Origin of the sequence: Natronococcus sp. A-GB7, from assembly GCF_029688865.1 — an archaeon.
Classification (GTDB): Archaea; Halobacteriota; Halobacteria; order Halobacteriales; family Natrialbaceae; genus Natronococcus.
In genome coordinates this window covers 1-56,085 of record NZ_JARUKV010000019.1, presented here as the reverse complement: position 1 = coordinate 56,085, position 56,085 = coordinate 1, and the positions used below count along the sequence as shown (strand labels likewise).

The 56,085-nt window shown below is 65.8% G+C and carries 56 protein-coding genes and 1 tRNA gene (1 of these 57 only partly in view); 26 read left to right on the top strand and 31 right to left on the bottom strand.

All coding sequences use genetic code 11. The annotated features are described in order from the left end of the window. A protein-coding gene (locus QA609_RS16710) for an acyl-CoA carboxylase subunit beta (protein WP_278303788.1) crosses the window boundary here: on the bottom strand, positions 1–880 show its 5' portion. 665 nt of this gene lie to the left of the window's left edge; the window shows 880 of its 1,545 coding nt (coding positions 1–880); the start codon lies at positions 878–880; its stop codon lies beyond the left edge, outside the window. Between the two features lie 156 nt (positions 881–1,036). On the opposite strand from QA609_RS16710, the gene QA609_RS16705 reads away from it, so the two are divergent. Together QA609_RS16705 and QA609_RS16700 are read left to right on the top strand one after the other, a co-directional pair. Next, positions 1,037–2,410 (top strand): sodium-dependent transporter, encoded by a 1,374-nt coding sequence (locus tag QA609_RS16705; RefSeq protein ID WP_278303744.1) that lies wholly within the window; start codon positions 1,037–1,039, stop codon positions 2,408–2,410. A 194-nt stretch (positions 2,411–2,604) separates the two neighbouring features. Next, positions 2,605–3,861: an ABC transporter substrate-binding protein gene (locus QA609_RS16700; RefSeq protein WP_278303743.1), complete on the top strand. Its 1,257-nt coding sequence runs from the start codon at positions 2,605–2,607 to the stop codon at positions 3,859–3,861. Positions 3,862–3,941: 80 nt separating this feature from the next. Here the strand turns inward: QA609_RS16700 and QA609_RS16695 are convergent, their stop codons facing one another. The 6 genes from QA609_RS16695 to QA609_RS16670 form a co-directional block, all read right to left on the bottom strand. After that, the gene (locus tag QA609_RS16695; protein ID WP_278303742.1) at positions 3,942–4,646 is read right to left on the bottom strand and encodes an ABC transporter ATP-binding protein; all 705 of its coding nucleotides are present in this window, start codon (positions 4,644–4,646) and stop codon (positions 3,942–3,944) included. Next, positions 4,646–5,497 carry an ABC transporter ATP-binding protein gene (locus QA609_RS16690; RefSeq protein WP_278303741.1) on the bottom strand — a complete coding sequence of 284 codons (852 nt, stop codon included), beginning with the start codon at positions 5,495–5,497 and terminating at the stop codon, positions 4,646–4,648. The genes QA609_RS16695 and QA609_RS16690 overlap by 1 nt, the downstream gene beginning before the upstream one ends. Beyond that, complete coding sequence (locus QA609_RS16685) at positions 5,490–6,923, bottom strand: branched-chain amino acid ABC transporter permease (protein ID WP_278303740.1); 1,434 nt, start codon at positions 6,921–6,923, stop codon at positions 5,490–5,492. Before QA609_RS16685 ends, QA609_RS16690 begins: the two co-directional genes overlap by 8 nt. Further along, a complete protein-coding gene (locus QA609_RS16680; protein ID WP_278303739.1) occupies positions 6,920–8,065 on the bottom strand; it encodes a branched-chain amino acid ABC transporter permease in 1,146 nt (381 codons plus the stop codon). The genes QA609_RS16685 and QA609_RS16680 overlap by 4 nt, the downstream gene beginning before the upstream one ends. 108 nt (positions 8,066–8,173) lie before the next feature. Continuing rightward, positions 8,174–8,896, bottom strand: a complete 723-nt coding sequence (locus QA609_RS16675; RefSeq protein WP_278303738.1) for an SDR family oxidoreductase — start codon at positions 8,894–8,896, stop codon at positions 8,174–8,176. A 71-nt stretch (positions 8,897–8,967) separates the two neighbouring features. Continuing rightward, positions 8,968–9,468: a response regulator gene (locus tag QA609_RS16670; protein ID WP_278303737.1), complete on the bottom strand. Its 501-nt coding sequence runs from the start codon at positions 9,466–9,468 to the stop codon at positions 8,968–8,970. Positions 9,469–9,673: 205 nt separating this feature from the next. On the opposite strand from QA609_RS16670, the gene QA609_RS16665 reads away from it, so the two are divergent. After that, the gene (locus QA609_RS16665; protein WP_278303736.1) at positions 9,674–10,342 is read left to right on the top strand and encodes a glycerophosphodiester phosphodiesterase; all 669 of its coding nucleotides are present in this window, start codon (positions 9,674–9,676) and stop codon (positions 10,340–10,342) included. On the opposite strand, the gene QA609_RS16660 is transcribed toward QA609_RS16665, so the two are convergent. The 5 genes from QA609_RS16660 to QA609_RS16640 all read right to left on the bottom strand — a co-directional run bounded on the left by QA609_RS16660 (position 10,339) and on the right by QA609_RS16640 (position 19,122). Continuing rightward, positions 10,339–11,352 carry a HEAT repeat domain-containing protein gene (locus QA609_RS16660; protein ID WP_278303735.1) on the bottom strand — a complete coding sequence of 338 codons (1,014 nt, stop codon included), beginning with the start codon at positions 11,350–11,352 and terminating at the stop codon, positions 10,339–10,341. The genes QA609_RS16665 and QA609_RS16660 overlap by 4 nt on opposite strands. Before the next feature lie 65 nt (positions 11,353–11,417). Next, entirely contained in the window at positions 11,418–13,445 is a 2,028-nt protein-coding gene (locus tag QA609_RS16655; protein ID WP_278303734.1) for a SpoVR family protein, read from the bottom strand. Beyond that, positions 13,438–14,772, bottom strand: a complete 1,335-nt coding sequence (locus QA609_RS16650; protein ID WP_278303733.1) for a YeaH/YhbH family protein — start codon at positions 14,770–14,772, stop codon at positions 13,438–13,440. Before QA609_RS16650 ends, QA609_RS16655 begins: the two co-directional genes overlap by 8 nt. Next, positions 14,763–17,048, bottom strand: a complete 2,286-nt coding sequence (locus QA609_RS16645; protein WP_278303732.1) for a kinase anchor protein — start codon at positions 17,046–17,048, stop codon at positions 14,763–14,765. Before QA609_RS16645 ends, QA609_RS16650 begins: the two co-directional genes overlap by 10 nt. Position 17,049: 1 nt before the next feature. Then, a complete protein-coding gene (locus QA609_RS16640; protein ID WP_278303731.1) occupies positions 17,050–19,122 on the bottom strand; it encodes a serine protein kinase PrkA in 2,073 nt (690 codons plus the stop codon). Between the two features lie 554 nt (positions 19,123–19,676). On the opposite strand from QA609_RS16640, the gene QA609_RS16635 reads away from it, so the two are divergent. The 3 genes from QA609_RS16635 (at position 19,677) to QA609_RS16625 (ending at position 22,360) form a co-directional block, all read left to right on the top strand. Beyond that, on the top strand, positions 19,677–20,087 hold the full coding sequence (locus QA609_RS16635) for a DUF5820 family protein (RefSeq protein ID WP_278303730.1): 411 nt from the start codon (positions 19,677–19,679) through the stop codon (positions 20,085–20,087). 533 nt (positions 20,088–20,620) lie between these two features. Beyond that, on the top strand, positions 20,621–21,067 hold the full coding sequence (locus QA609_RS16630) for a UPF0179 family protein (protein ID WP_278303729.1): 447 nt from the start codon (positions 20,621–20,623) through the stop codon (positions 21,065–21,067). A gap of 60 nt (positions 21,068–21,127) precedes the next feature. Then, the gene (locus QA609_RS16625) at positions 21,128–22,360 is read left to right on the top strand and encodes a hypothetical protein (protein WP_278303728.1); all 1,233 of its coding nucleotides are present in this window, start codon (positions 21,128–21,130) and stop codon (positions 22,358–22,360) included. A gap of 26 nt (positions 22,361–22,386) precedes the next feature. Here the strand turns inward: QA609_RS16625 and QA609_RS16620 are convergent, their stop codons facing one another. After that, on the bottom strand, positions 22,387–22,746 hold the full coding sequence (locus QA609_RS16620; RefSeq protein WP_278303727.1) for a helix-turn-helix domain-containing protein: 360 nt from the start codon (positions 22,744–22,746) through the stop codon (positions 22,387–22,389). 49 nt (positions 22,747–22,795) lie between these two features. Further along, on the bottom strand, positions 22,796–23,221 hold the full coding sequence (locus QA609_RS16615) for an SRPBCC family protein (protein WP_278303726.1): 426 nt from the start codon (positions 23,219–23,221) through the stop codon (positions 22,796–22,798). A 133-nt stretch (positions 23,222–23,354) separates the two neighbouring features. Here QA609_RS16615 and QA609_RS16610 point away from each other — a divergent pair, with 133 nt between their 5' ends. Both QA609_RS16610 and QA609_RS16605 read left to right on the top strand, forming a co-directional pair. Beyond that, a complete protein-coding gene (locus QA609_RS16610) occupies positions 23,355–25,772 on the top strand; it encodes a penicillin acylase family protein (RefSeq protein ID WP_278303725.1) in 2,418 nt (805 codons plus the stop codon). After that, positions 25,769–26,149: a hypothetical protein gene (locus QA609_RS16605; RefSeq protein ID WP_278303724.1), complete on the top strand. Its 381-nt coding sequence runs from the start codon at positions 25,769–25,771 to the stop codon at positions 26,147–26,149. The genes QA609_RS16610 and QA609_RS16605 overlap by 4 nt, the downstream gene beginning before the upstream one ends. 43 nt (positions 26,150–26,192) lie before the next feature. Here the strand turns inward: QA609_RS16605 and QA609_RS16600 are convergent, their stop codons facing one another. Continuing rightward, the gene (locus QA609_RS16600; protein WP_278303723.1) at positions 26,193–27,230 is read right to left on the bottom strand and encodes a hypothetical protein; all 1,038 of its coding nucleotides are present in this window, start codon (positions 27,228–27,230) and stop codon (positions 26,193–26,195) included. Positions 27,231–27,505: 275 nt separating this feature from the next. Between QA609_RS16600 and QA609_RS16595 the strand changes: the two genes are divergently transcribed. After that, entirely contained in the window at positions 27,506–28,480 is a 975-nt protein-coding gene (locus QA609_RS16595) for an aldo/keto reductase (protein WP_278303722.1), read from the top strand. A gap of 33 nt (positions 28,481–28,513) precedes the next feature. Here the strand turns inward: QA609_RS16595 and tenA are convergent, their stop codons facing one another. The 9 genes from tenA to QA609_RS16550 form a co-directional block, all read right to left on the bottom strand. Beyond that, complete coding sequence (gene tenA, locus QA609_RS16590; RefSeq protein WP_278303721.1) at positions 28,514–29,182, bottom strand: thiaminase II; 669 nt, start codon at positions 29,180–29,182, stop codon at positions 28,514–28,516. Positions 29,183–29,258: 76 nt separating this feature from the next. Further along, positions 29,259–29,957 carry an urease accessory UreF family protein gene (locus QA609_RS16585; RefSeq protein WP_278303720.1) on the bottom strand — a complete coding sequence of 233 codons (699 nt, stop codon included), beginning with the start codon at positions 29,955–29,957 and terminating at the stop codon, positions 29,259–29,261. Then, positions 29,947–30,576, bottom strand: a complete 630-nt coding sequence (ureE, locus tag QA609_RS16580; protein ID WP_278303719.1) for an urease accessory protein UreE — start codon at positions 30,574–30,576, stop codon at positions 29,947–29,949. Before ureE ends, QA609_RS16585 begins: the two co-directional genes overlap by 11 nt. After that, positions 30,576–31,574, bottom strand: a complete 999-nt coding sequence (locus tag QA609_RS16575) for an urease accessory protein UreD (RefSeq protein ID WP_278303717.1) — start codon at positions 31,572–31,574, stop codon at positions 30,576–30,578. The genes ureE and QA609_RS16575 overlap by 1 nt, the downstream gene beginning before the upstream one ends. Then, on the bottom strand, positions 31,571–32,191 hold the full coding sequence (ureG, locus tag QA609_RS16570) for an urease accessory protein UreG (RefSeq protein WP_278303716.1): 621 nt from the start codon (positions 32,189–32,191) through the stop codon (positions 31,571–31,573). The genes QA609_RS16575 and ureG overlap by 4 nt, the downstream gene beginning before the upstream one ends. After that, positions 32,191–32,637 carry an urease subunit gamma gene (locus QA609_RS16565; protein WP_278303715.1) on the bottom strand — a complete coding sequence of 149 codons (447 nt, stop codon included), beginning with the start codon at positions 32,635–32,637 and terminating at the stop codon, positions 32,191–32,193. The genes ureG and QA609_RS16565 overlap by 1 nt, the downstream gene beginning before the upstream one ends. Positions 32,638–32,730: 93 nt before the next feature. Continuing rightward, positions 32,731–34,437 (bottom strand): urease subunit alpha, encoded by a 1,707-nt coding sequence (gene ureC / locus QA609_RS16560; protein WP_278303714.1) that lies wholly within the window; start codon positions 34,435–34,437, stop codon positions 32,731–32,733. Then, positions 34,434–34,847, bottom strand: coding sequence for an urease subunit beta (locus QA609_RS16555; protein ID WP_278303713.1), 414 nt, complete (start codon positions 34,845–34,847; stop codon positions 34,434–34,436). Before QA609_RS16555 ends, ureC begins: the two co-directional genes overlap by 4 nt. 200 nt (positions 34,848–35,047) lie before the next feature. Continuing rightward, positions 35,048–36,427, bottom strand: a complete 1,380-nt coding sequence (locus QA609_RS16550) for a zinc ABC transporter substrate-binding protein (protein ID WP_278303712.1) — start codon at positions 36,425–36,427, stop codon at positions 35,048–35,050. A 478-nt stretch (positions 36,428–36,905) separates the two neighbouring features. Here QA609_RS16550 and QA609_RS16545 point away from each other — a divergent pair, with 478 nt between their 5' ends. The 5 genes from QA609_RS16545 to QA609_RS16525 are packed head-to-tail and all read left to right on the top strand — an operon-like array spanning position 36,906 to position 41,646. Further along, the gene (locus tag QA609_RS16545; protein WP_278303711.1) at positions 36,906–38,174 is read left to right on the top strand and encodes an urea ABC transporter substrate-binding protein; all 1,269 of its coding nucleotides are present in this window, start codon (positions 36,906–36,908) and stop codon (positions 38,172–38,174) included. 1 nt (position 38,175) lies between these two features. Then, positions 38,176–39,057 carry an urea ABC transporter, permease protein UrtB gene (urtB, locus tag QA609_RS16540; RefSeq protein ID WP_278303710.1) on the top strand — a complete coding sequence of 294 codons (882 nt, stop codon included), beginning with the start codon at positions 38,176–38,178 and terminating at the stop codon, positions 39,055–39,057. Continuing rightward, positions 39,054–40,169, top strand: a complete 1,116-nt coding sequence (locus tag QA609_RS16535) for an urea ABC transporter permease (RefSeq protein ID WP_278303709.1) — start codon at positions 39,054–39,056, stop codon at positions 40,167–40,169. Before urtB ends, QA609_RS16535 begins: the two co-directional genes overlap by 4 nt. Beyond that, positions 40,169–40,948 carry an ABC transporter ATP-binding protein gene (locus tag QA609_RS16530; protein WP_278303708.1) on the top strand — a complete coding sequence of 260 codons (780 nt, stop codon included), beginning with the start codon at positions 40,169–40,171 and terminating at the stop codon, positions 40,946–40,948. Before QA609_RS16535 ends, QA609_RS16530 begins: the two co-directional genes overlap by 1 nt. Beyond that, positions 40,948–41,646: an ABC transporter ATP-binding protein gene (locus tag QA609_RS16525; protein ID WP_278303707.1), complete on the top strand. Its 699-nt coding sequence runs from the start codon at positions 40,948–40,950 to the stop codon at positions 41,644–41,646. Before QA609_RS16530 ends, QA609_RS16525 begins: the two co-directional genes overlap by 1 nt. Before the next feature lie 30 nt (positions 41,647–41,676). Here the strand turns inward: QA609_RS16525 and QA609_RS16520 are convergent, their stop codons facing one another. Both QA609_RS16520 and QA609_RS16515 read right to left on the bottom strand, forming a co-directional pair. Then, positions 41,677–42,216: a CBS domain-containing protein gene (locus QA609_RS16520; protein ID WP_005555689.1), complete on the bottom strand. Its 540-nt coding sequence runs from the start codon at positions 42,214–42,216 to the stop codon at positions 41,677–41,679. A 50-nt stretch (positions 42,217–42,266) separates the two neighbouring features. Then, on the bottom strand, positions 42,267–42,620 hold the full coding sequence (locus tag QA609_RS16515; RefSeq protein WP_278303706.1) for a DUF555 domain-containing protein: 354 nt from the start codon (positions 42,618–42,620) through the stop codon (positions 42,267–42,269). Between the two features lie 283 nt (positions 42,621–42,903). On the opposite strand from QA609_RS16515, the gene QA609_RS16510 reads away from it, so the two are divergent. The 3 genes from QA609_RS16510 (at position 42,904) to QA609_RS16500 (ending at position 45,744) form a co-directional block, all read left to right on the top strand. After that, a complete protein-coding gene (locus tag QA609_RS16510; protein ID WP_278303705.1) occupies positions 42,904–43,077 on the top strand; it encodes a hypothetical protein in 174 nt (57 codons plus the stop codon). Positions 43,078–43,211: 134 nt separating this feature from the next. Next, on the top strand, positions 43,212–43,943 hold the full coding sequence (gene psmB, locus QA609_RS16505) for an archaeal proteasome endopeptidase complex subunit beta (protein WP_278303704.1): 732 nt from the start codon (positions 43,212–43,214) through the stop codon (positions 43,941–43,943). Between the two features lie 115 nt (positions 43,944–44,058). Continuing rightward, complete coding sequence (locus QA609_RS16500) at positions 44,059–45,744, top strand: AMP-binding protein (RefSeq protein WP_278303703.1); 1,686 nt, start codon at positions 44,059–44,061, stop codon at positions 45,742–45,744. Positions 45,745–45,781: 37 nt separating this feature from the next. On the opposite strand, the gene QA609_RS16495 is transcribed toward QA609_RS16500, so the two are convergent. After that, positions 45,782–46,915, bottom strand: a complete 1,134-nt coding sequence (locus QA609_RS16495; RefSeq protein WP_278303702.1) for a Gfo/Idh/MocA family oxidoreductase — start codon at positions 46,913–46,915, stop codon at positions 45,782–45,784. 321 nt (positions 46,916–47,236) lie between these two features. Between QA609_RS16495 and QA609_RS16490 the strand changes: the two genes are divergently transcribed. Continuing rightward, positions 47,237–47,932: a ThuA domain-containing protein gene (locus QA609_RS16490; protein ID WP_278303701.1), complete on the top strand. Its 696-nt coding sequence runs from the start codon at positions 47,237–47,239 to the stop codon at positions 47,930–47,932. Positions 47,933–47,965: 33 nt separating this feature from the next. Here the strand turns inward: QA609_RS16490 and QA609_RS16485 are convergent, their stop codons facing one another. After that, entirely contained in the window at positions 47,966–48,817 is an 852-nt protein-coding gene (locus tag QA609_RS16485) for a translation initiation factor eIF-2B (protein ID WP_278303700.1), read from the bottom strand. A gap of 77 nt (positions 48,818–48,894) precedes the next feature. After that, entirely contained in the window at positions 48,895–49,212 is a 318-nt protein-coding gene (locus QA609_RS16480; RefSeq protein WP_278303699.1) for a DUF5783 family protein, read from the bottom strand. 110 nt (positions 49,213–49,322) lie between these two features. Between QA609_RS16480 and QA609_RS16475 the strand changes: the two genes are divergently transcribed. The 5 genes from QA609_RS16475 to QA609_RS16455 all read left to right on the top strand — a co-directional run bounded on the left by QA609_RS16475 (position 49,323) and on the right by QA609_RS16455 (position 52,695). After that, a complete protein-coding gene (locus tag QA609_RS16475) occupies positions 49,323–49,646 on the top strand; it encodes a hypothetical protein (RefSeq protein ID WP_278303698.1) in 324 nt (107 codons plus the stop codon). 299 nt (positions 49,647–49,945) lie between these two features. Then, positions 49,946–50,602, top strand: coding sequence for a TRIC cation channel family protein (locus QA609_RS16470; RefSeq protein ID WP_278303697.1), 657 nt, complete (start codon positions 49,946–49,948; stop codon positions 50,600–50,602). A gap of 74 nt (positions 50,603–50,676) precedes the next feature. Next, on the top strand, positions 50,677–51,750 hold the full coding sequence (locus tag QA609_RS16465) for an Mrp/NBP35 family ATP-binding protein (protein WP_278303696.1): 1,074 nt from the start codon (positions 50,677–50,679) through the stop codon (positions 51,748–51,750). Further along, positions 51,747–51,977, top strand: a complete 231-nt coding sequence (locus tag QA609_RS16460) for a hypothetical protein (protein WP_278303695.1) — start codon at positions 51,747–51,749, stop codon at positions 51,975–51,977. Before QA609_RS16465 ends, QA609_RS16460 begins: the two co-directional genes overlap by 4 nt. Before the next feature lie 67 nt (positions 51,978–52,044). Continuing rightward, positions 52,045–52,695, top strand: a complete 651-nt coding sequence (locus QA609_RS16455) for a uracil-DNA glycosylase (protein WP_278303694.1) — start codon at positions 52,045–52,047, stop codon at positions 52,693–52,695. 3 nt (positions 52,696–52,698) lie between these two features. Here the strand turns inward: QA609_RS16455 and QA609_RS16450 are convergent, their stop codons facing one another. Continuing rightward, a complete protein-coding gene (locus QA609_RS16450; protein ID WP_278303693.1) occupies positions 52,699–52,917 on the bottom strand; it encodes a hypothetical protein in 219 nt (72 codons plus the stop codon). Between the two features lie 97 nt (positions 52,918–53,014). Between QA609_RS16450 and QA609_RS16445 the strand changes: the two genes are divergently transcribed. The 3 genes from QA609_RS16445 (at position 53,015) to QA609_RS16435 (ending at position 55,453) form a co-directional block, all read left to right on the top strand. After that, positions 53,015–53,752, top strand: a complete 738-nt coding sequence (locus QA609_RS16445; protein ID WP_278303692.1) for a hypothetical protein — start codon at positions 53,015–53,017, stop codon at positions 53,750–53,752. A 41-nt stretch (positions 53,753–53,793) separates the two neighbouring features. Further along, a tRNA-Ser gene (locus tag QA609_RS16440) sits at positions 53,794–53,877 on the top strand. 364 nt (positions 53,878–54,241) lie between these two features. Then, positions 54,242–55,453: a transposase gene (locus QA609_RS16435; protein ID WP_278303691.1), complete on the top strand. Its 1,212-nt coding sequence runs from the start codon at positions 54,242–54,244 to the stop codon at positions 55,451–55,453. 420 nt (positions 55,454–55,873) lie between these two features. Here QA609_RS16435 and QA609_RS16430 read toward each other — a convergent pair whose 3' ends face one another. Further along, positions 55,874–56,035: a hypothetical protein gene (locus QA609_RS16430; protein ID WP_278303690.1), complete on the bottom strand. Its 162-nt coding sequence runs from the start codon at positions 56,033–56,035 to the stop codon at positions 55,874–55,876. Positions 56,036–56,085 lie beyond the last annotated feature (50 nt).

Below are 56,085 nucleotides of genomic sequence, written 5' to 3'. Positions count from 1 at the left end.
CCTCGTCGACCACCGAGTCGATGACGCTGGTCATGTCGTAGGGCTTCTGTGGACTGTCGGGAACGATCGAGGTGAGGGCGTCATCACGCCGATCCGGGTCGTCCCAGGGGTCGACCCGCGGCGGATCCTCGACGTTGTTCTGGGGAAGATAGGAGAGCAGGCGCTTGATGTCGTCCAGGGCCTGCTCCTCGTTCTCGCAGGCGAACTCGGCGACCCCGGTCTTGTCGGCGTGGGTCATCGCCCCGCCGAGCTCCTCGTGGGTGACGTCCTCGCCGGTGACGGTCTTGGTGACGCCGGGCCCGGTGATGTACATGTGGCTCGTGTCCTTCACCATGAAGATGAAGTCGGTGATGGACGGGGAGTAGACCGCGCCGCCCGCGCAGGGGCCCATGATCCCCGAGATCTGGGGAACGACGCCGCTCGCACGCTGGTTGCGCCGGAAGATCTCGGTAAAGCCCGCGAGGCTCTTGACACCCTCCTGGATGCGCGCGCCGGCGGAGTCGTTGAGCCCGACGATGGGTGCGCCGACCTCCATCGCCATGTCCATCACCTTGCAGATCTTCTCGGCGAAGACCTCGCCCAGCGAGCCGCCGAAGACGGTGAAGTCGTGAGCGAAGACGAAGACAGTCCGACCGTTGACCTCGCCGTAGCCCGTGACGACGCCGTCGCCCGGGATCTTCTTCTCTTCCATCCCGAACTGGCTGGTCTGGTGGGTCCGAAGCTGGTCGAACTCCGTGAAGGTGCCCTCGTCGAGGAAGTAGTCGATCCGCTCGCGGGCGGTCATCTTCCCCTTGTCGTGTTGTTTCTCGATTCGGTCCTCACCGCCGCCCATTCGTGCTTCTTCCCGGAATTCCTCGAGCTCCTCGATGCGATCCTCCATCGTCATGCCGAGATCACCGCCGTGGGACTCATACGGCGATGTGTGATGACCAACAGGAAAAGAATTCCGTAACCTGCCACAATTATCGGGAACGTCAACCCCGCCGCGAGGACGCCCACAAAAAGTTATATATAGCCGCCTTTTAAACACGGAGATATGGTTCAACGTGAAACATGGGCCACGAGGACAGGGTTCATCCTCGCCGCAGTTGGGAGCGCGGTAGGATTGGGCAATATCTGGCGATTTCCGTTCGTCACGGGTGAAGGTGGTGGTGCGGCATTCTTGCTGGTTTACCTCCTGTTTATTGCACTGGTCGGCTTTCCGGCAATTCTGGCCGAGTTCGTCGTCGGTCGGAAGACCAAGCGCAACCCCGTCGGGGCGCTAAAGGAGTACGGCGGCGGGATATGGACGTATATCGGCGGGATCTTCATCGTCACCGGGTTCGTTATTCTCTCGTACTACAGCGTCGTCGCCGGCTGGTTCATTCGCTACACCCTCGAGGGCTTTCGAGGAAGCTACGCCAGTCGTATCGCCGCCTACGAGGGCGACCCCGAGATCATGTTCGGGGCACTCTCGACGGGGCTCGACGCGTTCGTCCTCCACACGGTGTTCATGGCGCTGACCGTCGGCATCGTCGCACTCGGCATTCGGCAGGGGATCGAACTCGCGGTGAAGGTGATGGTTCCGGCGATCATCCTCCTGTTGCTCGGGCTCGCGGCGTGGGCGTTTACCCTGCCCGAATCCGGCGGCGGCTACGCCTACTACCTCTCGCCCGAGTTCGGCGTCATCGCCGACAACTGGGCGGAACTCCTGCCGGCCGCGGCCGGGCAGGCCTTCTTTACGCTCTCGCTGGGGATGGGGGTGATGATCACCTACGCCTCCTACCTGGGCGAGGACCGCAACCTCGCGACTGACGGCGTGACGATCATCGGTTTCGACACCGGAATCGCGTTCCTCACCGGACTCGTCGTCTTCCCGATCATGTGGGCCGGCGACATGACCGACCCCGGAGAGGGCGGCGCCGGCGAGATCTTCGTCGCGCTGACCCAGGCGTTCGCCGAGGTTACGGGTGGACAGTTCCTCGGCCTGCTGTTCTTCGCGACGGTCTCGCTCGCCGCGCTCTCGAGTGCGATCTCGCTGCTCGAGGTCGTCACCTCCTACGTAATCGACGAGAAGGGTATCGAACGATGGCAGGCGGCCCTCGGCATGGGCGGGGTCATCTACCTGCTCGGGGTGCCGGTCACGTACGACCTGATCTTCCTCGACCTGCTCGACCTGTTCGCCGACGCCATCCTCCTGGTCTTCGGCGCGTTGATGCTGACGATCCTCGTCGGCTGGATCGCGCCGAAGGCGGCGATCGACGAACTCGAGAAGGGGATCGGTCCGCTCGACGGACTCGGTCAGGCGTGGATCTGGGCGATCCGCGTCCCGATCATCCTCGTGCTCGTCGTCTCGCTGTACCTCGGCGTCGTCGACTACGTCGAGTTCCTCACCGGGCCGTTCGCCGAGTGGATCGACGCGAACCTCTAACCGGTCGTCGTCGGACTTTTTGACGGCGCGGACCTCGAGTCGGTGTTCCGGTCACGGTACGGACGGAACGACCGCCGGAGCGTCGACACCTCGACATCTCGCCTGTCGATCAGTGACGGTGGACTTTCTTTCTCGAGAAAATACGTGTTATCGTTCACAGAAACTCTTTATATTGGAACGTGGCAACTTACCACATGGTAGGGGAACCTAACCGGCGGCAAGTACTGGGGGGGATCGGTGTAACTGGAACGTTCTCGCTCGCGGGCTGTCTGGACGCCTTGGACGCGGGAGACGGCAACGGGAACGGCGACGACAACGGTGACGCCGACGCGATGGTCGGCGTCCTCCAGCCGGAGTCCGGAGACCTCGGCGATCTGGGGACGCCGATCGCCGACGCGGCCGAGCTGCCGGCGATCCAGCTCGCGGACGAGGGCGTCGACTTCGAGATCGATATCCGGCGCGAGGACACGGAGACGACACCCGACGTCGGGGTCAGCCGCGCCGAGGCGCTGCTCGACGCGGGGTATCCGGCAGTGACGGGTGCGGCCGCCTCGGACGTGACGATCACCTGCGCGGAGGACGTCTGGTACGACAACGAGGTCGTGGCGATCTCGCCGGCGAGCACCTCGCCCGACATCACGGACATGCCCGGCGACTACCTGCTACGGACCGCGCCCAGCGACGAGTGGCAGGGCGACGCGATGGCCGAGATCGCCGTCGAGCAGGAGGGCGCCGAGTCGATCGCGACGATGTACCTGAACAACGACTACGGCCAGGGGCTCAACGACGTGTTCGTCGCGGGCTGTGAGGACCGCGGCGCCGAGGTCCTCGAGGAGGTGCCATTCGAGCCCGAGCAGGCCTCCTACGACTCCGAACTCGAGAGCACGGTCGGGGAGGAGCCCGACCTGCTGATGGTCGTCGGCTACCCGGAGAGCGGTCAGGTCATCTTCCGGGACTTCTACAGCGACTTCGACGACGGGACGACGATCCTCGTGCCGGACGGCCTCATCGACTCGTCCCTGCCCGGCCAGGTCGACAACCCGATGGAGAACGTGATGGGCACCGCACCCGGCGCCGGCGGCGACGGGGCGGACCACTTCACCGACCTCTACGAGGAGGAGTACGACAGTTCGCCCAGCGTGTTCAACGCCCAGGCCTACGACGCGACGGCGGTGCTCATCCTCGCGACCCTCGCCGCGGGCGAGATCGACGGCGCCGCCATCGCCGAACACGTCCGCGAGGTCGCCAACCCCGACGGCGAGGAGGTCACGCCCGAGAACCTGGGCGAGGGTCTCGAGATGGCGGCTAACGGCGACGAGATCCAGTACCGCGGCGCGTCCGGACCCGTCGAGTTCGACGACAACGGCGACCAAGTGGCGGTCACCTACGAGATCGGTCGCTACCACGAGGACGGCTACGACGTCGAGGAGACCGTCGAGTACGAGGCCTAGTCGGGACGGCGATCTCTTTTGAGTCCCGCGGATGCGACTCGAGTAAGCTGGCCGTCGGTCGAGTCGGTTCCGAAACCGAATCAGCCGCCCAGGAAGTCCTGACGAACCTGTTCGTTCGCAAGCAGCGCCTCGCCGCTGTCGACGTACCGGTTTTGCCCCTGGACCAGGACGTACCCCCGATCGCACCGCCTGAGCGCCTCCTTGGCGTTCTGTTCGACCAGCAGGACGCCGGTGCCGTCCGCGTTGATCTGATCGATCCGATCGAACATCTCGCCGACGAGGTCGGGCGCGAGCCCCGCGCTCGGTTCGTCGAGCAACAGGAGGTCGGGGTCGAGCATCAGCGCTCGCCCCATCGCCAGCATCTGGCGCTGGCCCCCGCTTAGATCGCCGGCTGCCTGACTCCGTCGCTCCTCGAGGATCGGGAACCGATCGAAGATCCGCTCGAGGCGATCCTGCGGGACCTCGTCGAGGATGTAGGCGCCCATCTCGAGGTTTTCGATCACCGACAGCGACGGGAAGACGTTGTCGTTCTGGGGAACGTAGCCGATTCCGGTCGTGATGATCTCCTCGGGCCGGTAGCCACTGATCTCCTCGCCGGCGAACTCGATCGAGCCGCCCATGTGGACCGTCAGCCCGAAGACGGACTTCATCACCGTCGACTTGCCGGCGCCGTTGGGACCGACGATGGTGACGTACTCGCCCTCGCCGACGGCGAGGTCGACGTCGTCGATGATCTGGAGGTCGCCGTAGCCGGCGTCCAGCCCGGTGACGTCGAGCATGGCCATCAGACTTCACCTCCGAGGTACGCCTCGATAACCTGCTCGTTCGATTTGATCTCCGCCGGCGCCCCCTCGTCGAGGACGGCACCCTGGTGCATGACGATCACGCGCTCGCAGTTGTTCATAATGACGTCCATGTCGTGTTCGACGATGAGGAAGCTGTACCCCTGCTCACGAAGCTGGTGAACGTGCTCGAGGAGCTTCTTCTCGAGGGTCGGGTTGACCCCGGCCATCGGCTCGTCGAGCATGAGCATCTCCGGATCCGTCTGCAGGGCCCGCGCGAGCTCGAGCAGCTTCCGCTGACCCCCCGAGAGGTTCTTCGCGTACTCCTCGGCCAGGTGGTCGATCTCGAAGAACTCGAGGGTCTCCCAGGCCCGCTCGCGAAGCTCGCGTTCCTGATCGAGCACCTCCTCGCGGAAGTACGGCAACACGGACCGCCACAGCGACTCGCCGCGCTGGCCCTTCGGCGCGAGCATCATGTTCTCGAGGACGGTCATCTCCGGCAGTTCGCGGGCGATCTGGAACGTTCGAACCAGCCCGCGGTTCGCGACCTGGTGGGGCTCCTCGCCGGTGATCTCCTCGCCGTCGAACACGACTCGTCCGCCGTTGGGTCGGTGGACGCCGGCGATACAGTTGAACGTCGTCGACTTACCGGCCCCGTTCGGTCCGATCAGCCCGGTGATCGACCCCCGCTCGACCGCGAAGCTCGCGCCATCGACCGCGACGATCCCGCCGAAGCGCTTCTCGAGGGCCTCGACTTCCAGCACCGCGTCCTCGACGGCGCGATCCGCCCGGTCGTCAGCGTCGCCCTCGCTGCGGCCCGCTCCCGCGTCGGGGCCTCGCTCGAGGTCACTCATCGCGGTCACCTCCGTTCGTCGCGGCCGGATCGTCCGTCTCGCTTTCCGTACCCGCACGGTCGTCGCTTCCGACGGCAGGTCGTCCGCCGTCGGCCACCGGACCGCGCCGGCTCAGGTCGACGCCGGCGGCGATCTCCTTGCGGTGGCCCAGCAGTCCGTCGGGGCGCTTGATCATCAGGACGATGAGCACGACGCCGAGCACGATGTATCGGACTTCGTCGGCCTGCTGGTAGAGCACGTAGCCGATCAGCGCCGACGGATCGCCGGCACCGAGTTCGGCGAACGCGCCGTGGGCGGTCCGCGGGAAATCGGTTCCGAGGTTCGCCCGGACCATCGTGCGAACGAACCGCGGTCCCTCGAAGATGAACGCGGCGAAGGCGAACCCGCCGATGACGCTGCCGGTGTTCGAACCCGCGCCGCCGACGATCAGCGCGACGAAGACGTAGAACGTGATCAGCGGCATGAAGTTGTCCGGGCTGATGTGGGTCCGGCTGCCCATCCACAGAGTTCCGACGAGGCCCATCAGCGCACAGCCGAGGGCGAACGCCGCGATCTTGGCACGATCCGTGCGCTTGCCCAGCGATTTTGCCGCGAGTTCGTCCTCGCGGATCGCCTTCAGCACTCGGCCGAACGGAGAGTGGGCAATCCGGGTCAACAGGACGTAGAACGCGACCACGAACAGGATCAGGACGAGCGTGTAGATCCCTCGCTCCAGAACCGACGACGCGATGCCGACGGTCTCGCCGAGCACGATGAGAACGCCGCCGACGTCGCCGACGATCGGCTGGTCGAACAGCCAGCCGACGACGCTGTCGACCGGCGTCGCCCGGATCCCCTGCCCGCCGCCGGTGCCGTACGCCGTGTCGCCGATCTCCCGGAGGCTCCGTGACTGCACGGAGAGTCGGACGATCTCCGAGAAGCCGAGCGTGACGATCGCGAAGTAGTCCGCCCGAACCCGCAGCGTCGGGATCACCAGTACGAGTCCGGCGAGGCCGGCCGCGATCGTTCCCAGCACGATGCCGACCGGGATCGGGAGCCCGAAGCCGGCCGGAGAGCCGTCCGGCGAGGCGACGGCGATCGACAGCGTGTAGGCGCCGATGGCCATGAAGCCGGCGATGCCGATGTTGAACATCCCGGTGTACCCCCAGTGGAGGTTCAGCGCCAGCGCGCCCAGCGCGAAGATCGCCCCGAAGAAGGTGATCGACTGGATCGTGCCGACCGTCGCGTTGACGCCCGCACCGGAGAGCACGCCGACGACGAAGAAGCCGACGTACGTCGCGAGCACGACCTTCGCGACCAACAGGAGATCGGAACGCCACTCCGGACGGATCACGGCGGACGGCTCCTCCGAGTCGTCCGGCTCCTCGTCTCCGGGTACCTCCGCGGTCTCGGTTTCGGGGTCGCCGTCGGGATCGGCTCCGCTCATGCCGTCTCAACACCTCCGAGCAGTCCGTCGGGTTTGACGATCAGTATCAGTATCATCAGCGTAAACGCCGCGATCTCGTTCAGGTCGGCCGGGATCCACACCAGCGAGACGTTGATCGTCAGCCCGATCACGAGCGAGCCGACCAGCGCGCCGTAGATCGAGCCGATCCCGCCCAGAATCACCGCCGCGAAGATCAACAGTAGCAGGAACCAGCCGATGTTGATCGAGAACTGGCCCCGGTCGAGGACGATGAGATACCCCGCGACACCGGCCAACCCGGCGCCGATCGACCAGGTCGCGAAGATCACCCGTTCGGTCGGAATGCCGGTGATCAACGCGAGATCCTTGTTGTCGGCCATCGCGCGCATCGCCTTCCCCAGTTTCGTGTACTGGAGGAGGAGGTGGAGTCCGACGATCAGTCCGACCGCCGTCGCGACGAGCGTGAGCTCGTGGAGGTTGAGTCGCTCGAAGGGCAACCACGCGGGGATTTCCTCGAGGATCGGCGCGCTCGCCGTAGCCGAGTGGGACTCGACGGTCCAGAACACCCCGATGATGTACCGGAGCGCGAGGGCGACGCCGACGCTCGCGATGAGCAGCGAGATCCCGCTCGCGTCGCGCATCCGTCTGTAGACGAGCCGATCGATGGCTAAGGCGACGCCGATGGTCAACAGCGCGGCCGCCACGAGGCCGACCAGGATCGCGACCGGCGAGGCCAGCACGCTCATCCCTAGTTCACCGCCCGTCGGTCCCGCAGCCGTCGGACTGAACAGGACGAGTTCGCCGACGCCGTAGACCCCCCAGCCGCCGATCAGCCACGCCACCGCCCACCCCGAGAACGCACCCGTCGTCACCAGGTCGCCGTGCGAGAAGTTGGCGAACCGGAGAATGCTGTAGGTCATCGAGAGTCCGATCGCCGCCAGCGCGATGTACAGCGAGTCGACCAGTCCGTTCCAGGTGTAGCGCCACAGCCGTCCGAACGCCATCTCGCCCGTCGCGAGTCGCCTGACGAGATCGAGTGCGAGAACGACGATACCGAGGACGATGAGCAACGCGAACAGTTCCTGGCCGGACGGCGACGAGAGCCGCTCTCTCACCTCGTCGGCGAGCTCCGAAACCCCCTTGCCTGTGTTACCAACACCCATATCACGTTGAGTGATTACGTCCCGGAGTATATAGTTCACGCTACTCGTCACCGATGAACACGGCCCCTCGAGCGAATCGACCCCGCCGACCCTCGCCGCCGACCCCCGCTACGCCTCGCCGTACACCGGGACGGCCGCGCCGCTGGTCACCGCGGCCCCGTCGCTACAGAGAAACGCCATTACGTTCGCGATCTCCCCGGGATCGACCCATTTGTCGTGGTCGGCGTCCGACATCATCTCGCGGTTCATCGGCGTGTCGATCACGCTCGGCATCACGCAGTTCGCCCGGACGACGCCCGAGTTCTCCGCGGCAAGCGTTTCGGTCAGCAGTCGGATACCGGCCTTCGTGATCCGATAGGGGCCGTCGCCCTCGCCACCCTCGAGCGACGAGCGGGCGCTAATGTTGACGATCGATCCCTCCGTCTCCTGGAGGTGTGGGAGGGCGTGCTTCGAGGCGAGAAACGCCGTCTTCAGGTTGACGTCCATCAGGAGGTCGAACTCCTCGAGGTCGGTCTCCTCGATCGGCTGACCGCCGCGCCAGGTGCCGGCGACGTTACAGAGGTGATCGATCCGGCCGTGATCGTCGACGACCTCCTCGACGAGGGCCGAAACCTCGCTCTCATCGGTGAGATCGGCCTCGTAGAACTCGGTTCGATCGTCTGGCTCGAGCAGGCTGTCCTCGTCGTCGGGTTCGACGACGTCGACGGCACAGACGGTCGCGCCGGCGGTTCGGAAGCGGTCGACGACCGCGCTGCCGAGCGCGCCGCTCGCGCCGGTGACGACCGCGACGGTATCGGTAAACTCCACGTCGAACGTCGTTTGCGGGCTCATACCATCCCCCTCGAGGGCCACGTAGATCAATCTCAGGGCGAAGCGACCGCCGCCGAACGCTGACTCGGCGATCAGAATCCGTGTGGCGGAAGCGAAACCCGCTGGAACCAGAATCGCTCGATGGCACCCGCGACCGTCTCGAACTCGTCGGGATCGGACGGCTTCGCGAGGTAGGCGTTCGCGGCCCGCTCGTAGCTGTCGTTGACGTCACTGGAGGCACTCGAGTCCGTCAGCACCAACACCGGCAACTGAACGAGGTTCTCGTCACCCCGAACGGTCTCGAGGAACTCGAACCCGTCGACCTCCGGCAGATCCAGTGCCAGCAAGACGAGATCCGGGATCCGCTCGGCCTCCTCGACCCGCTCGCCCAGGAGTTCGAGCGCGGCCGAGCCGTCGGGCGCCACCTCGATTTCGGTCTCCGTCGCGACCGTCTCGAACGCCTCCCGGGCTCGTCGCGCGTCCTCCGGGTCGTTCTCGATCAGCAACACCCGGGCGCGGTCTTCGGACCCGGCCTCGTACTGCGATCGCCCCAGCGCCGAAGCGTCCGGGGTCGAGAACTGCTTGCTTTCCATAGTTTCTGTCTCTGATAATTATATGTATTCCGATCCTATATAAGCTTGTTTGCCGATAGTACTTGGTGAATTTAATAATACGGGACGCAGGAATATTATCGTTCGAACTGTGGTTCGGTTCCGTGAATCGATCGGCGTCCGGACCATGTCCTTGGACGCGGGCATCCGCCGTCTATTTATCATCCGCGGCCGACCCCTCACTCGAATGCGTCTGATCGCCCACCGGGGTTTCGCCGCGACGGCACCGGAGAACACGATCGCTGCGGTCCAGTCCGCGGCGGCACACGCCGACGCGGTCGAGTTCGACGTTCGGCGCTGCGGGTCGGGTGAACTCGTCGTCGTCCACGACGAGACGACCGACCGCGTCACGGGTGTCGAGGGAGCAGTCGTCGATACCCCGCTCGAGGAACTGCGCTCGCTGTCGGTGCTCGACTCCGGGGAACGGATCCCGACCCTCGAGGAGATGCTCGCGGCCGTCCCCGACCACCTCGAGATCAACCTCGAGATGAAAGCCGAGGGGATCGCCGCGGACGTCCTCGATGCCCTCGAGGGGGTCGAGAACCGGGTCGTCGTCACCTCCTTCCTGCTGCCCGAGCTACGCGCGATACGGGAACTCGATCGCGAGCAGCCGACCGGACTGCTCGTCAGTCGCCGGCTCGAGACCCCGGTGACGACGGCGGTCGAACTCGACTGCGACGTCATCGGCGCGAACTACTGGCGGTGTCTGACGACGCGACTCGTCGAACGGGCCAAGCGGGTCGACCTCGAGATCCACGCCTGGGCGATCGAGCGGTGGACGACGGCGCGGCTACTCGGACTGTGTGGAGTCGACTGTATCTCGGCGGATCGACCGATTCAGCTCGAAGGGTACTAGGAGAGCTCTCCGCAGGCCCACGCCGCTCGGTCGCGGACCGACGGTTCCGGGTCCCCGGTCGCGAGCGTCGAGAGTCGGTCGCGGGCCTCGGTGACGTTCCCGTGGCCGAGCGCGATGCAGGCGTTGGCCCGAACGTACTGGTGGTCGTCCTCGAGCAACTCGACCAGCCGCGAGCGTACCGGCTCGACGACGGACGGGTCGGCGGCGGCGACGCGTCCGATCGTCACCGCGGCGTTGGCCCGCGTTTTGGGATCGTCGCTCTCGAGGGCTGCTCGGACCTGCGAACGGGCCGGCTCGACGGCCTCGGGTCGGCGGTGGGCGACGTCGGCCAGACAGCCGATCGCGTTGCGCCGGAGCTCCCCGTCGTCACAGTCGAGGAGGTCGATGGCGTGCTCGACGAACGCGAGCGAGGAGAGCTCCGTCTCCGAGCGGGCGAGCCGACCGAGCACGGACAGCGCCGGGACGGCGTCGTCGCCCGGTGCCGACGCCAGCGTCTCGGTCAGCAGCCCGAGGGCGGGCTCGAGGGCTTCCGGCCGTGCCCGGGAGACGTGTGCCAGCGTCCGGATTCCCCACTCGTCGCCGTCCCGACCCTCGGTGACGTCGACGATCGTAGGGACGTGATCCGCGAGCGCGGTCGGACGTTCGGCAGCCACCGCGGCGAGACACCGGAGCAGCTCTCCCGTCGCTGCCGTGTCCGGGTTCTCAGCCGCGACCGCGACGAGCGTGTCGGCCGACGGGGCGACGTCGGAGGGGGCTTCGACCGCAAGCTCCGCCAGGGAGTAGGCGACCGCCTCCCGGAGTTCGAACGCCGGTTTCTGAAGGAGTTCGCGGAGCTTCGGAACCGTCGGCACGTACGTTCCGGGCTCGCTCTCGACCCCGTCGCGGACGGTCCGGACGGCCTCCTGCCTGGTCGTCGAATCAGTCGCGTCGAGTTCGGCGAGTACTACCGGTAGCTCTACCGACTCGGATCGCTGTTGCTGCTCGACCGTTTGGCCCCCATCCCAGTCCATCTCGTCTACCCTATGTCTGAAAATCAATAAAAGCGTTACGACTGTCCGCTACTCGAGAGAGCCAGCTAGGCAAGCCACTCCTCGGGCTTGGTATCGTAGTCGACGTCGTCGGCCGCGAGGTGGTCGACCTCCTCCCAGGAAACGCTCTCGGTCGTCACCTCGGTGCCGTCGTAGCGGATGAGCTTACCCCGCTCCTCGGGCTCTGGCTCGCGGTTGCGCCGCTTTGCGACCTCGATGTCGTGTTCGTCGACCTCCTTGACGATCGTCAGCAGGTTCACCGGCCGCCCCCAGAGCTCGAAGATCCGTTTCAGCGTCTCGCGGGCCTGGCCCAGATCGAGCATGACGCCGTTGTACTGGTGGCCCAACAGGAGCTCGTTGGCGTTGTTGTAGTTGCCGTCGTACACCGCGATCGTGGGCTTCCCGAAGTTGGTGAACTGCAACAGGAGCTTCTTCTTGACGTCCTCGGCGGCGTCGCTGGCGACGTGGAACTGCCCCGTCGCCTGGGAGTGTTCGTAGGTGAAGTAGTTGTTCTCCGTGATGAACTCCTGGGTGAGAAACTCGTCGAGGAAGGTGACGTCGTTGTGGCTCTCCCGGACGTCGTACATCCGATCCCAGCCCGCGGCGAACTCGACGTCGGCGAGGGCCTCCTCGACCGAGGCGTAGCGCTCGTCGTCGAAGAGGTACCGGCCGATCCGCTCGAGCTCGTTCTGGTTCACGCGGGAGAGGAAGCCGCGGTGCTGGCGTTTGACGAGCGAGTAGTGTCGGCGGGCCAGCCCCTCGTAGGTGAGGACCTTCCAGGGGTAGCGCTCGAGATCGATCTCGCCGTCACGGGCACACTCGAGGGCCTCGCGGTCGACCCACTCGTCGGGCAGCTCGGCGAGTTCGTCGAGCCCGGCGACGTCGACGCTCGCGAGCGCGTCCGGGGGCTCGAGGGTCTCGAGCACCGCGTCGAAGTCGACGACGTCGGTCAGGTTGCGCCAGGAGATGCCCTCGACGCGCAGCAGCCGTTCGAGAACCTCGCGGCGGTTGGTGGTGTTCTCGACGTACTCCCACAGTTCCATCCCGAGACTGTAGGGGTTGAGACCGCCCGACGCCAGGACCTTCGCCATGTGATCGGCGTAGTTGAGGAACTCGTCGTCGCCGGCGAAACGCTCGTCGGTCATCATCGTCGACTCCCAGTAGGCGGCCCACCCCTCGTTCATCACCTTCGTCATCTTCTGGGCGGCGAAGTAGTACGCCTCCGCACGCATCATGTCGAGGACGTCGCGCTGCCAGGGCTCCATCTCGACGGCTCGACCCGCGTCGTCGTCGTACTGTTTGCCGTGTTCGCGGACGAACGACAGCACGTCCTTCTGGGGTTCCTCGGGGAAGTTGACCGGACCGTCCTCGCCCTCGAGTTTCTCGAGCCACTCGTCGTCGAACACCTCGCCCTTGATCTCCTCGGAGAGCCCCAGCTCGTCGAGTTTCGCCGCCAGGTCCTCGTCGATCTCCTCGGCGGGACCGTCGATCTCCAGGCGCCGGCTGAACACCTGGTGTTGATCGATATTGTCCTCGAGGCTGAGACAGTGGTCGATCCACTTCTCGACCTCCGCGCGGTCGATCTCGGGGTCGGACATGTACTCGTCGATCGCGCGGGCGTGGCGCTCGAGCATCGCGGCGGCGTTGACCTGCCCCTCGTCGGACTGGCCGCTGGTGAACAGGCCGAACCACTCGTTTTTCGCGAAGAAGTCGGAGTGGGCCTCGACGTGGGTGATGACGGCCTTCTGGTCGGCCAGCGTGTTCGACTCCTGGAGGAACGCGTGGGCCGGGTTGTCGTTGTTGACGATCTCGAAGGCCTTCCCGCCGCCGTACTGGCCCTGTTTCTGCTGGCGGTCGTACTGCATTCCCCACCGCCAGTGGGGGTACCGCGACTGGAAGCCCCCGTAGGCGATGAGCTCGTTCATCTCGTCGTAGTCGACGATCCAGTACTTGACCGGGTACGGATCGAGGCCCAGCTTCCGGGCGAGGTTGCGCGCCTCCCGGACCGGTTCCTCGAGATCGGTCGCGATCGCCTGTTTGCGGAACCTGTCGGCGTTGGAGTTCGAGTTACTCATCGGTATCACCTTCCGTGCTGAGGATGTCGTAGATCGCGTCGGTCACGTCGTCGGCACCGTTGACGTAGGCCACCGCGACGTCCTCGGCGTCGCGCCCGAAGTGGCGCTCGAGCTCCTCGGCGTGGGTGGCGTTGATCGCGTTGCCGCTGGGCTGGGTCTCCACGTAGGCGTGGAGGTTCGCCGGAATCGACTCCATCAGCGGGATCACCCGCTCCTCGGTGTCGTTCGAGGAGTTCTCCGAGTCGCCCGCGGCGAACACGTAGCGGTTCCAGTCGCTCCAGGGGTACTCCTCGAGCAACTCGTCGGCGAGCTCGTAGGCGCTCGAGATCTTCGTCCCGCCGCCGCTACGAATGCCGAAGAACTCCTCGCGCTCGACCGCCCAGGCCTCGGCGTCGTGGGCGATGTAGACGAACTCGGCGTTGTCGTACTTCCCGGTCAGATACCAGTCCAGCGGCGTGAACGTGCGCTCGACGAGCTCGCGTTTCTTCTCGCGCATCGAGCCCGAGACGTCCCGGATGTTGACCACGACGACGTTCTTCTCTTTCTCCTCGATGATCTCGGGGTGGCGGTAGCGCTCGTCCTCCCGGCGGAACGGGACGTGTTTGATCCCCTCGCGGCGAATCTTCTGCTGGACGCTCTGGCGTTCGACGTTGTCCTCGAGCTCCTCGATCGAGGCCCACGCACCGCGTTCCTCGGGCGGAACGTCGTCGTAGGCGTCCTCGATCCAGGCCATCGACACCGGAATGCTCTCGCCGCGGGCCCACTCGAAGACGTCTCGCGGGCCGAAGCCCTCGACCTTGCAGACCTCCCGCAGGAACTCCTCGTCGAAGTCCATCGCGAGCTTGCGCTTGAGCCCCTCCTTGAACATCCGCTCGAAGTCGAGCGTGCTGTCCGGCCCGGTTCGAGTCAGGTCGGTGAAGGGACCCTCTTTCTCCTCGACGACCTTCTTGCCCTTCGGCTCGAGGTCGAGTCCCAGCTCCTCGTCGAGTTCCTGGGCGAACTCCTCGGGGTCCATCTCGTAGTACTCGTGGTCGCCGCCCTCCTCGCCGGGTTCGTCGCCGTCGCCGTCGTCGTCGCCGTCGCCCGGCTGGGGCTGGGGCTGACCGACGGGCTGGCCGACGTCCGGGGTGTCGCCGTCACCCTGGCCGACGCCGCCCTGGTCGCGCTGGTCGTACTCGAACTCCGGCAAGGAGACGATCTTGACGGGGATCTGGATCTGATCGGGCCGGCCCCCGCCGAGGTCGCCGTACTTGATGAAGTCGGCCAGATCCTCGCGGCGCTGTTCGCCCACCTCGCGGAATCGCTCGAGGTCGTCTCTCAGTCCCATCTGTAACACACCTGTCCCATGACGTGTCTGCTGGTCAGTTCGGCCGACGCGGGAGAGTAGTCGAACTGCTCGACCATCGTCCCGATCGTCCGTTCCTTGACGGTCTCGGTCTCCGTGCCGCCGGGCGGGTCGTCCCACTGGCGAGGGTCGAAGTCCTCGAAGGTTCGCTCGACGTCGTCCCAGTCGTGGCTCTCGAGAACGGACTTGATAACCGGGATCGCAGTGAGGTCGACGTCCTGGACCGAGAAGTCCTCGTCGCGGTGTTCCCACGCGTGGCGGTTCAACGACGTGATGACCTTCTCGCGGCGGAAGTTCCGAACGCTCTCCCTGGGGAGGTTGCCCTCGTACTCGGCCTCCGAGAAGCGTCCGAGGTGTTCGACCTCGAACAGCTTCATCTTCAGCGGGTCGGGCTCGGCGCGCTCGCCGCGGTCGTTGTACAGCGGCTCGTCGGTCTCCCAGGCGTAGACGTGTTCGACGTACTCGGCGACGGTCTCCTCGTCGACGCGTTTCTCGTGCATGATCGCCTCGATGACGTCGCTTTCCTGCTGGTCGAAGACGTAGTTCTTCACGGGGACGACCCGGTTCTCGAACTCGGAGCGCTCGCCCGTCGAGAACACGGGTGCGTCCGAGAGCCCTTCGGCCATCGCGTTCAGCACGTCCCGTGGCATGACGACGTTCTCGACCGCCAGCTCCGAGTGGTGGCGATCCCGATCGGTCTGGAGCAACTCGGCGAGGGTATCCCTGGTGTAGGTAACGGGGATCCCGCCGTCGCCGTCTCGGCCGTCGCCGTCGAAGTCGAACTCGTCCTTTTCGCGGCGGTTGTCGCCCTCCTGGAGGTAGCCCTGATCGTAGATCATCGCCTTGTCGACGAGATCCAGTCCGTTGGGCAGGTCCTCCTGATCGAGGCGGGTGACGACAGCGTACAGCGCCGCGGCCTCGAGCGCGTGGGGGGCGAACTCCTGGCGGCTCGGCTCGCCGTCCCGATCCTTGACCGTCACCGTCACTGGCTCGCGGATCCGATCGGCCAGATCGAGGTAGTGGTCGGCCTCCCAGACCGACGTCTCGTTCGTCAGCTCCCGGCGGATGAGTTCGGTCTCGAGGCTCAGGTTCGTCAGGTAGCCGAACTGGTGGCGGTCGAGGCGGCGCTTGAGCGCCTTCAACGGGTCCATCCCGTTGCGGTCGGAGTGCTGATTCAGCTGTGCCTCGAGGTCGGGGTTCGAGATGATCAGCATCTGCGTATCGATATCCATCCCGATCCCCTGGTCGAGTTTCACCGACTGCTCGTCGGGAACGTTCAACAGCTTCTGGAGCAGGTCGGCGTGCTGGGCCGCGTCCTCGACGATCGAGAGGACGCCGTTGCCCTGCGAGAGGACGCCGTCGTAGCTAAACGCCTGCGGGTTCTTTCGGCCCCGCGAGTCCAGCTCCTGGAGCATTCCGTGCATCCACGAGCCGACGAGCCGTTCCTTGGGTCGGCCGTCGTCCTCGCTGTGCAGGACACCGACGCCCTGGCCGATGTCGACCACGTAGTTCTTTACGCGGAGGTGCTGGTCGTCGGCGATCGCCGAGAACAGCGCCTCCTTCCCCTCGCGGCGGTAGTGTTCCTCGAGATAGCCGTACGCCTCCCGGGAGAAGGGGTCCAGCGCGGCGTCGACCCGAACCGGAACGTGGTCCTCGAGGTCGTCGTTTACCTCCTCGAGTAGCTCCTCCCGAACCGCGTCGGGGAACACCGACAGTGGGTGGGCCTGCACCGGACTCTGGTACCAGTGGGCGTCGTCGACGGTCGTCGGATCGGCACCGTAGCTCAGCCCTCGTTCCTCGACGTCGGCCGTCGTGATGTTCCACTCGACGGTGTACCGGCGTCCCTCGGGCGTCTTCGAGTACTCGCGCAGCCCGTTGACCAGACAGCGCTTGAGTTCGGACTTGCCCGTCGCCGTGGGCCCCTCGAACCAGATGATCTTCTCGTCTTTCGCCCGGCCCGCGGCGATCGACCTGAGGTCGTCGACGAACCGGTTGAGCACCTCGGTGTTGCCCAGGATCGCGTGCTCGCCGTCGTTGTGCGGATCGTCGAAGAAGCGGTAGCGCTCCTTCTCCTCGCCCTCCTCGACGACGGTGCGGGTGCCGGCCGCTTCGATCGCCTCGAGCAGGTACTTCGAGGCGTGGGAGGCGATCGTCGGGTTCTCGAACACCCGGTCGACGTAGTTCGCGAGGCTCATCGGCTCTTCGTACGTCTCCTCTAAGGTGCGGTCGGCCTCGCTGACGTAGTCGCGTTCGGTCATGTTAGTCTTCCATCTCTGCTTTGGCGACCTCCGCGCCGGCGAACTCGAGCACTTCCTTGGCTCCCTCCTCGGAGTACCCCTGTTCGATCAGCGCGTCGATCCACGACGAGCGCTCGTCGTCGTCGAACTCGTTGGCGCTCACGAGGGCGGAGAAGTTGATGTTGTGCTTCTTGTCCTCCCAGAGCTTTCGCTCTAAGGCGCGGCGCAGCCGTTCGTTGTCCTGGGGGTTGAACGCCTCGCCCTCGCGGGCCCGGCGGGAGACCCAGTTCGAGACCTCCTGGCGGAACGACTCCTTGCGGTCCTCGGGGATGTCGAGTTTCTCCTCGACCGACCGCAGGAACGTCTCGTCGGGCTCTTGCTCGCGGCCCGTGAGCTCGTCCTCGATCGTGTCGTCGTCGATGTAGGCCATCACGTGGTCCATGTACTTCTCGCCCTGGCGCTGGATCTCGTCGATGTCGTACGCCAGCGCGTGGCGAACGTCCTCGATGGCCCGCTCGCGGTACTCCTCGCGGACCGTCTCGAGGTAGCGGTAGTACTTCTCGAAGTTGTCCTCCGGGATGGAGCCGTGGTGCTCTAAGTTCTCCTCGAAGAAGTTGAACACCGTCAGCGGCGAGAGGAACCCACGGGAGCGGTGTTTCGAGTCCATGATCGCCTCGGCGATCTCGTCGCCGATGAAACGCGGCGAGACGCCGACCATCCCCTCGCCGATCTCGGCCTTCTCGGCGGCCTCTTCGCGGAGCTTCTTCGTGTCGATATCGTCGCCCTCGTCGATCTCGCCGTTGTACGCCTTGGCCTTCGAGAGCAGGTCGACGGTCTCGGTGTCGGGCTCCTCGATCCGGGTGAGCACGCCGAACAGCCCCGCCATCTCGAGGGTGTGGGGCTCGACGTTGATGTCGGGGACGTCGGCGTTGTTCAGCATCTTGTCGTAGATGAGCGACTCGTCCTCGTAGCTGAGAACGTAGGGGAAGTCGATCCGCTTGGTGCGGTCGTTGAACGCCTCCATCTTCTCGTCGCCCTTCTTGTCCTTGTACTCGGGCATGTTCGTCCGCCCGACGATCACCTGGTCGATGTCGATCCGCGGGTTGCTCTTGGGTTTGATCGTCTGTTCCTGGGTGGCGTGCAGGAAGTCGTAGAGGAACTCCCGCTGGAGCTTCAGCAGCTCCTCGCCGGAGAACACCCCGCGATTGGCGTTACAGAACGCCCCGGAGTAGTCGAACGCGCGCGGGTCGCTCTCGCCGTAGATGGCGATCTTCGAGTAGTTGACGTCACCCGTGAGTTCGGTCTCGTCCTGGTTCTTCTTGTCCTTGGGTTCGAACGTCTCGAGGCACTGACGCTTGTTCTCGTCGGCGACCAACCGGATGATCTCGACGTGGTTCTCGAGGACCTGCTGGAGGTCGTCCTCGTAGTAGGCGAGCAGCCTGTCCATGTAGAACTCGCTCTCGGGGTCCAGCGCCTGCTCGTTCTGGATGGTGTACGGTGCATCAAGGACCTCGTTCAGGTCGTCGATCACCCGCTGGCGCTGCTCCAGAGGCAGGAGGACGAGCGGATCCTGGTTCATCGGCGAGCGGACGACGTCGTCGGCCGGATCCTGGTCCTGGATGACGTCACAGAGGTTCGTCCAGCGGAACGTGTACATCCGCCCCTCCTCGCGGAGGGTGTAGTCCTCGAAGTACTTCCGGACCTGCTTGTCGAAGTGGGACTTCCCCGACCCCACCGGCCCGAGCAGGAGCTTGATCCGCCGCTCGGGGCCGAGCCTTCGAGCACCCGATTTCACCTTGTTGACGAACTCGTGGATCGACTGGTGGATCACCCTCCCGTAGAAAGTGTTCTCGCCGTCGCCCAGCGGGTCCTCGGAGGCGAGTTCGTACTCGACGACTCCCTCGGTCTCGTCGTAGCTGGTGCCGTAGTAGTCGAACATGTCTGCCACCCGCTGGTGGGCGTTGCGGGTGATCTTCGGGTCCTCGTAACACTCCTCTAAGTACCAGTCGAAGGACTTGGTCTCCCGCAGGTCAGCGGGCATCGATTCCTTGTAATCCGTACTGAGTTTCTCGAGCGTCTCGATGTCACCGTTCATGGTATCATTGCCAGTTTCGGTCTCCCCCGTTGTATCGGAACGTCGCTCGACCGGCCTGACCCGTCGCGCGGCCGGACCGTCGCGATCCGCCGTTTCGGACGGCTCGACACGGACGCCACGTTCGACGTGCGCCGCGAACCGCTCGCGGAGCGCGCGAACCGGCGCGGGCGGCATCGTGTCGTGCCATGTGTGATCGAGTACCACTTCCGTCGCCGAGAGCCGGGGTACCGGGCTCGGTCGACGGTTGCGCCGGGGACGGGCGCAAAGTGGATCGGTCCGGCGAACGGATACCGATAGTATTTAATGAGTGAGTAATCCATCTACTTAAAGTTAGCCCCAAAAGGTATTTACCAGTACATGTTTTCATACTACAGGGCCTGAAATATATATGAATGGGTAGAGTTTACATACCACGATAACCGTTCGTCGGTATAACTCGACTGCTTGCAACGCACGGGACGGTCGGTGCGCGGCGTTCGGGCGGTTAAATACGTCGCCGAAGCGGACGATCGACGGACGACGCTCATTTAGGACGGCCGCGCCTACGACCGGCTATGAGCGACCTCGAGTCCCTCCCCGGGGCCTGGGAGGTCTGGTCGGCCGAGGACGACGGACGGCTCGTCCTCGCGTACCGACCGGACGTCTTCGACGGCGAGGAGTTTCCCGCGGCCTGTCTCCCGACGCTGTACCTGACTCACGGGAAACGAACGCGCAGACCCGGGACCAACCCCACCGACCGAACGCTCGAGCAGGACTGGTTCGTCACCTTCTACCTCGAGCCCGACGTCTCGCTGAACGAGACGAACCGCTTCGAGACCCGCGCGGAGGGGCTCGAGCGCGCGATCGAACTCGCCCGACAGTTCGACGACGGCGAGATCGACTACCGGGGGCTGTACCAGGTGCCCCGCGAACGGTACTTCGATCGGCTCGACGAACTCACCGGCTCGGACCCGCCGGAGTCGTGAATCGGGGTTCGTCGGATCGGTATGCAGCGGGGTCGGATGGAACGTTCGGCCTCGAGTCTACAGCCCTGACTGGCCACCGCTGGGCGGGACTGAAGGGGCTGGCGCGTTGAGCGGACGCTTCGTCCGCTCAACGCGCCAGGGGCTTTCGTGGTAGTGACGACGAGAGTAGTCCCGCTCGCACGAACACACGGGGTCGCCACGCCCTCCCCAACCGATTCGCTCGGTCGCGTTGCTCTCACTCGTCCACTGTCGGAGCGCGCTCTGACAGGCCTTCGTTCACGCCGTTCACGAAGACCTCGCACAGTGTCGTCGACCGCCCTCGCTTGTGCTCGCGGCTTCCTCCGGTCGCCGCTCGCTTTTCGCGGTGCTCGCGGGCTCGCACCTCGCTCTGCTCGAGCGGTCGACAGCGCACGCCGCCGCAGGAAGACGACGACCCGAGTTCGGTCCGGCGACTGATACACGGTTCTCCCGTCTCGATCACTTCCGGACCGCGGGACGTGAGGCTTAACCGCCGTCCGCGACTACCGATCCGTATGTCGACCGTCACGCTCATCGGCTCCCGCCTGGCCGAGCCGGGAACCGAGTTCGTCTACGAGGGCGAGGCCGACGGCTGTGCGGGCTGTCCGTACCGCAGCCAGTGTCTCAACCTCTCGCCCGACACGAAGTACCGCGTCACCTCCGTCCGCGAGAACGCCCAGACTCTCGAGTGTGCCATGCACGACGGCGGCGTCCGCGCGGTCGAGGTCGAACCCGTCCCCGTTCGGGCGAACATTACTACGAAGGGTGCTTTCGCCGGCAGCAAGGCGAGCCTCCAGGGTCCCTGTCCGTACGTCGAGTGTCCGAGCCACGAGTACTGCGAACCCGACGGCGTCGCGTTCGACGAGGAGTACCGCATCCGGAAAATCGTCGGCGACCCGCCACACGACGTCTGTCACCTCGATCGCTCGCTCCAGCTGGTCGAACTCGAAACGAACGACTGAGCAGCAGAACTGATTCATTAGCTGACAAGACCTATATTCGAACGGTTCTAGCGAGGCGGTATGTCGCCCAGCAGGCGGACCGTCCTTCTCGGCTGTGCCGTCGGTCTCGCTGGCGCCGGCAGCCTCGGCTATCGGCACCGCCGCCGGCTTCGGGGGCGATCCGATCTGGAACCGATCGAGCGCGCGCTCGACACCGAACCGCCGGCCGTCGATCCGGGACCTCCCGTCTCCCTCGAGCACCTCGAGGCACGCTTCGCCCGCGTCGAGGATGCGGTCGACGAGGCGGAAGCCGTGCGAGGCGAGTCCCTCGAAACCCACCGGACCGACTACCGAGAGCTCCCGCCGTCCGCCCTCGAGAACGTGACGCACGCGGAGCGACGATCGGCACTCGAGACGTATCGGTACATGCTCGGCGTCGCCTACCACACCACGGCGTCGGAGCGCTACGAGCGCGAATCCGGCGGGGATCCGGGGGCGCTCGAGGATCGACTCGAGGACGAGCGAGAGCGACTCGCGAGTCTCGAGTACGAGTATCGCGGAGACTCGCTCACGGAAACCGTCGTCGGGACCGCGGCGATCGACGAACGACACGCCGACGCGACGAGGCGAGTCGAATCGCCCGAACCGCCGTTTTACGGTCGGACAGCGTACCCTCGCGCCTGGCGGTTCGTCGGCTACGCCGAGGCCAGCCGGGTCGACGCGGAGCGATTTCTCGCGAACCGCGACGACGGGACGGAGTACGAACCGGAACTCGAGACGACTCACGAACGGCTCCGGGAGGCAACCGACGAGCTACTGGCGGCCGTCTCGTGGGAGCGAGACGGGACGCCGACGCGGGCGTCCGACGTCGATGCAATCCGCGAGATGTCCCGATCGACGACCCGGACGCTGGAAGACGGCTATCCCGCGCTCGCAGTTCGTCGAGCGAGTCGACGGCACACGCACGCTCGGAGTCTCGACGCGCTCGAGGAGGTTCCCGGTCGCGAGGATCGAGACGAGACCGGCTGGACCGTCGACGCCGGTGCAGTCGTCGACCGAAAGGAGGCCGCGATCGACGCGATCTCGCGGGTGCTCGAGGAACACGGGGACGACTCCCTCGGGGTGCGGTTGCTCGCTACCGCGTCGAGGATCGTCGAGGAGGGTGACGACGAACTCGAGACGCTCCGGGCGGATGTGCACGAGCTATCGGACGACGAGTGGAACGCGGCCGTCGAACCGGCGTGGCTGTACTACCGGGAGGCGGCAGTGTTCGCCGACGCGATCCCGGAGACGCTGGCGCTCGTGGCGAAGTGATCGCCGCTGGAGAACTGGCGGCGTCGCTATCCGTCGATCTCGAGCGCCTCGCCCTCGAGCCAGCTGTCGGCCCAGCAGGAGATCTCCTCGAAGACCGGCTCGAGGGACTCCCCCTTCTCCGTGAGGCTGTAGTAGGTCGCGATCGGTGCGTCCTCCTCGAGCCGGCGCTCGACGAACCCCATCTCGCCGAGGTCGTCGAGCACCCGCGAGAGGGTACGGGCGTTGGCGCCGGTTTCGCGTTTGAGTTCGTTGAAGCGGTGTTCGCCCTCGAGCAGCGTGTGGAGGACGGCCAGTCGCCACTGGGAGCCGATCTGTTCGATCGATTCGACCACCGGGCAGGCCTCGTCCTGTTGTTCGCTCGGATTGCGAGATTGCGGGGTTGCCATTGCCCGACCGTAGGACGCCCCGTCGTATAGCAGTTCGGATCCGAACCAGCTAACTCGAGGATACCGATCTGTCGGCCTCGAGTAACGACTCGATACGCTCGAGTGCGCGCAGACAGACCGGTGCGTAACCCGCCCCGCTCAGCGGAAGTTCGAAGACGACCCGACAGCGGTCCGCGGCGAGCTCGTCGACCCGGTGGCCGGTCGCGGAGATCCGAGCCACGCGCCAGGTCCACCGCCGGTCCGTACAGTCGACGACCTCGAACGGCAGCCAGGTACCGGGGATTCGCACCCGCCCCGTCGTTCCCGCCCGAACGCGCGCGTCGGTCGCGTCGACCCCGCTGATCAGTGGCGACCACTCCGGCCACCGCCTGGTGTCGACGAGCAGTTCCCAGGCCGCGGCTGGCCGGGCCGCGAGGACGTGGGAGGCCTCGATCCGACGGCCGTCCGGCGTCGATGCGAACTGGAGCCGTGTCATACCCGAACGACGCGAGCCAGCGACAAGGACGTTCTGCCCGGGAAACCGTTCGGAGTCCGATTCGGCGACCCGTCGGTGGTGCCGTCGGGTTTCGACGCTGACAGTTATGTCGATAGCGCCGAATCGTAAGCCAGTGCCATCCTCCACTACGCGCCGCGGCCTCCTCGCCGGCGCCCTCGCCGCCGGCGTCGGCGGGCTCACGCTGACCGGTGCGCGAGAGCTGCTCGGCCAGTTCGCGCCGCTCTCGGGAACCGCCTGGGATGCGGCCAACAGGTCGCTCTCCAAGCGCGTCGCGAGCCCCTATGGCGAGGCGACCGTCCGCTACGACGACTACGGCGTCCCCAGCATCGAGGCCGACGAGGAGCTAGCGGCCTCCTTCGCCGTCGGCTACGTCCAGGCGTTCGACCGACTCGCCCAGCTCGACCTGCAGCGACGGGTCATGCGCGGACAGGTGTCGGAGCTGGCCGGGGAGGGAACACTCGAGGACGACGAGTTCCACGTCGCGATGGACTTCGCCGGCGCGGCCGAGGCGACCTGGGAACACGTCTCGGAGACCCCAGCCGGACCGCTCGTGGAGGCCTACGCCGACGGCGTCAACGCGGCGATCGACGGCGAGGGGTTGCCCCTCGAGTTCGAGCTCCTGGGGTACGAGCCCGAGCCCTGGACGCCCGTCGACTCGATGCTGATGGAAAAACAGATCTCCTGGGATCTGACCGGGAACTTCGGCGAACTCCGTCGGGCGCTGATCGCCGACCGACTCGGCGAGGACGTCCTCGAGGAGCTGTTCCCCGAGCGACTGGACCACGAGGTGCCGATCCTGCGGGAGTCTGTCGACGCCGAAACGCTCGAGGAGGGCGAGGAGGGCGGCCCCCTCGGAAGCAAGGACGTCCTCGATCAGAGCCTGACCGACTGGCTCTCGCGGTACGAGTCGCCCACCGGTGTCGGCTCGAACAGCTGGGTCGTCTCGGGCGAGCACACCGAGAGCGGGCGGCCGATCGTCGCCTACGACCCTCACCTGACGCTGATGACCCCGCCGCTGTGGTACGAACAGCACGTCGAAACCCCCGAAACCTCCGTTCGGGGCGCGACGTTTCCGGGCGTCCCCTTCGTTATTGCTGGCGCGAACGATCGCGGGACGTGGTCGTTCACGAACGTCGGCGCGGACGTCCTCGACTGCTACACCTACGAGATCGACGACGACGGCGAGCGCTACCGCTACGACGGCGAGTGGCGCGAGTTCGATCGCGAGGAGCGAGAGATCGCCGTCGCGGGCGGCGACGATCGGACCGTCGAGGTCAGGAAAACCGTCCACGGACCGGTGCTGGAACGCGAGGGCCGAACCGTCGGCGTCGCCTGGACGGGCCACACCGCCACGCGGACGACCGAGGCGATCTACGAGTTCGAGCGCAGCGACGGCCTCGAGGACCTGCTCGAGGCGACCCGGAAGTTCGACCTACCGACCCAGAACCTCGTCTACGCCGACGCCGACGGCCGGACGCTGTACTACGCGACGGGGAAGCTCCCGATCCGCGAGATCGACGGCGAGGCGGTTTCGGGAAACCGGCTCTTCGACGGCTCCGCCGGCGAGGGCGAGTGGGACGGGTTCGAACCGTTCGGGGAGTCCTCCTGGGAGGGGTTCGTCCCCTTCGAAGAGAAACCCCACGCGATCGATCCCGACGTCCTCGCGACAGCCAACCAGCGGGTCGTCGACGATCCCGACCACTACGTCGGCGTCGCGTACGCGACGCCCTACCGGGGCGCACGGATCTACAACCGCCTCGACGACGCCGTCGAGTCCGGCGAGCCGACCGACCCCGAGTTCCACCGGGAGCTACAGAACGACGTCTACGACGGCCGGGCCGAACAACTGGTGCCGGAGCTGCTCGAGGCTCTCGAGGACCGAATCGAAGGCGGAGACGAATCCGACGACGATCGCGACCTCGAGGACGCCCACGAGACCCTCGTCGACTGGGAGTACGAGATGGCCGCCGACTCCCGGGGCGCGCTCCGCTTCGCCCGCTGGATGGACCACTTTCGACGGCTGGTCGTCGAACCCGAGTTCGAGGACGCCGGCCTCGACGAGTCGTACTACCCTAACGACTGGGTAGTCGCGACGCTTCCTACCGACAGCCAGTTCTTCGAGGACCGTTCGCGGGCCGAGACGATGGTCGCTGCGCTCGAGGACGCCCTCGACGAGATCGACGACGCCGGGTGGGAGCGCTACGGCGACTGGAACTCGACTCGGGTCATCGAACACCCCTTCGGCGCGGAGGCGCCGTTCCTGAACTATCCCGAACGCCCAGCCGACGGCTCGCGGGCGACGGTGAAGAACTACCGCGTCGACTCGGCGGTCGGCGCGAGCTGGCGGATGGTCGTCGAGCCCGGAGGTGCGGCGACGGCAGTTTTGCCGGGCGGGAACTCGGGGGACTACTTCTCGGATCACTACGCCGACCAGCTCGAGAACTGGCTCGCGAACGACCAGACGTCGATGGACCGAACGCTCGACGACGAGGGCGAGCCCGACGTCGTCTTCGAGGAGGGGACCTCGTGACCGAAATCGATCGAAGCGACGGGGACGAGGACGCGAGCGACGATCCCGGAATCAGCGCCCCGCTCGAGCGCGTCCGGACCGAACCGCGGGCCCACTGGCTGGCCGTCCTCGTCGTCGTGTCGATCGGCCTGATTCTGGCCTGGCTCCACTGGCTCGGGCTCGTCGTCGCCGGCGCGCTCGTGGGGTTCATCTCGCCGACCGTGTGGCACGGACTCGCTGGCGCTCTCGGGTTCGGCGTCCTCGTCCTCGCGGTCTTCGCGATCGGGCTCGGCGATTCGGTTTGGCGCGTCCTCGAGATGACCCCCGCCGTCTACGTCACGGTCGCGAGCGCGCTCGGACTGCCGGCGCTGGGCGCGCTGTTCCGGGGTGTCGTTTGAGTTCGGCGAGTAAGAGAGCCAGCGCGGGGACGCGCGTCGCAGATCAGGAAACGTCTCTTCGGGGTAACCGCTCGATCTGCATCTTCACGAGCACGTGGTAGATCGTCCCGAGCAACCCATAGACGGCGAGACAGGAGACGAAGGCGATCGTCCCTAACTTGCCGCCGGATCCGCCTAAATACGGTTCGGTGAACACTACCACGAGTCCGACGACGATACCCGCCAGGGCCATCCAGCGTTCGTCCGGAATACGGGTCGAATCGCTCATTCCCGCAAACGAGGCCGCGTATATCGCTGCTGCCAGCAGGTCGCCAGCTATCGGATACAGCCACGGAAGCGCGACTCCGCCGAGTAGACCGACAACACCGGACGCTGACACTGGATCGAGTGGCGATCGATGGTGCAGTGTGAAGGTGACCACTGCAGCAACGACCGAGAAACCCACGACGAGGCCAACGGTATCGAACGCCGGTAGCTGATTGCCGAGAAACGATGTCGGCGTTCCGAGGATCGTGAGGGCCGCTCCGACGAAGGCGGTAGTACCGAGCTTCCCGCCGACTCCGTGAAAGACCGGCTGGGCCAGGAGGTAGACGACGACTGCCAGCACTGCTGCCACGAGACCCTGCCAGTAGGTCGGAAACACGATCGGCGAGGTCATACCGACGAACGCCCCGCAGTAGGCCGGAACGGCGAGCGGACGACTCACGACGACCGCCAAGAGGCCGGTGAGACTCGCGGCGACCACGGGTGTGAGCCGTCCCTCAACGACGAGCGCGAAGGTCACGAAGCCACCGACCATAATCGCACCTGCGATTCCGATCATCTCGGCTGAGTCGATCGACTCGATCTCGGGCACCGCTCGAACCATCCGGAGTTCGAACGCAATACCACGGAGGGCGAGCAGCGCAAGCAAGAGGAGAACTCCGCCAAGAACGACGGATTCTGCCTCGCGAACGGCACCTACCACCGCGAGCCCCACCAGGCTCATCGCCGGAACTGCGAGGAGAAACAACCCGAGAAGGACCAACCCCCATTGCGGGCGATCGGTCGTCGAGAGCGAGAAGAGACGGTCGACTGCCATGCCGATCCGTTCTTTCCCTCGTCACAAAAACATGGGTAGCGAATAGTTACAGAAAAGGCGGAAACGGGCCTGTACTATCCACTGAGGTCAGCCCAAATCCGCACTCTTCGCGACCTTTTCGGTACCGCTTCCAGTAACTGGCTTCGATATCTGGAACCGCGACTGCGTATACGCTCCGGCAGCGCATCACAGATATCTAAAACTGACGGCGGGTCGGTGCGTCGTCGCTTGCCGATCCACGTACTGTTTTGCCGTCCCGTCGAGTACGGGCCGCCATGGAGTACACGACCCTCGGTTCGACCGGCATGGAGGTCAGCCGGCTCTGTCTGGGCTGTATGAGCTTCGGCTCGAGCGACTGGCGCGAGTGGGTTTTAGAGGAAGAGGAGAGTCACGAGATCATCGACCGCGCCATCGACCTGGGGATCAACTTCTTCGATACGGCCAACATGTACTCGAAGGGCGAGTCCGAACGGATCCTCGGGAACGCACTCGAGGGTCGGCGGGAGGAGTCCGTCGTCGCGACGAAAGGCTACTTCCAGATGCGCGAGGACGACCCGAACTCGGGCGGGCTCTCGCGGAAGGCGATCGAACAGGAGCTGGCGGCCAGCCGCGAGCGGCTGGGGATGGACACGATCGACCTCTACCAGATCCACCGCTGGGACGACGACACGCCGATCGAGACGACGATGCGGGCGCTCGACGACGCCGTCCGCCGCGGCCACGCCCGCTACGTCGGCGCCTCGTCGATGTGGACCCACCAGTTCGCCGACGCGCTGCACACCAGCGACCGGCAGGGCCTCGAGCGCTTCGCGACGATGCAGAACCACTACAACCTCGTCTACCGCGAGGAGGAACGCGAGATGCTACCGTTCTGTGAGCAGGAGGATGTCGGCGTGATGCCGTGGTCGCCGCTCGCGCGGGGCTATCTCACGCGTCCCCACGAGGAGATCGACGCGACGACACGCGGCGAGACGGAGGAACACATGTACGATCACCCCTACCGCGAGGGCGGCGGCCAGGAGGTAAACGAGCGCGTCGCCGAGATCGCGGCCCAGGAAGGGACGACGATGGCCCAGATCGCACTCGCCTGGTTGTTGCACAAGGAGTGGGTCGACGCCCCGATCATCGGAACCACGAGCGTCGAACACTTAGAGCAGGCCGTCGAGGCCCTCGAGATCTCGCTGTCGGCGTCGGATATCGCCTACCTCGAGGAGCCCTACGAGCCGGTCCCGGTGTCGGGTCACAGCTAATCGCGGGCGCGAGGACGGCGCGCCGTCCCGTGGCTACGCCTCGCTCACCTGCCACTCCTCCTGCGTGTAGGCCATCTCCCAGAACCGGTGCTCGAGCTTCGCGCTCGTGAGAAACGCTCGTTCCATCGCCTCCTGCTCGCCGGGATAGTGCTCGCCGCAGCGATCGACAAACGCCCGCATCCAGTCGACGGCCTCGTGGAACTCCTCGCCGGTATACTTCTCGATGAACGGCGTGTAGCGGTGCTCGTCGTCGGCGAGGTCGGCCATGTGCTCGGCGATATCGAGGTAGCCCTGCCCGCAGGGGTAGATCGCCGCCGCGATCTCGGCGAGGCTCCCCTCGTGGGCCGTCCGCACGAGGAAGTTCGTGTAGGCGACGCAGGTCGGCGCCTTCTCGACGCGCTCGAGGTCCTCGACCGCGATACCGTAGTCGGCGGCGAACTCCCGGTGGAGGTCCAGTTCGAAGTCGAGGATCTCGTGGGCGACCCCCAGCAGGTGGGTCATCGTCTCCTCGTCGCGGGTCTTCGTCCCCGCGATCGCGAACACGCGGGCGTAATCCAGCAGGTAGCGGTAGTCCTGGCGCACCCAGTGGACGAACGCCGCGTCGTCGAGCGTTCCGGCCGCGAGTTCCCGGACGAACGGGTGTGACTTCTGTCCGTCCCAGATCGGTGCTCCCATCTCGAGGAGGTGATCGCTGAACGTCATCGACCGAAGTTATTATTCGGTAGTACAACTAGGTTGTGTAGCGCGGAAACGGTAGGTGGTTCCGTTCGGGATGGCGCTAGCTCATAAACAGTCGCCGTCCCGCGCGTTCGTGGCGCATTCCCATGATCTCGGCCAGCGGCGCGAACGAGGTCATCGCCGCGATATCGTCCTCGAGGTGTCGCTCACAGACCGACTCGATCACCGACTGGAGGTCCTCGAGTGCGGCCTGGATTTCCGTGTGGCCGAACCGCCCGAGACGTTGGGCGGCACCCAGTAGTCCCGTCACGAACGAGTAGGCGTGAGCGAGGCAGGCCTCGAGTCGCGAGAGGCCGCGATGCTGGGCGACGACGCCGAAGACGACGGGGTAGTGACCGGGAGTCGAGCCGTCCTCGATCGCCTCGGCGAGAGTCGACGAGTGCTCGTCGCCGTCCGTCTCCGCAAGCAGCAGCTCGCAGAGCTTCGCCCCGGCCTTCGTCGAACTCTCCCGGAACTCCGCGGGCATCGTCACCGCGTGGAGCCGTTCGTCGACCGCGAGCAGTCCCTCGAGATCGCCGTCGGCGCTCGCGGCGTGGGCGTTCGCGACCGCGACCGTCTCGCAGGGGCCGACGAGCCGCCGGAGGTAGGCCGCGATCAACGCCCGGAGGTCCTCGCCGTCCTCGATGCGGTCCTCGTTGATGTACTGCTCGAGGCCGTAGGAAGCGGTGTAGCTCCCGACCGGGAGAAACGAGTCCGAGAGCCGAAGCGCCGAGAGGAAGGCGTCGGCGTCAGTGCTCATGGTGGTCGTGGGCGTGATCGGACGCGTGGCCGTGATCGTGGTCGTCACCGTGGGTGTGCCCGTGATCAGTACCGTGAGCGTGATCGGAATCCTCGCCGTGGGTGTGGTCGTGCTCGTGGTTCACACCTCCCTCGAGCTCCGTCACGAACAGATCGGCCTCGACGGTCGTCTCCTGGACCTCGGTCCCGGGAACGACGTCCGCGACCACCCGCTCGACGATGTGGCGGTCGGCCTCGAGGGGGACGTAGACAACGCCGTCCTCGACCGCCAGATCCCAGTGCTGGTTGCCGATCCGATGACCGAGTTCGACCGCGGCCTCCGTCACGTCAGCGGTCGGGTCCGGCAGCTCGACCGCCAGTGCGTCGCGGGGCTCGAACGCGACGAGGACCATGCGCTCGTCGTCGACGAGCAGGACGTCCCCGACCGAGACGGCGGGCCGATCGAGGACGATACCGACGTCGGTTCCCGCGTCGGTGGTCGCCCGGAACCGCGACCGCCGACGGTCGTCGGCGTCGATCACGACCCGCTCGAGCGTGTCGTTCTCCCGATGGTCGTCCCGCAACGCCGCGAGCTCGTCGTCGGCGTGGACGTTGCCGACGACGCCGTCGATTCGCTCCATCAGTACCGGCGGTCGGCTGGCGCGCCGACCCCCAGAAGCTCTCGCCTCGCCTCGTCCCACGCTTCCCGAAGCGCGCCCGTGACGTCGGCCTCGCGGTGGCCGAGCAGCCGGACGACGGCGCCCGCCTCGCAGGGCAGCGCCGAGACGCCGGCGTGAACCGCTCGACCCGTCTGTCTCTCGCTCTCCAGCGCCGAGAGCCGTTCTCGAATCCTCTCGACGAGCGTCTCGGTCGCGCTCTCGCCGCGGCGGTCGCCTCGAGCGCCTCGAGCGCGTTCGTCGCCACCGTCGGGGGCGAAGACGTACAGCGAGCCGACGACGCCGTACTCGCCGACGCTGGCCGGATCCCGCGGGTCGCGCTTCTCGGGTCGCAGGTCGACCGCGTCGGCACAGACCAGCCGGCCGTCGCGACGGGCCTCTACTCGTGCGTGGTAGTGGTCGAAGCTAAACGGCTCGTGATCGCTCAACCCGTCCGGGACGAGCACGTCCGCGACGACCGCCACCGCGCCGTCCGCGAGGTCGACCGAAACGGTCTGCAGACAGCGCGCGTCCTCGTTGACGATCGTCGGCCCGGGAACGTACTCGAGGAAACTCCCCGCCTCGGCGGTCAGCGAGGCGTCGAGGTGGGCGTAGTTGGCGTCCATGCTGTGAACCTTCGTTGCGCTTTGAGTTGTTACGTGCGCGCGGGCGTTCGCTCGAGCCTCGAGGCGCATCCGGTGGCGATCGCCCTGTGCGACCCCGCCGGTAGGCTCCTGGGCGACCAGCGTCGCCAGCCCGGGCACGGGATCGGTGTCGAGGGTGCCGGTGTGGTGGTAGGGAACCTCGGCCCGGTCGCGGACGAGCCGCGTCGGTCCCTCACCCGTGCGGGCGAACGTCGCCTCGAGCAGCCCGTCCTTGCCCGGTCCGGCGGCGGGCGCCTGGGCGAGGGATTCGCCCGCATAGTCCTCGAAGGCGGGCGGCAGCCGGGCCGCCCTCGCGGTCGCGGTGTGGCCCGCGCTCACGCGAACAGCACCTCCCGCTCGACGTGCGCGAGCACCTCGTCGACGCCGGTGCCGTCCTTGCAGTTGGTGAAGACGAACGGGTCCTCGCCGCGAACCTCGCCCGCGTCGGCCTCGATCACCTCGAGGTCGGCGTCGACGTGGGGCGCGAGGTCGGTCTTGTTGACGACCAGCAGGTCCGCCTGGGTGACTCCAGGGCCCCGTTTCCGGGGGATGTCCTCGCCCTCAGCCACGGAAATGATGAACAGGAAGTAGTCAGCCAGCTCGGGGTTGAACGTCGCGGCGAGGTTGTCGCCGCCGCTCTCGACGAGGACGACGTCGAGCTCGGGGTGGCGTTCGGTGAACTCGTCGATCGCCGCGAGGTTCATCGAGGGATCCTCGCGGATCCCCGTGTGCGGGCAGGCGCCGGTTTCGACGCCCTCGACGAGGTCCGCGGGGAGCAGATCGGCGAACGACTCCCGGAAGACGTCGGCGTCCTCCTGGGTCATGATGTCGTTGGCGATGACGCCGACCTCGTACCCCTCCGCGACGAGTTCGGGAACGAGTCGTTTGACCAGCGCGGTCTTTCCGGAGCCGACGGGGCCGCCGAGGCCGACCTTCGCGACGTCGCGGTACCCCATCAGTCGTCACCCTCCGTGGGCTCCGGCCCGCCGCCGGTCTCGTGGGCCTCGCTGCCCTTGCTCTCGCCCGGCTCGTCAGTCTCTCCGACCGCGAGTTCCTCGCCCGGGTCGGGATCGACGGTCTCGAGCTGCCCCCGGCTATCGGCTCGGATCGGGTCGTGAACGGTCACGAGCTTGGTGCCGTCGGGAAAGACGGGTTCGACCTGGATCATCTCGACCAGCTCGGGGACGCCGTCCATCACGTCCTCGCGGGTGAGCAGCTGCGTGGCCTCCGAGCGGATCCGCGAGACGGACTTCCCCTCGCGGGCGGCCTCGCAGCACCAGTCGGAGATGTACGCGACCGTCTCGGGATGGTTGAGTTTCACGCCCCGATCCTTGCGCCGTCGGGCGAGTTCGGCGGCCATGAAGACCGTCAACCGTTCCATCTCCTTCGGCGAGAGGTTCACTCGCGACTCACCTCGAGTTCGTCGTCCGCCGCGTTCGCTCTCGGGGTCGGTTCGGTTCCGATCGTCGTCGTCTCCGTGTCGCGTTCGTACATACTAGAGTAGGTACCGCTGTGCGAGCGGGATCTCGTCGGCCGGCTCGCAGGTTACGTGTTCGCCGTCCACCTCGACTTCGAACGTCTGGGCGTCGATCTCGATGTCGTCGGGACAGTGGTCGTTGTGCAGCATATCCGACTTTCTGACGGAGCGCGTGCCGCTGACGGGACGGACGGGTGTCTTCAGATCGTAGGCGTCGCCGACCCCGTTCTCGTAGGCGGCGTCGCTGACGAACGAGACCGAGAGACCGTGTTTCGCTCGGCCCTGCGCGCCGGCCCGTTCCCGCCCGATGATCGGCTCGCAGGTCATCAGCGAGCCGTTGGCCTCGCCCATCTGGGACCAGACCGGGAACCCCCCCTTGATCACGGCCTTCGGCTTCACGCCGAAGAAGGCGGGATCCCACAGCGCGACGTCGGCGAGCTTGCCCGGCTCGAGCGAGCCGACGTAGTCGTCGATCCCAGCCGTGATCGCCGGGTTGATCGTGTACTTGGCGACGTAGCGCTCGATTCGGGCGTTGTCCGCGTCGGTGCCCTCGTCGGCCTCGAGCGGCCCCCGCTGGGCCTTCATCTTGTGGGCGGTCTGCCACGTCCGACTGATGACCTCCGCCATCCGGCCCATCGCCTGGGAGTCGGAGGTCATCATGCTGATCGCGCCCGTATCGTGGAGGACGTCCTCGGCGCCAAGCGTCTCCGCGCGGATGCGCGACTCGGCGAAGGCGACGTCCTCGGGGACGTCGGGGTTGAGGTGGTGGCAGACCATCACCATGTCCAGGTGCTCGTCGAACGTGTTCTCGGTGTAGGGCATCGACGGGTTCGTCGACGAGGGGAGCATGTGTTCGTGGCCGATCAGCTCGAGGACGTCGGGCGCGTGGCCGCCGCCGGCACCCTCGATGTGGAAGGTGTGGATCGCCCGCCCGTCGATGGCCGCGAAGGTGTCCTCGACGAACCCCGACTCGTTCAGGGTGTCGGTGTGGATACAGACCTGGACGTCTTCCTCGTCGGCGACGTCGAGACAGGTGTCGATCGCCGCGGGGGTCGACCCCCAGTCCTCGTGGAGCTTGAGGCCGCAGGCGCCGGCCTCGACCTGTTCGCGCAGCCCCTCGGGACGACTGCTGTTGCCCTTGCCGTAGAAGCCGACGTTGACGGGCCAGTCCTCGGCGGCCTGGAGGAACCGTTTGACGTTCTCCGGGCCCGGCGTGCAGGTCGTCGCCCCGCCGCCGAACCCGCCTCCGAGCATCGTCGTAACCCCCGAACCGAGCGCGTGGTCGACCAGCTGCGGACTGTTGAAGTGGACGTGGATGTCGAGCGCCCCGGGTGTCGCGATCAGGCCGTCGGCGGGGATCGTGTCGGTGCTCGGACCGATCACCATGTCGACGCCGTCCATCGCGTCGGGGTTGCCGGCCTTGCCGACACCGACGATTTTCCCGTTCCGAACCCCGATGTCGCCCTTACAGACGCCCAGCACCGGATCGATGATCACGACGTTGGTAAAGGCCCAGTCCAGCGCGCCCTCGGCCTGAGTCGTCCCCGACTGCATCCCCATCCCGTCGCGCATCGTCTTCCCGCCGCCGAAGACGGCCTCCTCGCCGGGCGTGCCGTAGTCGGTCTCGATCCTCGCCAGCAGGTTCGTATCGCCGAGCCTGACCCGATCGCCCTCGGTCGCGCCGAACAGGTCCGTGTACTCGCGTCGGGAGAGCTCGCGGCTCATCGCCCGTTCCCTCCGGCCGCCGACTCCTCGGCGTCGACCCCGAGGAACCCCCGTTCACGAGCCCGCTCGAGCGCGCGCTCCCGAACGTCTTCGTCGTCCAGCGGTCCCTCGACCAGTCCGCTCATCCCGCGGACGATCCGGTCGCCGCCGATCGCGACCAGCTCGACCTCGCGTTCCTGACCCGGCTCGAACCGGACAGCCGTTCCCGCTGGCACGTTCAGTCGGAACCCGTACGCCCGCTCCCGGTCGAAACGAAGACCGGGATTTATTTCGAAGAAGTGGAAGTGCGAACCGACCTGTACCGGCCGATCGCCGGTGTTCTCGACCGTGACGGCCGTCGTCTCCCGACCTTCGTTGATTCGAACCGGCTCGTCGGACGGCAACAACTCGCCCGGGACGATCCCGCTCATCGATCGATCACCGCGACGCTCGAGCGTTCGTTCATCACGCCGCCCTTCGAAAGGCGACACCCTAATGGACGCTGTTACAACAATATTTGCAGTATTGAGTTGTTTGGTCGGGATTTCGCCCAATATCAAACTATTCGGTCACCTATCTGCCGACTATTGAGAGAAAACTGGACAGTTCCAAACGGGTCGAGCGCCGTCGGTCACTCCGCGCCGAGAGCCGTCTCGAACGCGGGGAGGTTGATCTCGCGCATCTGTCCCAGGTAGTCGCCGTACCCGGCTTCCTGCCAGTCGTCGATCGTGCTCTCGGCGGGTGAGACCATCAGCGTGTCCTCGACGGTGTCGGCCTCCTCCGCGATCGTCTCGGCGAGGCGGTCGCCGTCGAAGTAGTCCCAGAGCACGTACTCGATCCCCCGCTCCTCGAGGAAGGCGACGGTGTCGGCGATCTCCTCGCTCGAGGGTGCGGCGTCGGGCGAGAGTCCCACTGGAGTGTGGATCTCGAACCCGTAGCGCTCGCCGAGGTACTGGAAGGAGTCGTGGCCGGCCAGCACGACGGCGTCGTGTGTCCGGTCGGAAAGGCGCTCCTGGTACTCCTCGTGGAGGGCCGTCAGCTCCTCGAGGTAGCCCGCGGCGTTCTCCTCGTAGGTCGCCTCGTTGTCCGGATCGATCGCGATCAGCCCGTCGCGGACGTTCTCTACTCCCCGCTGGGCGAGCGCGGGATCGGAGAAGAACTTCGCGTCATACTCGCCGTGACTGTGGTTGTGTCCGTTGTCGTGGTCGTGATCCCCATGTCCGTGCTCGTGTTCGCCGACCTCGGTCTCGAGCGGGGGCGCCTCCCAGACGACGTCGTCGTCCTCGAGCACCTGGACGACGAGTTCGGTGAACTCGTCCTCGAACCCCTCGAACGCGATCGCGTCGCCCTCGACCTCGTACACGAGGGCGTCGTCGCCGTGGCCGTCGGCCGTCCGAACGGCCAGCGCGTACGTCTCGCCGAACTCGAGTTCCTCACCGTCGTCGGTCTCGGCGACGACGGTCACCGAACGTGAGTCCTCGAGCGGGATCGACAGCGGGTCGTCGTGCCAGTGATCGCCGTGTGCGTACGCGACCGCCTCGTTGCCCTCGAGCAGGATGAGTTCGCCGACGGCGAGCTCCTCGACGCGGTCGTCCTCGCCGTGACCGTGGCCGTGGTCGTGATCGTCGTCGTACTCGAGGAGGTCGATCCCCGCGAGCGCGTCGATCAGCGCGAGGTCGGACTCGTCCTCGAGTTCGGGGACGGCGTCGTCGACCCAGTGCTGGAACCCTTCGGCGTCGAGGTAGACGAAGGCGTCGGCCTCGGAGATTTCGGGCACGAGCGTCGACGGCGGCTCCCAGCCGTGGCCGTGTTCGCCGTCGGGGACGGCGTTCTCGACCGTCGTTCCGTCGCCGGCAACCGCGGCGGTGAACTCCGCGAGCGTAAAGAACGACGCGTACAGATCGTCGTCCGGCGCGTCCTCGTCACCCGCCGGTTCGTCCAGACAGCCGGCGAGGGCGGCCACACAGAACCCGCCCGCCGCACCCAACACGTCGCGTCGTCCGTGATTCATCGATACTCGTTGCTCGCCACCGATCCCACATATATCCCCCGTCTCGGGTAATACTGCTTTAGACGGTCGCTCGGCCGGGTTTCGTCGAGGCTTCCGTATTCGGCGTTCGTCCAGAACTCGCCGGGGCCGATCACCCGGACGCTGGCGGCGTTCAGTTTGAAGCTTCGGGCCCTCTGGGGTTCTCGCCGTTGCTCGAGCGGATCCGGTCGGTGTCCAGGGTTCTGGCGCACCCTCCTCGGAAAACTCGACGGATATAGACTAGAGCCCTCTCGAGACGACGTTCGTTCAGTATATTAGTGCCCTTACCGATGACCGATTATCGGGGGTGACGTTGTACTGTTGGCAGGAAACGCTTTTATATTAGTGATAGAGTCCGGTGAACAGAGATGACAATTGGACGAACGTCACCCTATCTCGGAGATAAGGTTGACAGACTAGCATATTTGTCTAAAGGGTCTGGGGGATCGGAGGCGTGTTCGTGACCGAACGGTCGCTCACCCGCCGTTCGGTGCTCGCGGCCGGCTCGGCCGGCGCGCTGGCGGCCACCGCCGGCTGCGTCGGCGAGGGCGCCATCCTGGGGATGCAGGACGGCGGCTCGAACCCGACGGCCGCCGTCCTCGAGGACCGGTCCGGGACGTTCGCGCTGACGGGGACGGCGAAGTACCGGACGACGAAGCTCGCGATCGAGGAGATCAATCGCGATGGGGGGATCCTCGGCGAGGAGCTCGAGGTCTTCGCTCCCGACCCGCAGTCCGACAACATGCGCTACCAGGATCTCGCCCGCCACGCGATCTATCAGGAGGACGCCGACGTGTTGTGGGCAGGGTACTCGAGCGCGACCCGGGAGGCGATCCGGCCGCTGATCAACGAACACGACCAGCTGTACTTCTACACGACACAGTACGAGGGCGGCGTCTGCGACAAGACCGTCTTCCCGCTGGGGGCGACGGCCCGCCAGCAGCTCGGCGCCGTCGTTCCGCACATGATCGAGGAGTACGGCAACGAGATCTACACGGTCGCCGCGGACTACAACTTCGGCCAGCTCTCGGGAGAGTGGGTGAAGCTCATCGCCGAGGAACACGGCGCCGAGGTCGTCGGCGAGGAGTACATCCCGTTAGACGAGTCCCAGTTCGGGTCGACGATCAACAACATCCAGTCGGCGGAGCCGGACTTCGTGATGTCGATGCTCGTGGGACAGGACCACTCGGCGTTCTACGAGCAGCGCCTGGCCAGCGGGCTCACCGACGTCCCGATCGGCACCTCGACGAACATGGCCCAGGAGCGCGAACACCTGCGGATCGATCCACCCGCCCTGGAGGACGTCTACGCCGGCGTCAACTACATGGAGGAGCTGCCGACCGACCGCAACGAGGCGTTCGTCGAGCGCTACTACGAGCGCTGGGACGACGCGGAGTACATCAACCAGGAAGCCCAGAACAACTACTTCTCGGTCTACCTCTACAAGGAGGCCGTTGAACGCGCTGGGACGTTCGACCAGGCGGCCGTGATCGAGGCCCTCGAGTCCGGACTCGAGGTCGAGGCTCCGGAGGGCGACGTCTCGCTCGATCCGACCACCCACCATATGAACCACAACATGCGTATCGCACACGCTGACGAGAACCACGAGATCACCTTCGACGAACCGCGGACGATCGAGCCGGTCTTCCTCGAGGAGGTCGGGTGCGATCTGACGAGCGAGACGGAACGGACCCAGTACGAACCCGACGCGCTCTCGGAGGGGGCCTGAGATGACGGGGACAGGACTGCTGAACTTCGGCTTCGAGTTCGTCGAGATCTTCGCGTTCATCGTGCTGGCGACGGTCGGGCTGGCGGTGATCTTCGGCATGATGGGGATCATCAACCTCGCCCACGGGGAGTTCATCCTCGTCGGCGCGTACGCGACGACGTTCACCTTCGCTGCGGGGCTCCCGCTCCCGCTGGCGATGCTCTCCGGCGTCGTGCTGACGGCGGTCTACGGGCTCGTCCTCGAGCGGCTGATCATCCGCCACCTCTACGGACGCCTGCTCGACTCGATGGTCGTCACCTGGGGGATCAGCCTCGTGATGATCCAGCTCACGCGGATCGCCTTCGGCAACACCGCTCCGGGGATCGGGATCCCGTTCGGGCAGCTCCCGGTCGTCGACGGCCCCGTCTACTACCTCGTCCTCGCGGTCGTCGCGGTCGGGGTGCTCGGCGGGCTGTACGCGCTGTTCATGTGGACCGACTTCGGGGTCCGCGCCCGCGCGACGATGCAGGACGAGTCGACCGCCCGCAGCATGGGCGTCGACACCGACCGAATGTACATGTCGACGTTCGCTATCGGCTCCGGATTGGCGGGCCTCGCGGGGGCGCTGTACGCGCCCGTGCTGACGGTCACGCCCGAGTACGGCACCGGCTTCCTGATCGAGGCGTTCGTCGCCGTCGTCGTCGGCGGCGCCTCGGTCCTCGTCGGAACCGTCCTCGCCAGCGGCCTCCTCGGGACGGTCAACGCCGCCGTGACGAACGTCGCCGGCACCTTCATGGGACAGGTCGCGATGCTGATCGCCGCGATCATCGCCATCCGACTGATGCCCGACGGGATCACGGGACTGCTCGCCGACTGGCGCGAGAACCGGGGTGAGAGCCAGTGAGCGTCGGCTCGAGCGACGGGCCGCTCGCCGCCGTCCGGCGGCCGTTCGAGGGGCCGAACACGATGGGGAACTCACCGGCGTTCTGGCTCGGCTTCGCGGTCGCCGTCGTGGCCCTCGCGGCGCTGCCCGTTCTCTTCGGGCTCTACGCCGCGGAGGTCGGCGCGGTGTTTCTCGCCTACGCCCTGCTGGGGATGAGTCTCGCCTTCATCTGGGGCTACTGCGGCATCCTCAGCTTCGGGCAGGTCGCCTTCTTCGGCGTCGCCGGCTACGCGTTCGGGATCGTCGCGATCAACGCCGCGACGTTGACCGGGCTGACGCTCGCGCTGCTCGCGGCGATCGCCGTCTCGACGGCCTTCGCCGCGGCGCTTGGCTACTTCATGTTCTACGGCGGGGTCCGTGACGTCTACGTGACGATCCTCACGCTGGTCGTCGCACTGGTCCTGTACACGTTCATGGGCCAGACGGCGGGCGGCGAGTGGGCGATCGGCGACGCTCGGTTGGGCGGGTTCAACGGGATGAGCGGCGTCCCCGATCTCGCCGTCGGGATCGGCTCGACCGGGGTCGAGATCGGGCTCCTCGGTCACTACTACGTCACGCTGGGTGCGCTCGTGGCGACCTACCTCGGGCTGCGCGCGCTCGTCAACAGTCAGTTCGGCTACGCGATGGTCGCGACCCGCGAGGACGAGGACCGGACGGCGATGTTCGGCTACGACACGACGTTCATCAAGCTCGTCGTCTTCACGATCGGCGGAGCGATCGCCGGCCTCGGCGGCGTGCTCTTTACCACGCAGAACAACTACGTCGATCCGAGCGTCTTCGGGATCACCGCCGCGGCGCTGCCGGTCGTCTGGGCCAGCGTCGGCGGCCGGACCTCGCTGATCGGCACCGTCGGGGCCGCCCTCGCGATCCAGTTCGTCGACTACCGGCTCGCGCTCTCGGGCAGCGAGTGGGCGCTCGTGTTGATCGGCTCGCTGCTGATGTTCGTCGTCCTCGTGATGCCGGAGGGGGTCGCTCCGCGGCTTCACGAGTACATCGTCGAGTACCGCGAGGACGCCGATCCGTCACCGGCGCCACAGGAACCGCCTGCGGCCACCGAGGAGGTGGGCGACTGATGGCGACGAGCGACCCCACGGTCAAGACCACGCCGGCGGTCGACGAGACCGGCGACGGCTCCTCGCGGATCCTGCAAACCCGCGGCCTGCGCAAGGAGTTCGGCGGGCTCACCGCGATCGACGACGTCGACTTCGCCCTCGAGCAAGGAGAGCTGCGCTGTCTCATCGGCCCCAACGGGGCCGGCAAGAGCACGTTCCTCAACCTGCTCACGGGCCAACTCGAGCCCACAGCCGGGGAGATATACTACGACGGCACCGATATCACGGGGCTGCCGTCCCACGAGCGGGTCGACCGCGGAATCAGTATGAAGTTCCAGGTTCCCAGCGTCTACGAGGGGTTGACCGTGGCACAAAACCTGCGGATTCCGCTCCAGCAGATCGTCGAGCCCGACGCCTTCGAGGACCGTACGCGCGAGATCCTCGGGCGCTTCGACCTGCTCGACCAGTGGGAGACCGTCGCCGGAGCGCTCTCTCACGGCCAGCAACAGCGCCTCGAGATCGGGATGGCGATGGCGATGGAACCGAACCTCATGCTGCTCGACGAGCCCGTCGCCGGGCTCTCGGTCGAGGAAACCGCGGACATCGCCGAACTCCTCCGGGAGATCGCCGACGACGACGGCGTCGCCCTGATCGTCATCGAACACGACATCGACTTCGTCGAAACGATCGCGGATCGCGTCACGGTCCTCGATGGGGGCTCGATCTTCAGGGAGGGCTCGATCGAGGAGATCAGGACCGATCCCGAAGTGAAGCGGATCTACCTGGGGGAGGATCACTGATGCTCGAACTCACGAACCTGCACGCGTCGTACGGCAAGACACCGATTCTCCGTGGCGTCGACGTCGACGTCGACGAGGGGGAGATCGTCGGCATCATGGGGAAAAACGGCGTCGGCAAGACGACGCTCGTCAAGGCCGTCATGGGCTTGCTCGAGGTCGACGACGGACGGATTCGGTTCGACGGAGCGGACGTCACCGACGAGCCGGCCGACGTCCGGGCTCGCAGCGGGATGGGCTACATCCCGCAGGGCCGGGACGTCTTTCCCGAGTTGACCGTCGAGGAGAACCTGCGGATCGGCGAGACGATCAACGAGGGCGACGACCAACTGCAGTACGAGGCCGTCTACGACTACTTCCCGATCCTCGAGGAGCGCCGCGATCAGGAGGCCGGGACGATGAGCGGCGGCCAGCGACAGCTGCTCGCCATCGGCCGTGCGCTCGTCGGTAACCCCGAACTCCTCCTGCTCGACGAACCGTCCGAGGGCGTCCAGCCTTCGATCGTCCAGGACGTCACGCGGGACCTCCAACGGGTCAACGAGGAGCTCGGAACGACGATCCTCTTCGTCGAGCAGAACCTCCACGTCGTCCAGAACCTCGCCGAACGCTGCTACGCCATCGACAAGGGGACGATCGTCGACGAACTCGAGGGCGACCGCCTCGAGTCGCGAGACGCGGTGACGGAGTACCTCGCGGTGTAGCCCGCCTCGAGCGAGGAGTACCGAACGGCTTCAGGAGAACCGCGCGGCGACGTCGGCTTCGGTAATGATCCCGACCGTCTCGCCGGCCTCGGTGATCATCACGGCCTTGTAGTGTTCGAGCAGATTGCTGATCTCGTCTAACGTCGCGTCCTTCGAAACGGTCGGGAAGCTCTCGCTCATGTGCTGTTCGATCGGCTCGTCCCGCGCTTCGGAATCGAGGTGGACGAGGTCGCTCTGGCTGATCGAGCCCACCGGAATCCCGTCCTGGATCACCGCGAGCTGGGAGTAGGCCTCCTCCTCCATCTTGCGGGCGGCCTCGGCGACGGCCTCGTCGGGGGCGACGCTGACGACCGCCTCGTTCATCAGGTCCTCGGCGCGGACGACGTCGCTCTCGGCCGTCTCGAGGGCGTTGACGATCCGCCGCAGCGTCGAGAGACGGGGGTCGACGTCGCCGCCCTCGATCCGGGCGATCAGCGGCTGGGAGACCTCGGCGGTCTCGGCGAGTTCGCTCTGGGTCAATCCGAGTTCGGTGCGGCGCTGGCGGAGATCCGCAGGCGTCGGCAGCTCCATACGACCCAATAACTACGGGTTATAGAAAGGTGTTTGGGTGGGCCGGCTCGCTACTCGTCTTCGGCCGTCTCGACGATTTCGACGACCGACAGCGGAACGTCACGCAGGGCGCCGCCGACCTCGCTCTTTGCGATCCGGGAGGCGTGCTCCTCGCTGTCGGCGTTGTACACTTCCATCTCGAGGGCCAGTCCGACGAGTGCGGTGTCGGCCGCGACGAACGCCGAATCGAACGGTTCGCCACAGGCGGGACAGCCCGTCGCGCCGACTTCGACTTCGACGTACTCGAGGCCCTCGTTGTTGAGGCGCTTCCCGGCTTCGCTGACCGCGACGCCGATCGCGTCGTCGATCTCGTCGACGTCACGAACCAACCACGCTGCTTCCATCGCGACGAGGTAGTTTCCCATACCGGATGGTCGGTCCGGGGGGTTTCCTGCTTTGCGGTTCCGACCGGTCGGCTATCGGGGCGCGCACGCGAAGCCGATAATGCACATAAGTTACGAGAATCGGCCGGATCGATTCGAACCTGGATAGCCGAATCTCGAGTCGGAGACAGACGAGGTTGTTCGATACACAAGCCAGCTTTAATCGCAAGACGGCGTCGACCCAGTTTGACACTACCGATCGTTATACTCTCCCTCGAGCAAGAACGCTTATATACTCCCTCGCTCTCCCAACGCGTGAACGTCGATGAAATCCCGCGTGTACCACGCGACGCTGTTCGCACTGTACCAGCTCTGCATTGTCGTCGGCATCCTCGCGATGCCGCTCGCAATGGCGACCCGACAGGTCGGCTACACCCTCCCGCTGCACCGGCTGATCGAGAGCGTCGGCGAGGCGTACGACGACGTCCGCCAGGAATGAACTAAGGAGCTTTTCCACCCGTCCGCGACGACCCGACCCGCTCTCGAGCCACGGCACCGTACGGACCGTCGGTAGCGGAAACGAGGGTTGTTACCGCCGATGTTTTATATGGTCCCGGCCGTAACCTTCGGTCAATGCGTACGCCTACTCACGACTCGGACTTTTCGCGAACGAGCAGTCAGCTGTCGGCCGACATGAACCCTTACGAGCCCGAACTCGGCTCGCTGCCACAGAACGACATCTCGGCGTCCGACCTCGACAACGTAAACAAGACCGGAACGACGACCATCGGCATCACGACCGCCGACGGCGTCGTCATCGCGACGGACATGCGCGCCAGCCTCGGCGGCCGGTTCGTCTCGAACAAGAACGTCCAGAAGGTCGAGCAGATTCACCCAACCGCCGCGTTAACGATGGTCGGCAGCGTCGGCGGCGCCCAGTCGTTCATCAAGAGCCTGCGCGCGGAGGTCAACCTCAACGAGGCCCGTCGCGGCGAGGACATGAGCATCGACGCACTCGCGACGCTCGCGGGTAACTTCGCCCGCGGCGGCCCGTTCTTCGCCATCCACCCGATCCTGGGCGGCGTCGACGAGGAGGGCAGCCACGTCTACAGCATCGACCCCGCCGGCGGCGTCATGGGAGACGACTACACCGTCACCGGCTCCGGGATGCAACTCGCCTACGGTCACCTCGAGCAGGCTTACGACGACGACATGTCCAACGAGGAGGCCAAGACGGTCGCCGCACGCGGGATCAAGTCCGCCGCGGAGCGTGACACCGGCTCCGGCAACGGCGTCTTCCTCTGTGAGATCACCGACGAGGGCGTCGAGATCGAGGGCCACCACGACTTCGACGAAGTCATATAACACGGCCGCCCTTCCGTTCTTCCGCTTTCTGACCCGGTTCGAGCACCACAGCGGCTGCTTCGGCCAAATCGGTATCGGGGAAACAGTTATACCTCACGTTGTTGGTTGAGATCATATGGCGGCAGAATACAACCTCGAGAGCTACGAGGACGCCCGCGAATCGTTCGACTGGGACGACATCTACGCCGAAGCCGACTGGGACGCTCCCGACGAGATCAACGTCGCCCACGAGGTCTGCGACCGTCACGCCGCGGGCGGTGATCGGATCGCGCTGCGACAGGTCGGCGTCGACGGCGCGTCTAACTCCCTCACGTTCGAGCAGCTGGCCGAGCGAACGAACCGCTTTGCGAACGTTCTCGAGGAACTCGGCATCGACCGGGGCGAGCGCGTCTTCTCCTACATGCCTCGCATTCCGGACCACTACGTCGCCCTGGTGGGAACGCTCAAGCGCGGGGCCGTCTTCGGCGGCGTCAACGAGCGGTTCGGCCCCGACGGGATCTCCTATCGGCTCGACGACTGCGACGCCGCCGCCGTCGTGACGACGAGCGACAACCTCGAGACCGTCGAGGACGCCCTCGCGGACGCCCCCTCGGTCGAGCGCGTCCTCGTCGTCGACCGGGGCGACGGCGTCGGCGACCGGATCGACCTCGAGCGCGCGCTCGCGGACGCCGACCCCGAGTACGAGACGGCCCGGACGAGCGGCGAGGACGACGCCCTGCTGTACTACACGAGCGGAACGACGGGACCGGCGAAGGGGGTGCTCCACAAACACCGCTGGGTTACCGGCGTGGCGGCCACCCAGCGCTTCGCGGCCGACCTCCGCGAGGACGATCTCTACTGGTCGACGGGCGATCTGGGCTGGCTCACCGGGCCGATCAACACCCTGGGCGCGTGGTTCTGGGGGACCGAACTCTTTACGTACGAAGGCGAGTTCGACCCCGAGACCTGGGCCGACCTGCTCGACGAGTATCCGATCACCGTGCTGTTCAGCGTTCCGACGGCCTACCGGATGCTCCGGGAGAACGAGGCCGTCCTCGAGGGCTGCGATCTCGATCTGCGCCACGCGCTGTCGATCGGCGAACCGCTCTCAGCGGGGGTCGTCGAGTGGGGCGAGGACGTCCTCGGCGTGACCGTCCACGACACCTACGGCCAGACCGAGACGGGCAACATGATCATTAACAACTACCCGACGATGGAGCTGCGGCCGGGCAGCATGGGGAAACCGCTCCCGGGAATCACCGCCGACATCGTCGACCCCGAGACCGGTGAGGTTCTCGAGCCCGGCGAGACCGGCGAGATCGCCCAGCGGGGGGATTACCCCTGTTTCTTCGCCGAGTACTGGCGGAAACCCGAGAAGACCCGGGATTGCTTCGTCGACGGACCCGATGGAGAGTGGTATCTCTCGGGCGACCTCGCACACAAGGACGAGGACGGCTACTTCTGGTTCGAGGGCCGAGCCGACGACCTCATCATCTCCTCGGGGTACCGGATCGGCCCCTTCGAGGTCGAGAGCTCGCTGGGCGAACACGAGGCCGTCGCGGAAGGAGCGGTCGTCCCGAAGCCCGACCGCCAGCGCGGAACGATCGTCAAGGCCTACGTCGTCCCGAGCGAGGGAACCGACCCCTCGGAGACCGTAAAAGACGACATCAAGACCTACGTCCGCGAGGAGCTCTCGGCCCACGAGTACCCCCGCGAGATCGAGTTCCGCGAGGAGCTTCCGAAGACGGTGACCGGAAAGATCCGACGAACGGAACTGCAGGATGACGCCGCCGAGGGGGCAGACGAAGTCGAAACCGCGTAGAAGGACCGACCGTACTCCGGCGAACGGTTCGGAGCGCTCAGTCGGTTTGCTGAGTGGCCTCGAGGTCAGCCGCCGCCGCCTCGCGCTCCGCGAGGTCGACGGTTTCGATCCGCTGTGCGCGCCCGGTCTCGCTCGAGCGGTAGATCGCGTCGATCACGCGCTGGACAGTCAGTGCCTCCTCGATCGTGTTCGTCTCGGGTTCGACGCCCGCGGCGATCGTCTCGAGGAACCGGGCGTCCTGTTCCTGATGGCCCGTCAGTGAGGCGTCGCCGGTAAGATTGACGTCGGTGTAGTGGTCACAGCCGGCCGTGCCGGCCTCCAGGATTTCCATGTCGGTCGAGCCGATGTCGAACTGGGCGCCCGCGTCGGTCCCTCGCACGCGGAAGTCCATACTTGGCTCGCGGTTGGTCGCCCAGGCGGCCTCGAGCGAGATCGTTCGCCCGTTCTCACAGCGGATGAAGGCGCTGACGGAGTCGTCGACCTCGTAGCTCTCGGCGGTTCCGTCCCAGTTGTCGCCGAAGCCGTCGGGGTCGGCGTAGTCGTCGTCCATCCCGAACGTCGAGCGGGCGACGCCGCTGACCTCGACGACCTCGGGAAACTCCATCGCGTACAGCGCGAGGTCGATCGCGTGGACCCCGATGTCGAGCAGGGAGCCGCCGCCAGCCAGGTCGGGATCGGTGAACCACGAGCCGGGGCCGGGAACCCCGCGCCGTCGAACGTAGTTCGCCTCGACGTGGGTGAGCTCGCCGAAGCGGTCACGTTGCTCGTCGAACATCGCCATCGAGGCGGCGTGGCGGTTGTGGAAGCCGACCATGCAGATTCCCTCCGCCTCGAGCGCGGCGTCGGCGATTCGCTCGGCGCTCTCGACGGTGTGGGCGAGGGGCTTCTCGACGAGAACGTGGTTACCCGCCTCGAGCGCGGCGACCGTGATCGGCTCGTGGAACCGGTTCGGGGTCGTCACGATGACCGCGTCGACGTTCTCGTCGACGACCAGCCCCTCGTGGGTTTCGTAGGTCGTCGCGCCGAACTCGGCGGCGAACGCCTCGCGCTGGTTCTCGACGAGGTCGGCGCCGGCGACGACGTTGGCCCCGAACTCCTCGACGTTACGGGCGTGGAGGTGGCCCATCCCGCCGAGGCCGACGATACCGACGCCGATCTCCGCGTCGATCACCTGGAAACCCCCCGTTTCTCACCCGTCGATTCCGTTTCTTCCTCAAAAACCACGAATTTCGCTGTCGTTTGCGTGCGATCCCGGTTCATATCGGAACGCGGGCAGCGACCGAGATAAGTATTGTGTCCCGAAAATGTGTACGACACGGAGTCATATACGTTACGCTACAGTATTCGGGCGTGTGACCACCGAGGAATACGCGAGGAACGCCGAGATTACCGTCGCCGGTGTCGCGGCCGCGCGAAGAAACCAGTCGTTGTCGCGGACGCGAACCGGGGCTGATCGGTCCAGCTAAGGACGTCGGGACGGGAGCTTCCGCCGATGGTCGCAGTCACGATCTGGAACGAGTTCCGACACGAACGGGAGGACGAGGACGCCGCCGCGGTCTACCCTGACGGGATCCACGAGGCACTCGCGGGCGTCCTCGAGGACGACCACGAGGTGCGGACGGCCACCCTCGACGAGCCCGATCACGGGCTCACCGAGGACGTCCTCGAGTCGACCGACGTCCTGTTCTGGTGGGGCCACATCGCTCACGACGAGGTCGACGACGAGATCGTCGACCGCGTTCAGGAACGGGTGCTCGAGGGAATGGGGCTGATCGTCCTTCACTCCGGCCACTTCTCGAAGATCTTCAAACGACTCATGGGGACGACCTGTAACCTCCAGTGGCGCGAGGACGGCGGTCGGGAGCGACTGTGGGTCGTCGACCCCGGCCACCGCATCGCCGACGGGCTCGAGGAGTCGATCGAGCTCCCGACGACGGAGATGTACGGCGAACCGTTCGACGTCCCCGAACCCGACCGACTCGTCTTCACGAGCTGGTTCGAGGGCGGTGAGGTGTTCCGCAGCGGCTGCTGTTACCGGCGCGGGAACGGTCGGATCTTCTACTTCCGTCCGGGCCACGAGACGTATCCGATCTACGAGAACGCAGAGATCCAGCGGGTCCTCCGGAACGCGGTCGACTGGGCGAGCCCGACGGAGGGGTCACCGCGGACGTTCGGCGAGCGCGACTGAGACCGGCAGCGGGCCGAACCGGCTCGAGCCCCGCTACAGCTCCTGGCGCCCCTCGTCGGTGATTACGCTCTCGAGCAACTCGATCGGCGTCGCGTCGTAGGAGGGGTTTTCGACCGCGAACCCTTCCGCCGGCTCGGACATGACCTCGCTTCCCGGTCGGTACTCGTTCTCGAAGACGAACCCCTCCTCGACGATCTTCGAGGCCGAGCCGACGACGGTGACCGGAACCTCGAGCTGGGCCGCCGTCGCGGCGATGGGGAAGGTCCCGACCCGGTTGTACAGCGTCTCGTCGACGATGCAGTCCATCCCGACGACCACCCGGTCGCAGTCCTCGAGGTAGATCCCGTGGGCGCTGTCGGTGATCAGCGTCGCGTCGACGCCCTCGAGATCGGCCAGCGATCTGGCGGTCTTCCGGCCGATGTAGCGCGGCCGAGCCTCGGTGATGTAGACGTCGAACTCCTTGCCCGCCTCGACGGCCCGTTCCAGGGCCTCGAGCACCGTCGAGGAGTAGTCGTGAGTCAGCAGCGTCGCGCCGTCCTCGAGGTGGGAAACGGCGTTCTCGGCGGCCAGATCCTTCCCTGCCTCGACCCTGGAGACGACCGCGTCGATCCGCTTCTGGGTGAGTCGCTTCGCTTCGTCGACGGTGTCGACATCGGCCTCGGTAACGTCGCCGACGACCTCGCGGACGGCGTTTTGCAGCGAGGCGTGAGAGGGGTTCGCCCGACGTAGCACCGATCCGTTCTGCTCGAGGGCTCGCTCGTACTCCTCGAGCGTGGCGAACTCTCGCTCGATCAGTTCCTCGAGCGCTCGCGTCGCGTTTACCGCAACTACCGAGGAGCTGTGCGTCTGCAGGTCCTTGATCTCCTCGACCGTCTCGTCGATCATACCTCTACGGATTCCCGTAACCGCAAAAGGTGTTCCGGGTGTCTCGCGGGCCGACGGCGGGACGGAGTAGCCGCTCGTCAGTCGAACTCGAAGATCCGAACCAGTTCGTCAGCGATCCGCTCTCGGAACTCCTCGAGGACGGCGTCGAACTGCTCCGGGTCGCCGACTGCGGCCCGAACCGTCTCGACACGCTCCTCGGGGAGGTCGATCCGAAACTCCTCCTCGCCGAGGTAGACGGGCTCGCTCTCGCTCAGGACCTTGCGATCGATCGCGCGGAGGATCTCGGAGTCGTACCGGCCGTGGAGCTGGTTGTACGCGTTCGAGTACGCCGTCTCGAGCTCCTCGAAGTAGTGGACGTACTTTTCGTCGAACTTCTCGGGATCGAACTCGGTCATACTCCTTCGTCGAGCAGCGAGCCGGTAAACGGTTCGGGACGGACGCCTCGAACCGCGTCCCCGCGAGTTCGTCCCGCAGGCTTACGTCTCCGAACCCCCTAGAGCCGTCGATGACCGTCACCGTCCGCTACACCTGTCCCCACTGCGATGCGGTCCACAGCCTCGAGCGTCCGCCGGATCTCGCCGACCGTTCGGTCACCAAACTCGCACAGCCGGGCTGGGAGTACGCCGACCCCGACGACCCCGACCGCGAGGACGCCGACGGGATCGCCTTCGTCTGCGGCGATGACGGCTCCGTCACCGACCTCGAGGGCGAGCCGGTCGAGGGTTGTGGTCGGCCGTTCTACCTCAACTTCGTTCGGTACGAACACGGGGTCGAACTCGAGCCCGATCCGCCGACCTACGGCGGCCCGCGATTCGATTTCAACGGGTGAGAAGGATTCAGTCGAGCCGTTACGTACAGGCTGAGCCGGTATCGATGCGGGCGGAGTGCAAGCGCAGCACCCGCGATCGACCATCGGGAGCGAGCGGCCTTTTTAGCGTAGATTTTTGCGCCGAGCGGTTCCGAGCGCAGCGAGGAATCCCGAGGCGGAAAAAGGTACGTGGGCACGCTTTACGTAACGCTCGAGAGCCGAACCTGTCGCCAGCAACCGCATCCGAACGCCCCTGATCGAGACCGCAATAGTTCTCGTATACGTAGCGTTCAAGGCACCGTTCCCCGTAGCCGCGGGCAGTGACGCAGGATCTCATCGCGGTGTTGTTCGGCGACCCGTTCGCCGTCATGAATACGATCGGGCTGGTCGCGTTCGCGCTCGTCGGCTCGAGCAAGGCCATCCGCGAGCGGTTCGATCTGTTCGGAATCGCCGTCGTCGGACTGGCGATGGCGTTCGCCGGTGGCGTGACGCGGGATATTTTCGTGGCTCGAGTCCCGTTAGCGCTGCAGTCGCCGATCGAGATCGCGCTCGGACTGCTCGGCGTGAGTCTGGCGATCGGCCTGAGCGTCGTCCTGCGCTCGCCGGACGATCACCCGATTACGCTCGTTTCGGACGCGATCGGCCTCGCGGCCTTCGCCACGACCGGAGCCATCGTCGCGACGGAGACCGGCGTGTCGGCGTTCGGCGTCGTCGCGATCGCGACGATCAACGCGGCGGGCGGGGGAGCGGTCGCCGATATCCTCCTCGATCGGTCGCCGTTCATCCTCCTCGAGGACTTCTACGCGAGCTGTGCGGTGCTGGGCGGGAGCGTCTACTGGCTGGTCGGAACCCTCGGAGCGACCGGAGGAACCGCTGCCGCGGCGTGTGCGGGGGTGACGCTCGTGACTCGGCTGGTCGCGGTGACCTACAACTGGAGCCTCCCGACGGCACAGCGGCTGGAATCGCTCGGGAAGTAGGTCGGTCTCTCCGCTCCTTCGAGCCTCGGTATCCGAACACAACCCTTTTCGACGGCGGGCCACACCCTTCGAGCATGGACGAAGACGCCGTTCGCGACCGCCTCCGAACGGTCGAGGATCCGGAACTGGGCGAGGACATCGTCTCGCTCGGGCTCGTCAACGAGCTCTCGGTCGACGGCAACGAGGTCGACATCGACCTCGCACTCGGGGCGCCTTACTCCCCGACCGAGACCGATATCGCCGGCGAGATCCGAGAGCTGCTCCTCGAGGAGGGACTCGAACCGAACCTCTCGGCGAGCATCCCCGACCGAGATAGCGGGGGCGACGAACAGGTACTCCCCGGAGTGAAAAACGTCATCGCCGTCGCCTCCGGAAAGGGCGGGGTCGGCAAGTCGACCGTCGCGACGAACCTCGCGGCCGGACTCTCGCAACTGGGTGCCCAGGTCGGCCTGTTCGACGCCGACGTCTACGGCCCGAACGTGCCGCGGATGTTCGACGCCGACGAGCCGCCGATGGCCACCGAGGACGAGACCCTCGTTCCGCCCGAGAAGTACGGTGTGAAACTGATGAGCATGGCCTTCCTCACCGGCGAGGACGATCCCGTCATCTGGCGGGGACCGATGGTCCACAAGGTCATCACCCAGCTCACCGAGGACGTCGAGTGGGGGAACTTGGATTACCTGATCGTCGACCTGCCGCCGGGCACCGGCGACACCCAGCTGACGATGCTCCAGACGATGCCCGTCACGGGTGCGGTGATCGTCACGACGCCACAGGACGTCGCGCTCGACGACGCTCGGAAAGGACTCGAGATGTTCGCCAAACACGACACCGTCGTGCTCGGTATCGCCGAGAACATGTCGACGTTCGCCTGTCCCGACTGCGGCGGGGAGCACGACATCTTCGGCTCGGGCGGGGGCGAGGAGTTCGCCGAGACCCACAACATGCCCTTTTTGGGCTCGATCCCGCTCGATCCGACCGTCCGCGAGGGCGGCGACGGCGGGGAGCCGACCGTCGTCTCCGACGACGGCGAGACCGGGGACGCGTTCCGAACGATCACCGAGAACGTCGCGAACAACACGGGGATCGTCCACCGACGCGGTGCCTCGCAGCCGAGCGGGACGGGAACCCGCGTCTCGGAGCGATGACCGACGCCGACGATCCCGAGTTCGAGCCCGACCCCGAACGGGTCGCTGCACTCCGAGAGACCGCCGACGAGATCCGTGGCGACTCGAGCGAGCGCAAGCAGCTCGCGAACATCCTCTACCGGACCAGCGACCTCTACGACGCCGAGGAGGACACCTCGCCCGAGGAGATCGTCCGTAACGTGAAGTTCATTCTCGAGGTCACCGAGCGCGGCGGGCTCGAGCGCTGACGGTTCGCTTTCCGTCTCCGCGACCGCCAGGCGCGTCGCTTTTGGTTCCCTGCACCGAGAGACAACCGTGGACGCGAACCAGCGAACCCGCGCGAACCCGTACGGCATGGACGAGGACTGCCGGAACTGCCCGGCGCTCTGTGAGACCCGAACCCAGGTCGTCCACGGCTACGGCGACGTCGGGGCCGACTTCCTGTTCGTCGGCGAGCGGCCGACCGCCAGAGCCGACGAGGTCGGCATACCGTTTCTCGCCGAAGGCGGGTCGGACGCCGAGGACGAGGGAACCTCCCTGCGCCGAATGCTCGAGCGACTGGGGCTCTGTGACTCGACCTCGCCCGACGATCGACCGGAACTCGAGAACGTCTACCTGACGAACCTCACCCGGTGTCGGGACCCCGATCGGAAGCCGACCGACGAGGAGATCGGCAACTGCGAACCCTACCTCAACGCGGAGATCCGGATGATCAACCCCGAGATTATCGTCCCCGTCGGCGAGCGCGCGCTCTCGGAGATCGGCGTCGAGTACACCACGACGCCCGTCGAGGACCTCGACCTCGAGGCCGACCACGCGACGACCGTCCGCGGTCGAGGGTTCGAACTCGTCCCGATGATCGAACCCCGCGAACAGACCGACGAGCAGACCCAGGCGTGGCTCGAGCGCTTCGTCGAGCTGATGGCCTCGGACTACAGACAGACGAAAGGACGACAGGAACGGTAGCGCCTACCAGTACGGGTTCTCCAGCCGTCGCGCCGATCCCGACCCGAGAGCGATCAGCGCGCCGACGGCGACCGCGGCGACGGCCAGTGAGCCGGCCGTCGGCGCGAGCCACTCGCCGGGGGAATCGATGACGTACCCCGCCAGGAAGCCGCCGACGCCGATCCCGACTAGCAGTGCGATCGCGAGCGTTCCAACCAGTCCGGCGCTCGAGCGCGTGTCCATACCGGACGAGTGGTCGCCACCCACATAACTCTACGTCGGCGATAGCGCCTCGAGCGGGAGCCGTCGCGTTCAAGGTCCGCCACGCCCGAGAACGGGTATGATCGTCGTCGTTCCCGTCTCCCCGTCCCGCGAGGGACTCGTGCTATCGTCGCTCGTCGATCGAACGGTTCTGACCGAGCCAGAGGCCGTCGAACTCTACGAGGCGAGCGTCGTCGACACCCTCCGCTCGGTCGCGGCGAGCGGCGGCGACCTGCTCGTGAACTACCGCGACGAGGAGACCCTGCCGGACTCGGTTTCGGGAGATCTCGAGGCCGAGATCCGGGAGCTCGCCACCGCGGCGCTCGGCGACCTCGAGGACGTCCGGTTCGAACGCCAGGTCGGCTCGACGCGGGCCGCCCGGATCGGGAACACGGTGACCCACCTGCTCGAGCAGGAAGACGCCACCAGCGTCGGCGTCCTCGAGCCGACGGCGCCGCTGATCGGGCGCACCGAGATCGACGGCGCGGCGATGTCGCTGCGGCGCCACGACGTCGTCCTCGGCCCCTCCTCGGGCGGCCGAACGTACTTCGCCGGATTCGGCGAGCCGATCGACTTCACGGATTCCGACGCGGTGCCCGAACTGGCGACGCTGGCCGAGCGAGCCGACGACGCCGGACTCGGCGTCGGGTTCGCCCCGATGCTGCCGACGATCGCGACCGAATCCGGCCTCTGTGCGACGATCGCGGGCGGCCGGGCTCGAGCGGTCGCCGACCACTCCCAGGAGGCGACGACGACGGCGATCGCCGACGAGATCGGGGTGGGCGTCGGCGAGGGGGAGTCCCTCATCCGCGAGTAGACCGATAACCCTTTTTGAGCGGGTGGAGAACGTAGGGACGAGGTGGGGTGGCAGAGCGGCCTAACGCGCCTGCCTTGAGAGCAGGTGGCTGTCAAGCCTCATGGGTTCGAATCCCATCCCCACCGCTTTCTGCGAGAGAACAACGACGAACGGAGTGAGGAGCACGTGAGCCGGAAAACGAAACGGTGGGATTTGAACGAGAGAAGACGCAGCCCGCACAGCGAACGGAGTGAGCGAGCGGGACCGTATTCGCGTAGTTCGAATCCTATCCCCACCGCTTCCTGCGAGAGAACGACGATGAACGGAGTGAGGAGTCTCTTGAGTAGAAGCTAAGCGGCCGGATATGATCAGAGACTGAAGCGAGCATCACGAGCGGAACGACAGTATTTCAACTGAATAAGGTATTCCGGAATCCATTGTGCCGAGGAGAAACCACACCTGCTGCCCTAGCCACTAATGATTAAATACATTACCCATCTATTAAAACTCGTGGCGGACGACTACCTGCGGCGCACCGCGATCACTCGCCTTATCCTCACGGACGAGCAACAGCAGCTGCTTGACGCCACCATCCATGAGTGGAAACGCGCTTGCAACATTAGCAGTCGTATTGGATGGAAGACGGGTGAGGCGCGTAAAACCTCCCTCCAAGATCTTGTCTACGACACAGTCCTAGAAGAGACACATCTTGGAAGCCAACATGTAATCCTCGCCACCCACCAAGCCGCAGCCGCACTCGCTGGCGCCGAAGAGATCGAGGAACTAGAAGAGGACTACAAGACCTCTCGTCCGGAATTCACTGCTGAGACGGTCAAATACGACAGTCGGACGATGACGCTGTTTGATGATAGCACCGTCTCGCTCTCGACGACCGACGACCGCATACGGTGTGATCTCGCCCTGCCGGACGATAAGGAAGGCTATCAATACCAGTATCTCGACAACGAGAACTGGGAGCTTACCGAATCCACGGTTTCCCGACGTAGTGGTGACTATTACCTCCACCTCGGGTTTCGTAAACCGAAGCCTGAAAAACGGGTCGAAACACAGGATGACGACGAGGACAGGACAGTTCTTGGCGTTGACCTCGGCATCGTCAACATCGCTACCACCTCGACGGCCTACTTCGCGTCCGGAAGGGAACTTCGGCATCGGCACCGGGAATTCGAGCGGATTCGTGCAAGCTTCCAACAGACTGGTACCCAGTCCGCTCACCGTACGATTCAGGGGATGGGCGGTCGGGAAAAGCGATATGTCCGTGACGTTCTCCACCGAGTTGCGAACGACATCATCGAGGAAGCACTCTCCCACGATTGCGAGTATATTGCGTTCGAAAACCTGACACACATCAGAAAACGTGCGCCGCCGGCAAAGGAGTTCCACCAATGGGCGCACCGTCAACTCGTTGACCTCGTGGAGTACAAGGCGGAGGTGGAAGGGCTATATGTCGAGTTCGTCTCCCCAAAGAACACGAGTCGGCGGTGCCCTGAGTGCGGATATACAAGTGAAGGGAATCGCGTTACGCAGTCAGGGTTCGAGTGCGAGTCGTGTGGTGCGACGGGGAATGCAGATTATGTGGCAGCGAAAAACGTCGGATGGCAGTACGTCCGTTGCGGGCTACAGTCCTCGCGGCGGACGGGCGACAGTCAACTCGCCCTGAAGTCGGGAACAGTGCCTTCCTCAGGTTCCGTAGAAGCCTGATGGACTACACGAGAGCGATTCTCGCGAACGCCGGTCGGGTTCGCCCGGCCGATCAACTGCCGGCAAAGGCCGAGTTCACCGACAAGCCCCGTGACACAGTCTCGGGGCAGTTGACATCCCATCCTCACTCCCCCTTGATTAAAAGAGAAAGAACTGTACACCGGAGTGCCTTTTCTCCATTGCGACGTGGGATGTGTTGGCAATTCTGTGTGAGCGTTCAACTAAGAGGCCGCAGAAACTCCCTGCCAGCAGTCCGGGCAACGGACTCGAGCTCGTCTTCCGCCCTCGAGAACGCCGGAACCCGCTCGAACATCGATCGTGGGGGTTAGCACCGGTCGAAGCATATCGACTTTGGGACCGAACGCGAAATCGCCTTCTCGAGCGAACCCCCAACCCGTGACGACGAGGAATCCGCTTTCATCAGTCCAGCAGGAGTATAAGCCCCGGGAGGAACAACACGGCCAGCGCGATCACGATCGCCAGGACGCTGAGCGGAAACACGAGCACCATCTGAATCCCGAGGAGTACGACCAACAGTCCGATGATGAGGTTCAGCCGGATGAGCACGTCTTCGTCGGCCATCGGAGCCCACTCTCGAGTACGTCGGGAAGTATCTTCGGGCAGTAATGGGC

Bases quoted from the DNA above. Each gene is read 5' to 3' on its own strand.
- QA609_RS16705 (WP_278303744.1), top strand. From the start codon at position 1,037: ATGGTTCAACGTGAAACATGGGCCACGAGGACAGGGTTCATCCTCGCC.
- QA609_RS16700 (WP_278303743.1), top strand. From the start codon at position 2,605: ATGGTAGGGGAACCTAACCGGCGGCAAGTACTGGGGGGGATCGGTGTA.
- QA609_RS16695 (WP_278303742.1), bottom strand. From the start codon at position 4,646: ATGGCCATGCTCGACGTCACCGGGCTGGACGCCGGCTACGGCGACCTC.
- QA609_RS16690 (WP_278303741.1), bottom strand. From the start codon at position 5,497: ATGAGTGACCTCGAGCGAGGCCCCGACGCGGGAGCGGGCCGCAGCGAG.
- QA609_RS16685 (WP_278303740.1), bottom strand. From the start codon at position 6,923: ATGAGCGGAGCCGATCCCGACGGCGACCCCGAAACCGAGACCGCGGAG.
- QA609_RS16680 (WP_278303739.1), bottom strand. From the start codon at position 8,065: ATGGGTGTTGGTAACACAGGCAAGGGGGTTTCGGAGCTCGCCGACGAG.
- QA609_RS16675 (WP_278303738.1), bottom strand. From the start codon at position 8,896: ATGAGCCCGCAAACGACGTTCGACGTGGAGTTTACCGATACCGTCGCG.
- QA609_RS16670 (WP_278303737.1), bottom strand. From the start codon at position 9,468: ATGGAAAGCAAGCAGTTCTCGACCCCGGACGCTTCGGCGCTGGGGCGA.
- QA609_RS16665 (WP_278303736.1), top strand. From the start codon at position 9,674: ATGCGTCTGATCGCCCACCGGGGTTTCGCCGCGACGGCACCGGAGAAC.
- QA609_RS16660 (WP_278303735.1), bottom strand. From the start codon at position 11,352: ATGGACTGGGATGGGGGCCAAACGGTCGAGCAGCAACAGCGATCCGAG.
- QA609_RS16655 (WP_278303734.1), bottom strand. From the start codon at position 13,445: ATGAGTAACTCGAACTCCAACGCCGACAGGTTCCGCAAACAGGCGATC.
- QA609_RS16650 (WP_278303733.1), bottom strand. From the start codon at position 14,772: ATGGGACTGAGAGACGACCTCGAGCGATTCCGCGAGGTGGGCGAACAG.
- QA609_RS16645 (WP_278303732.1), bottom strand. From the start codon at position 17,048: ATGACCGAACGCGACTACGTCAGCGAGGCCGACCGCACCTTAGAGGAG.
- QA609_RS16640 (WP_278303731.1), bottom strand. From the start codon at position 19,122: ATGAACGGTGACATCGAGACGCTCGAGAAACTCAGTACGGATTACAAG.
- QA609_RS16635 (WP_278303730.1), top strand. From the start codon at position 19,677: ATGAGCGACCTCGAGTCCCTCCCCGGGGCCTGGGAGGTCTGGTCGGCC.
- QA609_RS16630 (WP_278303729.1), top strand. From the start codon at position 20,621: ATGTCGACCGTCACGCTCATCGGCTCCCGCCTGGCCGAGCCGGGAACC.
- QA609_RS16625 (WP_278303728.1), top strand. From the start codon at position 21,128: ATGTCGCCCAGCAGGCGGACCGTCCTTCTCGGCTGTGCCGTCGGTCTC.
- QA609_RS16620 (WP_278303727.1), bottom strand. From the start codon at position 22,746: ATGGCAACCCCGCAATCTCGCAATCCGAGCGAACAACAGGACGAGGCC.
- QA609_RS16615 (WP_278303726.1), bottom strand. From the start codon at position 23,221: ATGACACGGCTCCAGTTCGCATCGACGCCGGACGGCCGTCGGATCGAG.
- QA609_RS16600 (WP_278303723.1), bottom strand. From the start codon at position 27,230: ATGGCAGTCGACCGTCTCTTCTCGCTCTCGACGACCGATCGCCCGCAA.
- QA609_RS16595 (WP_278303722.1), top strand. From the start codon at position 27,506: ATGGAGTACACGACCCTCGGTTCGACCGGCATGGAGGTCAGCCGGCTC.
- tenA (WP_278303721.1), bottom strand. From the start codon at position 29,182: ATGACGTTCAGCGATCACCTCCTCGAGATGGGAGCACCGATCTGGGAC.
- QA609_RS16585 (WP_278303720.1), bottom strand. From the start codon at position 29,957: ATGAGCACTGACGCCGACGCCTTCCTCTCGGCGCTTCGGCTCTCGGAC.
- ureE (WP_278303719.1), bottom strand. From the start codon at position 30,576: ATGGAGCGAATCGACGGCGTCGTCGGCAACGTCCACGCCGACGACGAG.
- ureG (WP_278303716.1), bottom strand. From the start codon at position 32,191: ATGGGGTACCGCGACGTCGCGAAGGTCGGCCTCGGCGGCCCCGTCGGC.
- ureC (WP_278303714.1), bottom strand. From the start codon at position 34,437: ATGAGCCGCGAGCTCTCCCGACGCGAGTACACGGACCTGTTCGGCGCG.
- QA609_RS16555 (WP_278303713.1), bottom strand. From the start codon at position 34,847: ATGAGCGGGATCGTCCCGGGCGAGTTGTTGCCGTCCGACGAGCCGGTT.
- QA609_RS16550 (WP_278303712.1), bottom strand. From the start codon at position 36,427: ATGAATCACGGACGACGCGACGTGTTGGGTGCGGCGGGCGGGTTCTGT.
- urtB (WP_278303710.1), top strand. From the start codon at position 38,176: ATGACGGGGACAGGACTGCTGAACTTCGGCTTCGAGTTCGTCGAGATC.
- QA609_RS16530 (WP_278303708.1), top strand. From the start codon at position 40,169: ATGGCGACGAGCGACCCCACGGTCAAGACCACGCCGGCGGTCGACGAG.
- QA609_RS16525 (WP_278303707.1), top strand. From the start codon at position 40,948: ATGCTCGAACTCACGAACCTGCACGCGTCGTACGGCAAGACACCGATT.
- QA609_RS16520 (WP_005555689.1), bottom strand. From the start codon at position 42,216: ATGGAGCTGCCGACGCCTGCGGATCTCCGCCAGCGCCGCACCGAACTC.
- QA609_RS16515 (WP_278303706.1), bottom strand. From the start codon at position 42,620: ATGGGAAACTACCTCGTCGCGATGGAAGCAGCGTGGTTGGTTCGTGAC.
- QA609_RS16510 (WP_278303705.1), top strand. From the start codon at position 42,904: ATGAAATCCCGCGTGTACCACGCGACGCTGTTCGCACTGTACCAGCTC.
- psmB (WP_278303704.1), top strand. From the start codon at position 43,212: ATGCGTACGCCTACTCACGACTCGGACTTTTCGCGAACGAGCAGTCAG.
- QA609_RS16500 (WP_278303703.1), top strand. From the start codon at position 44,059: ATGGCGGCAGAATACAACCTCGAGAGCTACGAGGACGCCCGCGAATCG.
- QA609_RS16490 (WP_278303701.1), top strand. From the start codon at position 47,237: ATGGTCGCAGTCACGATCTGGAACGAGTTCCGACACGAACGGGAGGAC.
- QA609_RS16485 (WP_278303700.1), bottom strand. From the start codon at position 48,817: ATGATCGACGAGACGGTCGAGGAGATCAAGGACCTGCAGACGCACAGC.
- QA609_RS16480 (WP_278303699.1), bottom strand. From the start codon at position 49,212: ATGACCGAGTTCGATCCCGAGAAGTTCGACGAAAAGTACGTCCACTAC.
- QA609_RS16475 (WP_278303698.1), top strand. From the start codon at position 49,323: ATGACCGTCACCGTCCGCTACACCTGTCCCCACTGCGATGCGGTCCAC.
- QA609_RS16465 (WP_278303696.1), top strand. From the start codon at position 50,677: ATGGACGAAGACGCCGTTCGCGACCGCCTCCGAACGGTCGAGGATCCG.
- QA609_RS16460 (WP_278303695.1), top strand. From the start codon at position 51,747: ATGACCGACGCCGACGATCCCGAGTTCGAGCCCGACCCCGAACGGGTC.
- QA609_RS16450 (WP_278303693.1), bottom strand. From the start codon at position 52,917: ATGGACACGCGCTCGAGCGCCGGACTGGTTGGAACGCTCGCGATCGCA.
- QA609_RS16445 (WP_278303692.1), top strand. From the start codon at position 53,015: ATGATCGTCGTCGTTCCCGTCTCCCCGTCCCGCGAGGGACTCGTGCTA.
- QA609_RS16430 (WP_278303690.1), bottom strand. From the start codon at position 56,035: ATGGCCGACGAAGACGTGCTCATCCGGCTGAACCTCATCATCGGACTG.